The sequence below is a fragment of the Lentibacillus sp. genome, from assembly GCF_035301925.1.
Lineage (GTDB): Bacteria > Bacillota > Bacilli > Bacillales > Amphibacillaceae > Lentibacillus.
Genome location: NZ_DATGTI010000007.1, coordinates 1 through 57,671, shown reverse-complemented (window position 1 = coordinate 57,671; position 57,671 = coordinate 1). Strand labels below are relative to the sequence as shown.

Here is a 57,671-nt window from a genome sequence, read left to right as displayed (position 1 = left end):
AACAAACTGATTGAACACAATTTACGACTGGTCGCACACATCGTCAAAAAATTTGAGAACACCGGAGAGGATATGGAAGACCTTATTTCCATCGGCACAATCGGACTGATCAAAGGTATTGAAAGCTACTCAGCCGACAAAGGAACAAAATTGGCAACATACGCGGCCCGATGTATCGAAAATGAAATATTGATGCATTTGCGTACGTTAAAAAAAGTAAAAAAAGATGTTTCGCTTCATGATCCGATCGGCCAGGATAAAGAGGGAAATGAAATTAGCCTGATCGATATTTTGGAAGCTGAAAACCAGAATATCATTGAATACATCCAGTTGAATATGGAAATTGAGAAGATGAATGATTACTTATCCATCCTTGACACAAGAGAAAGGGAAGTGATTCTGTACCGATACGGATTAAATAACTACAAAGAAATGACACAGCGGGAAATTGCCAAAATGCTTGATATATCGCGAAGTTATGTATCAAGGATCGAAAAACGGGCCCTTATGAAAGTCTTTCACGAATACTACCGGAAAGAATATAAGCAAAAATAACGTGCGGGTTACCATACCCGCACGTTACTCCCGAAGTTTCAGTTTTAAACGGTGCGCCCGGAAACTGAGCCAGCCTGCTGTGAATGCTGCCAAAAAAGACAGTATGGTCAGTCCTTTTCCATCCGGGGAATAATCAATATACGTATTGATAATGGCTCCCATATATAAATAAGAAGCTAGTATCATTAATGTCACAGTGAAACGGCGATAGTCCTTCAGCTTTAAATCCAGATGCTGTCTCTGTCGTTGCATACAATGTACCCCTCCCTATACTGAAAATCATAACACATGGCATGCTTGTTAACGGAAGGTAAATCATGGATATAGCTGCTTCACAGTGTCTTGACAATGCTCATAATCAAGTTTGCTGCATTTTGTGAGGCTGTTTCCAGGAATGCATCAAATGAAATGGACGATTGTTTTCCTGCAATATCGGATAATGCCCGAATCACAACAAAGGGTGTCTCATACTGGTGACAAACTTGTGCAATCGCTGCAGCTTCCATTTCCGCAGCAATCATATCCGGAAATTTTTCCCTGACAGCTTTTACTTTTGCAAAATCTTGCATAAATGAATCACTTGTTGCAATCATCCCTTCACGGAATTGAATACCTAGTTGTTTAACCGCTTCTCTTGCTTGTGCAACCAAACCAGTATCCGCCGTATACATGGCAGGCATTCCCGGAACTTGCCCGTACGCATAGCCGAATGCTGTAGCATCCACATCATGATGGACAACCTGTGACGAAATCACAATATCCCCGACATCCAAATCATTGGCAAAACCACCGGCTGAACCGGTATTGATAACGTATGCCGGTGTAAATCGCTCATGTAAGATGGCAGTTGCCATCCCTGCATTCACTTTTCCAATTCCTGATTTCAGCAATACGGCATTATGGCCGAACAGTTTTCCATGGATAAATAAACAATTTGCTGCCATTGTTTCTTCTATATCTGTCATATTTTCCTGTAATAATGCTATTTCTTCATCCATAGCTCCAATAATCCCTATTGTCATGTCGTTTCCTCCATTAGCCAGAATTATGCCAAACGTTATTTTTTATCGTTTTCCTTCAATCTTTCCACTTTTATTGGCTGCCATCCCTCATTGGCCACCCACGTATTATAGACACGGTATATTTCGGTTTCATTCGGATCCGAAACCGTATTGATCACGCTTTGGTCCCCATTCCGTTCAACCCACCACATGATGAAATTATTCTCATCCAGACCGGTTGCAGCCGCTACTGCTTTTCGCATTTCCTGTCTGTCCTGTGAGCCATCGGAATAATTTGTCGTATGGGGTTCGGACTGTTCTGTGCCTACAGGCTGCCAATCACCCGTATAGGCCTCGATCACATTATCATCAGATGGCTCAACTTGTTCGGTATCCACTTCCTGGTTATCCTCTTCTTCTGTATCGGTATCATCTGTGGAGCCTGTCCCATCCTCAGAGTCATTTGCTTTAGGATCCGTATTATTTTCAGCCGATTCATCATTCTGTTCTTCCTCTATCGAGGGGGCATTCCCATCTTCCTGCGCTGGCTCATTTGTCTGTCCATCATCTGTCTCATCAGCTTCATCACTGCCGCCGAAAAAAATCAGCCCCAGTAATACTACCAGTAATAAACTTCCCACCACAATTAATATCGATAAGAGTTTTGTGTTTTTCCTTCTTTTTTCAAACTTATTAACACGTGATGTCGGCACGGGCTAATCCCTCCTATAAACTATCATCTATTATGTTATCATATTTTATTAAGCAAACTATATGACAAATTACCGATTTTCCATATAAAGCGAAACTTCATTCAGCGGGCGCTCTTTCCCCGCTGAATGTTAGTTGAGCAGAATCGGACATTTAAGGACAGTTAGCCGCCGTACTTAGGCGGGTTACTGTCCTTTACATGCGGGATAAAGCGAAACTTCATTCAGCGGGCGCTCTTTCCCCGCTGATTGTTAGTTAAACATGTCCCTTTCCATAAGCTGCGTCTCCCAATTCAATCAGCCCTAAGCATAAAAAAGAAGCTATAGGCTTTCTATAGCTTCTTTTGATTTATAGTATTGGTAAACATTTTTATGAGCTTATTAATCGGATGATTATTCGACTTTCAAAATCCTGACCATAATATCCCCGGCAGGTGTTGAGACGGAAACTTCAGCCCCCGCTTCCTGGCCGATTAAACTTTTGGCCATTGGGGAGTCGTTTGAAATTTTGCCTTCGAATGGATCAGATTCAGCACTTCCGACAATCGTATAGGTTTCTTCATCTCCATCAGGCAGCTCTTTGAACGTGACGGAACTGCCTAATGAAACGATATCAGGGTTCTCTTTATCATTCTCAATGATGACAGCGTTGCGAATCATTTTTTCCACCTGAGCTATGCGTGATTCAACAAACGCTTGTTCATCTTTGGCTGCGTCATACTCAGAGTTCTCGGAAAGGTCGCCAAACCCCCGTGCAACCTTAATACGCTCCACTACTTCCTGTCTTCGTTCCGTTTTCAAATACTGCAGTTCCTCTTCCAGCTTTTCTTTCCCCTCTTGTGTCATATAATAACTTTTCTCTGTAGCCATGAACATATACACTCCTTTTATCTTCAGAAAACCATATTGAGTTTAGACATTATTACTAGCAACTACTATGGCAGATTTAATTTAAATTTTCAATACGTTTCAACCTAATTTATTTGGCCCTTGATAAAATCTTTTCAATTTTTGTAGCCATGATATCAATGGCTACATGGTTCTGGCCGCCTTCCGGGATAATGATATCCGCATAGCGTTTTGTCGGTTCCACAAATTGAAGATGCATTGGCCGTACAACGCTTTCGTATTGCTCAATAACGGAATCCAATGTTCTGCCCCGTTCCTTGATATCCCTTAACAGTCGACGGATAATGCGGACATCAGCATCCGTATCAACAAATACCTTTATGTCCATTAAATCCACCAGACGCTGATCTTCCAGAATGAGTATACCTTCCAGGATGATCACCTCTTTTGGTTCAACTGTGATCACTTTGTCTGACCTGGTATGCATTTTATAATCATAAACCGGTTTTTGAATCGGCTTATGGCTGAGCAAGTCATGGATATGGCTGATCAGCAGATCGTTGTCAAAAGCCAGTGGATGATCATAATTGGTATTCAATCTTTCTTCAAACGGCAAATGGCTCTGATCTTTATAATAATAATCCTGTTCAAGGACTAGAATCGTTTTATCCTGGAAACGCTGACAGATCGAACTTGTTACGGAGGTCTTGCCGCTTCCGCTTCCACCGGCAACACCGATAACAACTGGTTTCTCAGGCATGGGATGATGACTCCTTTCTTTCTGTTTTTTTGCTGATTGCGATCCCGTCGCCAATGGGCACGATAGTTGTCGTGAAATCCGGATGATTGACAAGCCAATCGTTGTATGCACGGATTTTTCGGGCAATTTTCTGATATCTGGGATGCGTTTTTTCTTTATCTGCTACATACCCTTTGAACAGAACATTATCGGTTAATACAAATCCTCCTTTTGCTACAAGCGGGGAGGAAAGTTCAAAAAAGCGCTGGTACTTGCCTTTGGCAGCATCAATCAATACCACATCGAATGTGCTTCCTGTCAAGATCTGCAGTTTGTCAATGGCATCCCCATGTATAATCTGGATATGATCCTGTTTAGCGGCATCTCTGATAATCCGGTCCGCCTGATTATAACGCTGTTCATCTTTTTCAATGGTTACAATGGTTGCCTCCGGGTTTGCCTGCAGCATTCTTAAGGCAGAATATCCAATGGCTGTCCCAATTTCCAAAATTCGTTGTGGCTTTGTCAGCCGGATTAATTGCATAACAAAATGCATTCCCAAGGGATCCATAATTGGTACGCCATCTTTGCCGGCAGTCTGTTCCAGTTCATGAACCCAGTTCTCCTCAGCCGGCAATGTCTGCATTAAGTAATCCGTCAGCGTCTCATCCATTCGATCACCCTCTTCTACGATGGCATTAAAAAACAGGAAATGCGGGATCAAATTTTTACCGCACTTCCACTGATGTTCAAAAAGGAGGATAAAAAGGACCGGCAGGCTAAGTTCTCAGGCGTCCTGTGCGGGCGCCTGCACCAGCGTCAATCGCGTCAACATTCGAGGCGGCGCAGTTTCGAGTAACGGGCTTCCACAGGATGTTGTGAGTTCTGCAGTTGGCTATTGACGTGGACGGTTTTAGCAGAACTTCCTCTATGATTTTAGATACATGAGTAGCGGAGAAACAAGCCAACGAGCTCCCAAGGGATGTGGTGACTTCTGCACCCGTCACAGGACGTGAGCGGTTTTAGCAGAAGGTCCCCTGTTCGATGTGTCATTTTTACCGGCTTTTTGAACAGCCCTTTCCACTTTTTCTAATTAATGTACTGCTCCCTTAACTTATTATGCTCTTCATTTGTTTCCGAGAAATGAATATTGCCTTCATCATCATGCAAGAAATATAAATAATCCGATTCTTCCGGATTAACGGTTGCCTGTAACGATGTTTCGGCAAAATTTGATATTGGCCCGACAGGCAGTGAATTCACGTGATACGTATTATATGGTGATGCCACTTCCAAATCTTCATGCAATACTTTTTCTTTATGTTCTCCGAGCGCATATAGCACTGTCGGATCTGTCTGAAGTGGCATTCCTTCATCAAGCCTGTTATAAAATAAGCCGGCAATTTTTTTACGCTGTTTGTCGGAGCTTGCTTCCTTTTCAACAAGTGACGCCATCGTGACTGCCTCATGTACGGTTAAATCATGAGCGGCAATCTCGTCCAAATAAGGTGTCAGAACATTGACTGTTTTTTCAAGCATCCGGTTTACCACCGTTTCGACAGATGGTTCCTCATTATAAAATTTATAAGTGGCAGCATACAAATAACCTTCCAGTGGTGTCCTGATTTCAGGATTCAGGATATCATTTGTCAATATATCAGGGTATGAATTGATCAATGTTTCAATATAGCCCCGGTCATTTACCTTATTCAAAAAATCTTTTTTGCTGAAGGGCATTTCATTCGCATAAATATGAGCTATCTCGTCGATCGTTTTTCCTTCAGGTATTGTGATTGTATATAGCGGGGCTTCCATAACCTTCCCGTTTTGAAGCGCTTCTATTAATTCCTCAATCCCCATGGAAGGTGATAAAATATATTCACCTGCCTGGAAATCAGTCACATTATTGAGTTTCGTATAGACACGAAAAACAATGTCATCTTTTATAATGTTATGATCTTCAAGGATGGCTGCAATATCAGATGTTGAGGAACCCATTGGAACTTCAACGTTAACATCCTTATCACTGTCAGGGTCGACAGGCTGCAATGCGGATTTAATGTAAAAATAGCCGGATATGATGCCGACAATAAAAATAAGGATTAGTGAGATGATGACCACCGCAGCTATTTTCCGGACCATTTTAGCATCCTCACTACGCTTCAGCAAGTTTTCCTTATAACTTCCTGACATTTTCTTTTTGGACATCTGCCTCCCCCTTTCACCCGCTATATTATACTAAAAATCATGATAACAATCTATTGAAATGTCAAAAGAAAAACTGATATCCATCAAGATATCAGTTAGTGCCAACCGATTCTATCTTCACTCACCGTTCTCTTCATCAATCAACGTATGAAACATTTCCTCAACCATTTCCCATTCCTCATCAGATTCAATGGGAAACAGGGAAAGGTCATCATCATTTTTTTCCTGTTCTTCAAACCGGAATGCATACACTTCAACTTCCTCGTCTTCTTTCTGTTCCGCCGGGACGACAGCTAAATAGGAATTCCCGGTCTGATCGACATCAAATGTGAACAGTACTTCAAAAAGATGTTCTTCACCATTTTCATCAGGTATGATGATTCGTTCATTTTCTTCCAGTGCCATTACTACACTCCTTTATATTTGTCCTGATCCAGATAACTTTGCAGGATCATGACCGCTGCCATTTTATCAATGACTTTTTTCCGTTTTTGCCGGCTCATGTCGGCCTCCAGTAAGACACGTTCAGCAGCAGCCGTTGATAAACGTTCATCCCAGAGCACCACTGGAATGCCGTGGACCTCCTCGACATGTTTGGCATAAGCCTCGGATGCCTCGCCGCGTTCACCAATCGATCCATTCATATGTTTCGGCAGTCCAATAACAGCTTTCCCGATAGCTTGCTCGTCTATTATCTTTTTTATCTGTTCATCAGCGGAATAAATATCTTGTTCATCCCATCTGATTGTTGTCAGGCCCTGCGCTGTTAAGCCCAAAGGATCACTTACAGCAACCCCGATTGTCTTGGAACCGACATCAAGTCCGATTATTTTCATTTAGCTCTCCTTCTTCTGTTCCTCGAGGTAAAACTTCACAACCTCTTCAATGACTTCATCGCGTTCAGCTTTGCGTATCAAATTCCGCGCATCATTGTACCTCGGTATATATGCAGGGTCACCTGATAATAAATAGCCAACTATCTGATTGATTGGATTGTAGCCTTTTTCCTTAAGTGCATCGTGAACGGTCAACACGATTTCTTTTATATCCTGATCAAAAGGCTCTTCGGAAAAGTTAAACTTCATCGTTTTATCAATGGAGCTCATAGTGACACCTCATTTCATATGTTTTACCTGCATTTTCTATTCTAACATGTTTATCGTTCCTATTATAACTTTTTTAACAGATAGAATACAGATTGTCTATTCATTTAAATGTTTTGTAACATATTGTTTGGCCATATCAAGTGCGTCACTGATTTTATCAGGATTTTTACCACCCGCCTGGGCCATATCAGGACGGCCACCACCGCCACCGCCGCATATTTCTGCAGCTTGTTTGATCATGTTGCCGGCATGCAACCCTTTATCCATCAAATCTTTCGTCACACCTGCAGCCAATTGCACTTTTTGCCCGTTCGCCGCTGCAAGCAGAATGACACCTGAATCAAGTTTTTGTTTCAGGTCATCCACCATATTTCTGAGCTGGCTCATATCTTTAACACTGACTTGCTGAGCCAGTACAGTTACGCCATTTACGAGCTCACTGTTTTCAATGATTGATGAAGCCTCTTGATTGGATAATTTTGCGTTCAGCGATTCATTTTCTTTCTGCAATGACTTGATTTCCTCGTATAATCCTTCGACACGTTCAACAACATTTTCATCGTTTGTTTTCAAAAGACTTGCAGCTCTCTGCAGTATACCCAGTTTTTCATTGACATAACCAAATGCCTGTTTGCTTGATACAGCATCGATCCTTCGTGTTCCGGCACCTATGCCCGTTTCCGAAATGATTTTGAATAAACCGATCTCGTCAGTATTTCCGACATGGCAGCCGCCACACAGCTCGATACTGTAATCACCGATTTGAACAACTCTGACAATATCCCCGTATTTTTCACCAAATAAAGCCATCGCACCCATCGCTTTGGCTTCCTCCAGCTTTTTATGATCGATAACAACCGGTAATGAAGCCCAGATCTTTTCATTTACGTTTTGCTCGATCTGTTTCAGTTGTTCCTGACTAACGGAACTGAAATGGGAAAAGTCAAACCGTAAACGGTCCGGTGCTACGAGCGAGCCTGCCTGATTGACATGGTCGCCGAGCACATCCTTCAGAGCCTGATGCAGCAAGTGTGTTGCAGTATGATTTTTTACAATCCCGGAACGGAAAACGTCCTCCACTAACGCTTTCACATTTTCACCTGTACGGATTTCACCTTCTTTGATATGGACCTTGTGAACGTGCTGACCCTTTGGCGCCTTCTGGACATCCTCGACATATGCTGAAGCATTATCCGTATAGATCCAGCCATTGTCAGCAATTTGCCCGCCACTTTCAGCATAAAATGGGGTTTCTTTCAGGAATATCAGGACATCATCCCCTGCAGTTGCGGTATCGGCGTGTTCTTTGTCATGAATGATCACATCAACCGTTGTTTCCACTTCCAGTTGATCATAGCCGACAAAGGTGCTGTCAGTTTCCACCTCACTCAAGATACTGTCCTGGACCTGCATTGAGTCAACTTTTTGCCTGGCATTTCTAGCCCGTTCACGCTGTTTGTTCATCTCCTGTTCGAACCCTTGTTCATCAATCGTAAATCCATGCTCTGCAACATATTCTTCCGTCAGCTCTTTCGGAAAACCATACGTATCATATAATCTGAATATCTCGACACCCGGAAATACATCACTTCCTTTTTGTTTTTCCTTTTGAATGATGGTATTTAATATGTCCAGTCCATCGTTCAATGTTTCGTGGAACCGTTCTTCTTCTGTTCTGATGACATTTTCGATATACGTATGCTGTTTAAGCACTTCCGGATAGAAGTCCTCCATGATTTCACCAACAATTGGAACCAGTTTATACATAAAAGGAGCATCAATTTCAAGCTGCTTGGCAAAACGAACTGCCCGGCGCAGCAACCTTCGCAGTACATAGCCACGGCCCTCATTGGACGGCAGCGCCTTGTCACCTACTGCAAACGCTACAGTTCGTACATGGTCGGCAATCACTTTGAATGCTGTATCATCCGCTGTTTTTTGGCCATATGTTTTACCGGAAATCTCTTCCGTTTTTCGTATAAGCGGCATAAACAGATCGCTTTCAAAATTTGTCGGCACATCCTGGATAACCGATACGACCCGTTCAAGTCCCATTCCTGTATCAATATTTTTCTTCGGCAGTGGTGTGTAAGTATTATCGGGGTTATGATTAAACTGTGAAAAGACCAAATTCCAAATTTCCAAGTATCGTTCATTTTCACCGCCTGGATAAAGTTCAGGATCAGTCGGATCATTTCCATAACGTTCGCCGCGGTCATAAAAAATCTCCGTGTTTGGACCGCTTGGCCCCTCACCAATATCCCAAAAATTTTCTTCGAGTCTGATGATGCGTTCTTTTGGAATTTGAATATCGTGTAGCCATATGTCATACGCTTCATCATCCTCCGGGTGAACGGTTACGGATAACAGTTCCGGGTCAAATCCGATCCATCTATCGCTTGTTAAAAACTCCCATGCGTACTGAATGGCTTCTTTTTTAAAATAGTCGCCGATGGAGAAATTACCGAGCATTTCAAAAAAGGTATGATGCCTGGCGGTAAAGCCCACATTTTCAATATCGTTTGTCCGGATTGATTTCTGCACATTGACAATGCGTGGATTTTCCGGGATGATCCGTCCATCAAAATATTTTTTTAACGTTGAGACACCGCTGTTAATCCATAACAATGACGGGTCTTCTTTCGGTACCAGTGATGCACTCGGTTCCACTCTGTGCCCTTTTTCCTTAAAAAAATCCAGAAACATTTGCCGAACTTGAGCTGATGTTAGTTGTTTCATATTTTAACCTCCATCAATTTTTATTTTGGAACACGCACTTTTAGCCAATTAAAAAATCTCCTCTCTTAATTTGCTTTAGAGACGAGATTGCTTCGCGGTACCACCCTAATTATGAATGAATCTTTCATCATTCATCACTTTTCATTATAACGGTATGAAACCGGCGGGTGTTAGCCGCACTCAGGTTTAGCTTCCATGACTCGACATCCGGGATTCTTCCAGCCGCGTGGAATCCCTCTCTGAAGCGTTTGCGGGCACTCCGGAGATTGGGCATGATTTGCCGTCACCAAAGGTCCCAACGCTTATGAATGGAGGCACATGTACTCGTAACCCTCAATGTATTGTCACATTTGATTTGCTGATAGTATAGATAACTTTTTTGCAAATGTCAATTATATTCCCTGACAGCTGCAATATGTGACACGATAACATTTATAACGGCCAGAACGGGAACAGCTAATATCATCCCAATCACACCACTGATCTGACCACCCAATAACAAGGCAAAAATAATGGCAATCGGATGAATATTGACGCTTTTGCCAACAATATAAGGTGACAACAGATTACCGTCAATTACCTGAATGATAAAAATACCCGCCAGCACAATCAGTACCAGTTTACCTGATATGGTTGCAGTTATGGCTACAGCCGGAATCGCTCCGATAATCGGTCCGAAATACGGAATAATATTCGTAAGCGCCATAATAATCGCCAGTAATAATGCGTATGGAACATCTAAAAATTTAAATAGCACAAAGGCTGCCAGACCGACAAACAAACAGACAACAAACTGTCCACGTATGTAATTCCCAAGTCCCTCATCGATTGCACGGCATAATAAGCGGGTTTGCGCATGATACTTTTCCGGGATCCATGTTTTGAAATAGTTTTTTATCGCGGCGAAATCCTTCAAAAAGTAGAAAACTAACACAGGTATGACAGTGATAATAATGATCATATCGAAAATTTTGGTGAAGCCTCTTACCACATCTGTCAGTAAATTTTCAATGTACATTTCCGCTTCGTATATCAGCTGATCCATCCTGTCGTGCACGTTTTCCGGTAAAAAAGAGGTGTATTCGTAAAGGCTGTATATGAACTCACGGTACATGTCAATCAATTGTGGCAATTGTTCCTGCAACTCACTGATTTGCTGAATGACAGCTGGATAGACACGATAACCCAGGTAACCAATCCCGCCAAAAAAAAGCAAATATATCATCAAAATGGCCAAGCTTTTAGGCATAATGTACGCATGCATCTTTTTAATAACCGGGTATAACAAATAAGCAATGAGAACAGCAATCAGAAATGGGAGCAGCAGATGCCAGAAAAAAGAAACGATGGCCCCGTAAACAGGGAAAAGTTTAACAAGTAAATAGATAAATAATAATACAAAGATTCCGGTTATAACCCAAGCAAGAAAATTCAATGGCTTATTGTGATGAAACATAGCCTGCACCCCCTGAATAATAAGGGAAGGTTTTTTCTGTTATGAAGAGTACCATTGAATTTTCCGTTCGTCTTCCGTAAACAAATCATCAAGGGAGCTCAGCGAACCATCCGCTTCAACCTGATAAATTGTCAGTTTTTCATTGAATACAGTCAGTTCAATAAAACAATTCCAGCAATAAAATTGCTGTGTGCCAATTTTCCCTATATCCTTTCCACGGCAATTCGGGCATACCAACATAGTGAAAAGCTCCTTTTTTATCCCGCCTTAACAAACAGCAAGCCCCCATATAATCGTAAAACTTATAAATTATGTTGGGAGCTGACTGTCTGTTAAGGTCCGATTCGTTTCAACTAACATTCAGCGGGAGAAACGTCCCGCTGAATGGCGTTTCATTTTATTTCTCTAGCCTTTACCCGAATGCCAAAAAATATACGTGGTTGTTTACATAAAGTCATATGGTGTAATTTCCTCATTTTCCGTATCCGGCTCCTGGTGCACATGAACATCTTTCAGACGCTCAATGAGCTGCTCTTTAAGAGACGTATAGCGCTGATTGGAATCAAGTGTGTTGACACCACGTAAAAACGCTTGCTTGTTACCGCAAATAATCAATGATTTCTTACTTCTAGTGATCGCTGTATAAAGCAAATTTTTCTTAAGCATGCGATGATAGGCGGGGACCACAGGCATTATGACGATCGGAAATTCACTGCCTTGTGATTTGTGGATGGAGATACAATAGGCATGCATGATATTCATATAATCTTTCCGTTCATAAACAACTTCTTTCCCATCAAAATCAACCACAAGTTGTTCCGTATTGTCAACATTCTCGTCTTCCTCAAAGATAGCAGCCACTTTACCGATGTCACCATTATAAATGCCATCTTCCGGCTGATTGACAAGCTGCAGCACTTTATCACCAATCCGATACACGGCATCTTTTGTTTTAATTTCCCGTTTTGAAGGTGAAGACGGATTGATAAACTCTTGTAAATAATGATTGATCGTCGTTATGCCTGCTTGTGAGCGGTACATAGGTGCCAGAACCTGAATATCCTGCAAATCGATTCCTTTTGCTTTAGCCCGCTCAAATACGGCAGTCACGGCATCCGTCAGCTGGTGTTCAGTGCAGGAAATAAAACTGAAATCCTTATCTTTTTGTAAAGCACTTTGATCACACGTATCCTGTTTGATCAAGTGTGCCAGTTCAATGATTTTTGACCCTTCTTTTTGTCGATAAACATCTTGAAGACTGACATACGGAATCAGTCCACTCCCCAATAGATCAGCCAAAACCTGTCCGGGACCGACCGAAGGCAGCTGATCTTCATCTCCCACCAGCAATACTTGCATATCATCCGGAATAGCTTTGAACAAACTGTTGGCCAGCCAGACATCGACCATGGAAAATTCATCAACAATCAAATATTTGCCTGACAATGGTTCATGTTCATTTTTCTCAAAATCGCTTTGTCCGTCCCATCCCAATAACCGGTGAATCGTTACGGCCGGAAGTCCGGTTGACTCGGTTAATCGCTTGGCAGCTCTACCGGTGGGGGCTGTTAAAATGAAAGGGAAATCACTTTCGGAATCGTAGGCGTCCGGGTCAACCGGCATGTCATGAATTTCTGCGTAAGCATTCAGGATGCCTTTGATGACGGTCGTTTTTCCGGTGCCGGGACCACCTGTAACTATCATTAACTTGGAGCTGAGTGCCTGCCGAATTGCCTCAAATTGTTCCTTGCCGTAACTGAGTACTTCCCGTTCTTCAATATCCCCGACAATTTTCATCAATTCTGCCAAAGCGACATCATGTTCAATAGGCTTGGTGATCAGCCGTTTGACGTTGGCTACAAACCCGTCTTCAGCATAGTAAAGCGAAGGCAAGTAAACATTCCCGTCATGCATGATCACTGTTTTTTCCTGATTCAATTCCTCCAGCCGGCCGGTGACCATGTCTTCTGTGAGCGGCTGTTCCGGGTTGGCCAGTAAATCAATGACCTCCTGGACACACATTTCAACCGGCAAAAATACATGACCATTATGGATATTTTTTTGCAGCACATAAATACACCCAGCACCAATCCTGTTCGGGTGTGTTAAAGATAAGCCATTCCCGCGGGCGATCTGATCGGCCGTTCGAAAGCCAAATCCTTCAATGTCAAACACAAATTGATAGGGGTCTTCCTGTAAAACGCTGATCGTTTTGTCCTTGTATTCTTTATAAATTTTTTGTGCCATTTTAAGACCTATTCCATATTTGGACAAAACAATCGCAACATGCTCAAATCCCTGGTTTTCCGTCAATGTTTCAACGATGAGGTCTCGCTTGTCTTTTTTTAAACCGGGAACGTTTCCCAGTGCATCCGGATCGTTTAAAATCCTGGAAATGGCATTATCACCCAGAGCCCTAACAATTTTTTCAGCCGTTTTTTTGCCGATTCCATGAAACAAATCACTCGAGAGGTAGGCAATCAGCCCATCTTTTGTATCCGGAATGTATGTCTGATAGGAAGTCACTTTATATTGCAATCCAAATTTAGCATGCCTCTCAAAGCGCCCGTAAAAAAAATAGGCAGCCGTCTCCTGCAGACCGGAAAAATGACCTTTGATCACAATATCTTTTTCCCGGTAATCCTCATTCGTATCAAGAACTTTTATTTTGGCAATAGAGAAGTTTTCCTGCTCATTGTGAAAGATGGTATACAGCAGTTCCCCTTTAATATACCCATTGTCCTGATGAGACTGTTTATCCGTTACCATACGAACAACCTCGCTATCTTACATACCGGTATTTTTCCATACTTCCTTGATTTGTTTTTTGGCATTTGCCGCCAGGACATGCTCGGGCTGAATTTCCAGCGCCTGATTGAAATGATCCAGTGCATTGGACAGATTTTCTTCATAAAGGGAAATGACACCCAGGTTATAATGGGCATCACTATGATTGTCATCAAGTTCCAGCACTTTTTGAAATACCGGTTTTGCGTCGTCAATATGCTCACTTTGCGCAAGCGACAGCGCATACTGGAACAAATATTCCGTATCCTCAGGGCTTAATTCCACTGCACGCAGTAAATATGGCAATGCCAGTTTATATTCTTCCTGATGAAAGAAAGTCATACCAAGCAAATAATATGCATCAGCTTCTTTCAGTCCGATGTTAATCGCTGTTAAAAAGTTCTTCTGAGCTTTTGGAAAATCAGATTCCTCATAGTAAAGATTCCCTAACCCGTAATAGGCAGTCGCTGCCTTCTGATCCAGTTCAATGGCCCGCTCGTAAAATCGCCGGGCACGTTCCGGATCATTAATATGCAGCAATAAATTACCGAAGTTGATATAGCCAACAGGGTCTTGCGGATTTTCCTCTATAATATCATTGAAGAGTTTCGCTGCTTCTTCATATTTCTGTTCTTTCATGAGCTCGATAGCCTGCTGATTTTTGTCCATCATCTCACCTCATCCCGGAAATCGTCTTTATCTGTTAACCGACATAGTCCAGATAGTGCTCATCTTTAATGACATGATCAATTGTACCGCCGCCTAAACAAACATCACCATCATAAAACACAACTGCTTGTCCGGGGGTGATTGCCCGCTGTTTTTCAGCAAATTCAACATGCACTTTACCATTTTCCATTTTGGTAACGCTGACAGCACTATCTTTCTGACGATACCGGAACTTGGCTGTACATGTGAATGTTTCATCAGCTGTATCATTGATCCAATTAACATCCGAGGCGATCAGACTATCCGAATAAAGCTTATCATTGTCAAAACCCTGACCGACATACAGCACATTTTCATCAAGGTTTTTACCAACGACAAACCATGGTTCACCAGCACCGCCGATACCGAGCCCTTGACGCTGGCCGATCGTGTAATACATGAGTCCGTCATGGCGGCCTTTTTCAACACCGTCCAATGTTTTCATAGCGCCCGGCTGTGCCGGCAAGTATTCACTCAAAAATTCTTTAAAATTCCGTTCGCCGATAAAGCAGATACCAGTACTGTCCTTTTTCGTTGCAGTCACCAGATCATGTTTATTGGCAATTTCCCGTACGTCGCTCTTGGTAAGATGGCCTAATGGAAACATCACTTTCGCCAATACATCTTCTGTCAGTTGATTCAAAAAATATGTCTGATCCTTGTTGTCATCAACACCGCGCAGCATTTCATATTTCCCGTTGATTTCCCTCACTTGTGCGTAATGCCCTGTCGCCAAATAATCCGCTCCAAGTGACATCGCGTGTTCCAAAAATGCTTTAAATTTGATTTCCTTATTACACATAACATCCGGATTTGGTGTTCGGCCTGCTTTATATTCATCGAGAAAATAAGTGAACACTTTATCCCAGTACTGCTTTTCAAAGTTGACGGCAAAATACGGGATATCCAGCTGATTGCAAACGCGGACAACGTCATCATAATCTTCTGTTGCAGTACAGACACCATTTTCGTCAGTATCATCCCAATTTTTCATGAAAATGCCGACAACGTCATAGCCTTGTTCCTTTAGAAGCAGTGCGGCAACAGATGAGTCAACGCCGCCGCTCATACCGACCACTACCCGTGTATCTTCTTTGTTTTTCATCATTATCACCACCTTTTAATCAGTTAGCCGCTTAACGATTTTGGAAACACGATCAGCCGCTTCCGTCACATTCTCTGTCGTATTGAATGACCCGAAACTAAACCGGATCGAATTGGTTATCCGTTCATCACCTTTGCCATACATTGCCGAAAGTACATGAGAAGGTTCTACTGACCCCGCTGTACATGCGCTGCCGCTTGATGCAGCAATGCCATCCAGATCAAAATTAGTCAGCAATGATTCAACATTGGTGCCCGGGAAACTGATATTGACAATCGATGCAATACCTTCTTCCGGCTTACCGTTCACTTCATATGCTACCCCGTTCTCAGACAGTTGTTTCATGAATTGTTCTTTATAACTCCCGTACGTCTGTTTACGTTGATACTTTTCTTCAATGGCCAGTTCGACGGCTTTCCCGAATCCAACAATGCCTGGAACATTTTCTGTGCCCGGCCGCCGTTTTCGTTCTTGTTCGCCGCCAAATTGCAATGCCTCGATTTTCACGTCACTCGAAACGTATAGAAAACCGATACCTTTTGGACCGTTTATTTTATGGGAGGAAACCGTCAGTAAATCAATCCCGGATGCTTTGACATTAATATCCAATAATCCGTAAGCCTGTACAGCATCCGTGTGAAAATACGCCTGGTGGTCTTTTAACATATGACCGATCGCTTCAATAGGCTGAATCATACCAGTTTCGTTATTGACATACATGACAGACACCAGAATGGTTTCATCTGTTAAGGCTTCCTTTAGATCATCAATATTAACAATCCCTGTATCATCAACCGGCAAATAGGTGACATCAAAACCCTGCTGCTCCAGAAATTCAGCCGTATTCAGTGCGGCATGATGTTCCTGAACAGTCGTAATGATATGGTTCCCTTTATTTTTATTGGCCAAAGCTGTGCCAATCAGTGCCAGATTATCTGCCTCTGTTCCGCCGCTTGTAAATACAATCTCTTTTTCATTGGCCTGAATGCTTCTTGCCATCGTCCGCCTTGCCTCATCCAAATATTGTCTCGCTTTCCGTCCAAATGAATGAACACTTGACGGATTGCCAAAAATAGTCGTCATAACAGGTGTCATCGTTTCAACAACCCGCTGATCGATCGGGGCTGTTGCTGCATGATCCAAATAGATACTTTCCATGGTTATTACCCTTTCCAGTTCATTATATATAAAACATATAGGCATCCTGCTGCTGATCATTTTCATGCCGTTTTAAATCTTCCAATGTTGTTGTATCCAATACGTCTTTGACAGCATCTCTTACGCGTATCCATAATGCCTGTTTTGCCGGTTCCTCATTCTCGATTCCTTCGACTGGGGATATCGGGCCTTCCAGCACGCGGATAATATCGCCTGTTTTTATATCACGGGGATCTTTTGTCAGCTCATAACCGCCATACGCACCACGGACACTCTTGATCAGACCGGCATTCCTCAATGGAGACGCCAGCTGCTCCAGATAATGTTCGGATAATTCCTTTTCCCGTGCGATTGTCTTCAGCGATATTGGCCCACTGCCATATTTTCTAGCCAGCTCCAGCATAATGGTTAACCCGTAACGGCCTTTTGTGGAAATTTTCATCATTTACACCTCACGTCAGCTTCAACGTTCATTATCGATGTTCACAATACAAAATATTATAGCATGAATGACCTGTTTCTTGCATTTTAACACAATCAGAATTACGCTTTTAATTAGACATCTTCATTATTTTATAAAAAGGACGATCAAAATGAAACAAAAACCACTTGCATTTCGTATGCGCCCTAAACACATAAATGAGATTATCGGCCAGGAACACCTGGTTGGTAAAGGAAAAATACTTTCACGGATGATTCAGGCCGAGCGCCTGGCATCGATGATATTATTTGGACCGCCCGGGACCGGAAAAACCTCCATGGCTTTTGCTCTTGCTAAGAGTCTGCAGCTGCCGGTCAGAATGCTTAACGCCGTTGTTGATAAGAAAAAAGATATGGAAATCGTTGTCGAGGAAGCAAAAATGAGCGGACAAGTCGTATTGGTGCTTGATGAGGTGCACAGGCTTGATAAGGCGAAACAGGATTTTTTGCTTCCCCATATTGAAAGCAATCTTGTCACATTGATTGGCTGCACGACAAGCAACCCTTATCATTCTATCAATCCTGCCATACGCAGCAGATGTCATTTATTCGAGCTGCATCCATTAACGATCGAAAATATTAAAACGGCCATCAACAGGGCAGCAGACGATGTTCAGAATGGACTGGGTTCTATCCCTGTCGAACTCAAGGAAGATGCTTTGGAACATTTAGCACTGGCTGCAAATGGGGACATGCGTGCAGCATTGAACGGTCTTGAACTTGCTGTATCTTCAACACCGAAAGATAAACAGGGTAACATTGTCATCTCACTTGATATTGCCGAAGAATGCATGCAGAAAAAAAGCTTTTCCCATGATAAGGATGGTGATGCCCATTACGACGTTCTGTCAGCCTTTCAAAAATCCATCAGGGGCAGTGATGCCAACGCAGCACTGCATTATCTCGGACGTCTGATTGAAGCAGGCGATCTCGACAGCATTGCCCGCCGCATGATTGTCTGCGCCTATGAAGATATCGGGCTTGCAAATCCACAGGCCGGACCACGCGCTGTTGCCGCCGTTCAGGCTGCCGAACGTCTTGGTTTCCCTGAAGCACGTATACCATTAGCCGTCGCAATCGTGGAACTGTCGTTGTCACCTAAATCGAACACGGCATATAAAGCGCTAGATGAAGCCCTGTCCGATATCCGCAGCGGCAAAAGTGGAGACGTGCCGGCACACTTGAAGGATGGCCATTATCAGGGCGCCAAGAAAATGGGAAGAGGCATCGACTATAAATATCCGCACCATTATGAAAACAGCTGGGTCAATCAGCAATATCTGCCGGACACCATTAAAACAAAAAATTACTACAAGCCTAAAGACAGCGGCAAATTTGAACAGCAGCTGAAGCAGGTACATGAAAAAATTCAGGCGGAAAAAAATAATACTAGATTTTAGAGGTATAATCCTTTTTTCAAGCGGTCACACTAAACAATAAAGGCAAAATCTATTGTTGAACTGTTATTGAAAAAAGGAGTTGAATGTAATGGCCAAAGTAAGACAGGATGCCTGGTCCCATGAAGATGATCTGCTCCTGGCGGAAACGGTGCTGCGGCATATCAGAGAAGGCAGCACACAATTACATGCATTTGAGGAAGTGGGCGATCAATTGAACCGTACCTCAGCTGCCTGTGGTTTCCGCTGGAATGCTGAAGTAAGAAACAAATATAATGATGCGATAGAACTCGCCAAACGGCAAAGAAAAGAGAAAAAACGCGCCACTGCTGCAAAAGCAAAACAGCCGGTCATCACGGTACCGCAGAATAATCGATCAGATTTGGATGAAGCGGAAGATGGCCAGCAATCTATAACAATGGATTCGGTTATCCAATTTTTAAAACAATTGAAAAGAGACTATCAGGCTTCCAATCAATCAAAACGGTCGTTGGAACAAATGCAGAAAGAAAATGAAACACTAAGGAACCAAGTGAGTGAATTGGAAAATAAATTAACACGTACGACAAAGCAGCTCGAAACTGTACAGGAAGACTATCAGGTGTTCATGCAGATTATGGAACGGGCCCGGAAAATGACCGTCTTTGATGATCAGGATTCATTAAAATCCCCATCATTTAGAATGGATAAAAACGGAAATCTGGAGCAGGTTGTGGATGGGTCATCCAATCAATAAGAAAAATCGATTGAGAAACATAAAAGGAATCGGCTAATTGCCGATTCCTTTTATTTAGGCCGACCTCTGAGTCCCGATCTCTGATATCCGTTATCATCCCGCATGTAATGGGGAGTAATCCCCCCCAAAAACGGGGGACAACTCCCCTAGATGTCCGATTCTGTTCAACTAATCATTCAGCGGGAAAGATTGCCCCGCTGAATGAAGTTTCACTTTATGTATCTATCAATCCCAATTGTGCCGTCTGTTTGAAAGTTTTGATCCCGCTCTTGGCAGGTGGGTGCCCTGTTTCATATTTGTTATGCTTCCCCGCGTCCGGGGCGTGCATGCAACATGAAAACCTATTCGGGCTCCCTTTTATAAAATTGTTCGGTCAAAACGAATGTCTCAGACGAACACATCAGGATTGATGAATGCAGCATGTAACTTAACTGTGAGTTTATTTTATCATACAGCTGCTTTATAATCAATCATCTGTCATATAAAATATTCATGATAGAGATTACAAATTAACAACATTTTTTCATTTTGCTCATATGTCATCACTGATTTGAATAGACAATTCGTCAAGCTGTGTTTGGCTGACATCACTTGGTGCATCTGTCAGCAAATCAGATGCCGACGCTGTTTTCGGAAACAGGATGGTGTCCCTCAGGTTTGACCTTCCTGCTAATAGCATGACAATCCTGTCCAGCCCCAGCGCAATCCCGCCGTGTGGAGGTGCACCATATTCCAGTGCCTCGAGTAAAAACCCAAACTGTTCATTGGCTTCTTCCATCGTGAAACCCAATACATCAAACATTTTCATCTGCTGATCTTTCTTATGAATACGCAGTGATCCACCGCCAAGTTCATAGCCGTTCAAGACAAGATCATATGCATTGGCCCGGACATTCCCTGGATCATTATCCAGCTTGTCAAAGTCTTCTTCAACCGGCATTGTAAAAGGATGGTGGGCAGCAAAATATCGCCCGAGGTCTTCATCGTACTCCAGTAATGGCCAATCGGTCACCCAAAGAAAATTAAACTTACCCTCATCAATCAAGTTCAATTCCTTTCCAAGTTTCAGCCTTAATGCACCTAAACTGTCATACACAATGGCTGTTTTATCGGCACAGAATAAAAGCAAGTCGCCATCCTCGGCAGCTGATCGCTCAATCAGCCCGTTTTTCTCATCAGCAGACAGGAATTTTGCGATCGGTCCAGTCAATTCACCGTCGTCAACTTTAAGCCATGCCAGACCTTTAGCGCCATAAACTTTCACAAAATCAGTTAGTTTATCAATAGCTTTTCGGGAATAATTGGAAGCCTGTCCCTTCACATTCAACAGGCAGACTTTTCCCCCTGATTCGATGGCACTCTGAAAAACTTTAAACGACGAATTTTCCATAATATCCGATACATGGATCAATTCCATACCGAATCTTGTATCAGGTTTGTCAGATCCAAACCGCGCCATTGCTTCATTGTAAGACATCCGTGGCAGCGGCAGTGTCATATCTATATGCTTAACCTCTTTCAAAACATGTTTCATCATGTTTTCAGTCATGTCCATTATCTCATCACCGGTCAGGAATGATGTTTCGATATCAACCTGGGTAAATTCCGGCTGTCGATCTGCACGTAAATCTTCATCCCGGAAACAGCGGGCGATTTGATAGTATTTTTCAAAACCACTCATCATGATCAGCTGTTTAAACAACTGAGGAGACTGAGGCAATGCATAAAATTGACCTTGATGGACCCGGCTCGGCACAAGATAGTCTCTAGCACCCTCAGGCGTACTTTTCGTTAAAATCGGTGTCTCCATTTCGAGGAAGCCGTCATCATTTAAAAAGTTGCGTATCGCCTGTGTAGTTTGATGACGCATTTTGAACGTTTCCTGCAGTGTACTTCTGCGCAAATCGATATAACGATATTTTAAGCGTAAGTCCTCGGCAACATCTGTTTCTTCCTGGATCAGAAAAGGTGGCGTTTTAGCCTTATTCAAAATTGTGAGGTCTGAAGCAAGCACTTCAATCCGGCCGGTTTCCATTGCCGGATTAATCGTTCCCTCGTCACGCTTGACCACTTTGCCCCTTACTTCCAGGACATATTCGGTTCTGACTGTTTCAGCCGTTTTCAGGGCTGTTTTCGAATAATCCGGATTGAATACGACCTGCACAAGACCGGATTTGTCACGCAGATCGATGAAAATAAGTCCACCCAAATCACGGTGTTTTTGGACCCAGCCTTTCAGCAATACTGATTGATCAACATCATTTTCACTTAATGTACCGGCTAATATTCGTTCACGCATTACGATTTCCTCCTGACAGTTTTCCACTCAAAAATTCGGTTAACTGAGCCAACGATACTTCTTCCTGATCACCAGTCGCCATTTCTTTTACATTAACGGTACCCTGCTTGAGTTCATCTTCGCCAAGAACGAGGACATATTTGGCACGATAACGATCTGCCGCTTTAAATTGTGCTTTTATTTTCCGTCCCTGGTAGTCCCGGTCAATCTGGATACCATTTTTGCGTAAATCATGGAGAATCTGAACAGACGCTTTTTCGGCTTCATCACCAACAGCCACAAGAAAACAATCCAAATCGTCACTTGCCGGAATATCAATATTTTCAGCTTCCAATGCCATTAACAGACGTTCAAGCCCCATTCCAAAACCGATCCCTGGTGTCTCAGGTCCGCCCAATTCCTCAACAAGTCCATTATATCTGCCGCCGCCGGCAAGTGTCGTGATCGCTCCGAATCCATCTGCTTCACTCATGATTTCAAAGGCCGTGTGATTGTAATAATCAAGACCACGCACCAGGTTCGGATCTACTTCATAATCAATTCCCATAAGCGTCAAATAATGTTTGACTTTTTCGAAATACGCCATTGACGCGTCATTCAAATAGTCGAGAACGGATGGTGCGCTCTTCATGGCCGGATGATCTTTATCCGTTTTGCAGTCCAAAATACGTAATGGATTTTGGATAAGCCGTGTTTGACAGTCACTGCATAATTCTTCCTTATGTGGTGTAAAATGATCGACCAATGCCTGACGGTGTCTCTCCCGGCTTTCCTTATCCCCCAGCGAATTAATCACCAGTTTCAGCGACTTCAACCCAAGTTCACGGTAACAGGTCATGGCCAGATCGATGACCTCTGCATCCACTGCCGGGTCTGCACTACCCATTACCTCAACACCGAATTGATTCAGCTGCCGCATTCTCCCTTTTTGCGGACGTTCATAACGGAACATTTGGGCAAAATAATAAAGTTTGACCGGCTGACTCGGATTGCCATGCATTTTATGTTCAACAAATGAGCGAACGACCGGTGCGGTGCCTTCCGGGCGCAATGTCAGACTCCTGCCGCCTTTATCTTCAAACGTATACATCTCTTTTTGAACAATATCGGTCGAATCACCCACCCCGCGCTGAAAAAGCTCTGTATGTTCAAATAAAGGTGTGCGGATTTCCTCGAAATGATATCTTTCGCAAATGTCTTTTATATTTTCCTCAACAAATTGCCACTTTGCTGCTTCTTCAGGCAAAATATCAATCGTTCCGCGTGGAGCTTTCATATTCATATCAATACCCCCTATAGCATTTAAAAATAATGGCCTTGTTAAACTTGAATGTGGATTTTAGCTCCAGATGCGCACTATACGCGGGCTACAGTCGCTAATCATTTGACGATAAAAAACTCCCATCCCCTGCTGATAAGGGACGAGAGTTTACCCGCGTTGCCACCCTGCTTGATGTTTTTCAACATCCGCTCTTCACAGTTAACGCCTGCAAAACGTCTATACCTACTCACGATGATTCGATATAGAACCTAAGGAATGTCGTTCATCAGGGCTCAATGCGAAAATGTTTTCAGCCGATGACATTTTCTCTCTTTGCACAAGCGATCTGATTACTCTTTCCCTCACTGGTTCGTTTAATTATCGTATTGAATGAGTACTATAATAAGGTTTCATCATTATAATGTCAAGTACGGATGATTTTTTTCTTCAGTCTTTTAACCTCACCAAGTGAAATTCCCAATTCTTCTGCTATTTCCATATGATTAAACTGGTCTTCCATCTCTGCGAAGCGGTGAAAGTCTGCTCCATAAAATGCTTTATTGACATTCGTATGCCACTGTTTTTCATTCATACGCATTAGCGTATTCCTCCTTCACAGACTCTATTTTTGCCTATTTTTAAACTTTTTATTACAATCAGGATAATGAAGCGTGTTCAGGAGGAAATGATGTGACCTTTAAAAAATTAGCCGGAATGCTTTTGTTTATTCTATGCTTGGCTTTCACACCTGTTGTACAAGCTGACAAAGCCGTTGTAACCACAGATGACTTGACTATCCGGTCAGGACCGGGGACTGATTATCAGCCGACCGGCCAGGTACATACGGGTGAAATGCTGCAAATAATCAGCAGGAAAGATGGTTGGCTGGAAATAAAATTAAACAATGGCAGCGGATGGGTGACGGGCGAATTTGTTAACATTCATTCCGAATTAAGTGAGGATTCAACAAAGCGTGATAGAACTACTGATTCTGCCAGCAGCAGTATTACCATCCAGTATGACAATACCCATTTGCGGGAAGGCCCTTCAACGTCATATGACATTACCGGTTATGCCAAAAAAGGTGATGAATTTAATGTAACGTCGGCAGAAGACAACTGGTATGAAATTGCAAATGAGGAGATGTCCGGATATGTTTTAAAGGATTTTGTCGACCGTCATGCTCCAACATCGTCAGGTCTGGAAGATAAAACTATCGTTATCGATGCTGGACATGGCGGTCGTGATGTGGGTGCAATCGGAGCAAGCGGGACATATGAAAAAGATTTCACTTATCAAACGATGCAGGAACTCAAAAAAGAAATGGCCATTCTTGGTGCCCGGGTTGTTTTAACGCGGGAAGCGGATCAATTTGTTTTTCTCAGCAGCAGGACGAGCCTATCCAATTTAGCAGAAACCAATGCTTTTATCAGTATCCATTACAACAGTTTTCCACAAGCACCCGATGTAAATGGAATCGGTACTTATTATTATCACAAGCGGGGTGAAGAATTGGCCCGGCTTGTTCAGGAAGGCCTGATCAGGAAAACCGGCGCAAATGACCGTGACGTATTTAAAGGAGATTATCAAGTCCTCAGGCAAAATGATCATCCCGCCATTCTCGTTGAACTCGGATTCATTTCCAACCATGAAAAGGAACAGCTTCTTCAGACAAACAGCTATCAAAAACAGTTAGTATCAGGGATTGTTGCCGGTCTTACCCAATACTTTAAATAGCGGTAGTATGGTGAACCATTCTACCGCTATTTATCATCCGTATCCAGGATAATTGTCACCGGCCCTGAATTTGTCAGCTGTACTTGCATCATTTCGCCGAATTCGCCTGTCTCCACCTGAACACCTTGCTGTTCAATCTGCTGGTTAACATATTGATAAAGGTCATTTGCCTGTTCAGGTTTGGCAGCATTCAGATAATTTGGCCGCCTGCCTTTACGTGTATCAGCATACAGTGTAAATTGTGAGATTGACAGAACCTGTCCTGAAACGTCCTTTAACGAACGATTCATTTTACCGTCCTGGTCATCAAAAATCCGCAGATTCACGAGCTTATTGACCAGATAATCGGCGTCTTCTGGTGTATCATCATGCGTGACACCGAGCAAGACAACCAAACCGTGATCGATGCTCCCTGACTCTGCTCCGTTCACTGTCACGCTTGCGTTTGACGCTCGTTGAATAACTGCCTTCATTGTCTCAAGTCCCCTTCCGTTCACTATTGAACTGTGCGTGTTACTGTGTAAACGTCTTTTATTTGTTTAATCCGATCAACAATCCGTTTTAAATGCCCTGTATTATGAATCAGTATCGTTATGTGAATCACAGCCATACGGTTTCGATCGGAGCGGCCGTTAACATACGTAATATTTGTCTTCGTTTCATTTACCGCCTGTAAAACTTCATTCACTAACCCTCGGCGATCAAACCCTGATATTTCCAGGTCAACATGGTACTGTTTCTTATCGGTGTCTTGGTTTTCCCATTCAACATGAAGACGGCGCTGTTTGGCTTCTTCAGTCTGGATATTCGGACAATCCGCCCGGTGTACAGACACGCCCCTGCCTTTCGTGATATATCCTACTATCGTGTCACCGGGCACTGGATTACAGCATTTGGCCAGGCGCACCAGTAAGTTGTCAACACCTTCCACTTTGACACCCGAATCCCGTTTTTGCACCTTTTTGGTGATTTTATCAGTTTTGACTTCTTCGATCGTTTCTTCAAGGTTTTGTTCTTTTTGTTTTTCCTGGCGTAATTTATCTGTCAGACGTGTCGCGATCAATGCAGGTGTAATCCCCTGATAGCCTACTGCGGCATACATATCGTCCTCAGTGGAAAAATTAAATTTTTCAAACACACGTTTTAAATTGTCCTGGGTCAGTACTTCTTTCGGTTCGATACCGAGTGAACGGATTTCTTTTTCAACTGCTTCCTTGCCTTTACTGATATTTTCTTCACGGCGCTGTTTTTTAAAAAATTGTTTGATCTTACTTTTTGCCTGTGACGTCTGGGTGATTGCCAACCAGTCCTGGGAAGGGCCATACGAGTGTTTGGAGGTCATGACCTCCACAATATCCCCATTTTTCAGTTGATAATCGAGTGGCTCCATTTTTCCGTTTACTTTGGCACCAATTGTCTTATTACCGACTTCTGTATGAATCCGATAGGCAAAATCAAGCGGAACCGAGCCGGATGGCAACTCAATAACATCACCTTTTGGCGTGAATACATAAACCATATCGGAAAACAGGTCAACTTTTAATGTTTCCATGAATTCTTCCGCGTCATGTGTTTCGCTTTGCCAGTCCAGAATTTCCTTAAACCAGGTTAATTTTTTCTCAAACGATTGATTATCTTTAGATAATTGCTTGCCTTCTTTATAAGCCCAATGTGCAGCGATACCATACTCAGCAATTTCATGCATCTCTTTTGTGCGTATCTGCACTTCAAGCGGATCACCTTTTGGTCCAATTACTGTCGTATGCAATGACTGATAAAGGTTGGGCTTGGGCATGGCAATATAATCCTTAAACCTGCCCGGCATCGGTTTCCAGCACGTGTGAATGATACCCAATACGGCATAGCAGTCCTTAATACTGTTGACAATAATCCTTACAGCCAGCAGGTCATAAATTTCATTAAACTGTTTATTTTGCTTGACCATTTTCCGGTAAATACTGTATAAATGTTTTGGCCTTCCTGAAATATCCGACTCAATATTGACATCATTCAACTGATGTTCCAGTTCCACGATTACCTCATCGATATAGGTTTCCCGTTCTTCACGTTTTTGTTTCATCAGCTGAACGATCCGGTAATACTGCTGAGGGTTAAGATAGCGCAATGCCGTATCTTCCAGTTCCCATTTTATCGTCGATATCCCAAGACGGTGGGCTAAAGGCGCAAAGATTTCCAATGTCTCATTGGAAATCCTGCGCTGCTTATTCGGCGGCAAGTGTTTCAACGTCCGCATATTATGCAGACGGTCGGCAAGTTTTATCAGAATAACCCGGATATCCTTTGCCATCGCAACGAACATTTTGCGGTGGTTCTCCGCCTGGATGGCTTCCTTTGATTTATATTTAATTTTGCCGAGTTTGGTGACACCATCGACCAGCATGGCTAGTTCATGGTCAAACGATTCCTCCAAATCGTCCAATGTCATATGCGTATCTTCAACCACATCATGCAAAAAACCGCCGGCAATCGTCACCGGATCCATTTCAAGACCTACCAGAATTCCGGCGACCTGAACCGGATGAACGATATAAGGCTCGCCTGATTTACGGAATTGGCTTTTATGTGCATCTTCGGCAAATTCATATGCACGGCGAAGAAAAACAGCATCCTCTTTTGAAAGGTACTCCCGGGCTTTATTAATCACTTCTTCGATTGTTAATATTTCTTCTTTAGCCATAAAATCACCTGAATTCACTTTAACAATGCTTTGGTCAGCCGGATTGGCCGCTCCGTCTGCCAGCACAGTTTTCCAGCCTGTAAGTTAGATAATATTTGCTGCAGGTTTATCCCATTGTTTATAGTATTAAAAATTTTTGCTGAAATGTAAAGGGAAAACCGTTCACCGGTCCGCTCCCGGATTTTTCAGAATTTCAAATCAATAAGAACAGGCCTGATGAATGATTCGATCAGACCCTAAAAAATCATACTGAACGCTAATAGCTCGTCAGCGCCAGTACATCGTATCCTTCCAATTTTTCCATTCCATTTAAATAGGAAAGTTCAACCAGAAAAGCACATCCAACGACAATTCCACCCAGTTCTTCAACCAATTTGATCGTAGCTTCGATCGTGCCGCCTGTTGCAAGCAAATCATCTGTGATCAGAACACGCTGTCCGGGCTTGATCGCGTCTTGATGAATCGTCAAGACATTCTTACCGTATTCCAGCCCATAATCAACTTTTATCACTTCACGCGGCAGTTTACCTTCTTTCCTGACTGGTGCAAAGCCCACTTCCAGCGCATAAGAAACAGGGCAGCCGATAATGAATCCTCTAGCCTCAGGACCGACTACGAGATCAATATTTTTTTGCCGAGCAAATGCCACAATTTCATCCACTGCTGATTTAAATACTTTCCCATTATCCATCAGCGGGGTAATATCTTTGAATTGTACGCCTTCCTTTGGCCAATCTTCAACAATCTGTATATGTTTTTTATAGTCCATAAACGAGTTCCTCCTTGGGCGTTCCCCTGTCTTTTATACATTCAGACAGCCACGATCTCAGTTCATCATATGTCGAATAATATAATATTTTTTCAATTTCGGCCTTATTCAGTCGATCCTGATAGACTGCAGATTCCGTCAGGTCTTTTTTTACGGGATTTGGATTGATTTTAATAAAATCATTCTCTATTTTAACAAAATCAAGATCAAAAAACACGTTTGCCATAAATTTAATACGCTCTTTGGTCCATGCCTTTGCATCCATGATCATAGGTAATTCCCTGTTTATATCAATTTGTTTCCGCTTATGAAGAAGTGCATACAACCATTTGAAATCTTCCCTCGCTGGAAAAACATTCATGAACGCACTGTCCTGAAGCGAGAAACATGCATGGATATTGGCAGGATTGAATCTCTCAAGCAACCATTTAAATGTTTCCAAATCCGTCGGCATATCGAATAGAAATAGTGTATTGACTTCCCTTAAAACGCTTATATCCGTATCATATGTCACACATAGGACATTATCAGGATAAGCATTCTCATCCGGCAATGACTGATAGACAGCTGCACAATCAATATGATCCTGAACATAAGGCGTTATATCAAATTCAAGCTTGCCGCGATGATCAAACAATTGCCTCTCATCAATCTTCATATCCTGCATAATAATCTGTACTTTGCGAAAGCCGTTCCATTCATTAATGCCAAGCTCACCGACAATCGATATGGGTGTCTTTGATGACAAATGATCATATAAATCCCCAAAACCGAACCCAATGCCCTCCAGAATCTTATCCTGGTGGCGGAACTGCATTTTTAAATGTTTTTTATTATGGCCGATCTGCCTTATATCTTCAGGCACTTCCTTCACATGAAAAACAGGCTTGGGATTGGCCATGCCAAACGGAGCCAGCTGACTTATTTCCTCCACCAGCTCTTCATTGATTTCCGGTAAACCGATTGTCTTGACAACCTCAATTTCCTGGGTAAAATCTTCTGCTGTCAGTTCTTGATGGATTAAATCATTCAGTTCTGTTTTTAACGATTGGAGGTTATCCAATGGGAGCGTCATCCCTGCGGCTTGTGCATGACCGCCAAAGTGTGTGAAGATATCCCTTATTTTCATACAGTTTGCAAATAAGTCAAAGGCGGGTATACTTCTGGCAGATCCCTTCATGATGCCATCTTCCGGCAAAATGGACAGAACAATTGCCGGGCGGTCATATTTCCGGACAAGGTTTGAGGCTACAATACCCAATACACCCTGATTCCAACCTTCTTTGGCCACAACAATGACACCCTGATTGTCAACCGGTCCTGTTATTTCTTCAGCTTCTTTAACAATGTCGCTGACTATCTTTTGCCGTTCCTCGTTGATTGATTGGATGCTCTCTGCCATTTGATCGGCTTCATCCTGTACGTCGGTCAGCAGCAACTGAACTGCCAGATCAGCGTCTTGTAATCTTCCAACAGCGTTCAGCCTGGGGCCGATCGAAAATCCGATATCCTCTTCAGTTACCTCTCCGTTTATACCACAAACTTTTTTTAATGCAACTAGTCCCGGTTTATCAGAATTGGATAATGTTTTTAACCCGTAATAGGCAATGACGCGGTTTTCACTGATCAGTGGGACAAGGTCCGCAATCGTCCCAATTGCTGCTAAATCAAGCAGATGCTTTGGAAAATACCCAAGCAGTCTTTCAGCAAACTTAAATGCGACGGCCGCCCCCGCAAGATCCTTAAAACCATAGTCAGGAGAACATTTCGGATGAATAATGGCATAAGCATCCGGGAGCTCTTCCTGTGGCTCGTGGTGATCGGTAATAATCAGATCCATTCCGAGCTGTTTGGCAATCGATGCTTCATGTACGGCGGCAATTCCGGTATCCACGGTTATAATTAATTCATAGCCATTTTCATGTGCCGCTTTGAATGCTTCCTCATTTGGGCCATAACCTTCCGTAAAACGATTGGGGATATAGTAATCACATACCGCACCAAGTTCCTGCAGTGTTTTGATCATAATAGCCGTTGAGCTGACACCATCAGCATCATAATCCCCATATACCAGAATTTTTTCATCAGCAGTGATGCCTTTATGTACCCGCTCTGCTGCTTTATCAATATCTGACAAAAACTGTACATCATATAGCTGTGCTAAATCAGGAGATACAAACGCTTCAGCTTCTTCATGTGATGTAATCCCCCGCTGTGATAACAATTCTTTGATAAGCGGAGAGAATCTATTTGAATCCAAATGTGATAGATGGCTCTGACTGTCCGCAAACTTCCATTTCATTTTACTCTCTAACATAAACTCACTCCTGACTAATCTAGTATACAAGAGATAGCCACGGTGAGCAATCGGGTTTATTTATCGTGAAACAGTTGTTGCTCAATTTCTTTTTAAAGAATCCAATTGTTGTTATCATGATGCATAGGAACTCCACCTTTCTAGTCTCTGACAATTCTAGTTTATCAAAGGTGAGAGTTCCTTTGTTGTTTAATGCTAAAGAAATAAAGACTTAACCTTCTCTGATATTGGGATTCCGCCACGGTACCACGATATCAGAATATTCCTATTTTTGCCTACCTTCCCGTAAACATTTTACTCATACTATTTATCGGAACCGCTTCCTTTAACATCCGTTTCCTCAAGTAGATCATGCTTTTTTAGAGTTTCTTTTAACTGTTTATTTTCAGTAATATATGTGTTCCGTTCACGCTGCAATTGGATCATTTTCACCAGGCCAACCGCTGCAGTGATGATTCCGCCCATTAATACGGAAAACAGAACGACCAGTATTAATGGTGCTTCGCCACTGCCAAATAAATAATTAACTTCAACCGGATCGACATTTATCACGGCAAAGACTGCGACAATTAACACAAAAATAATGGCAAGAATTACATAGGTCTGTCCTCTCAAATTGATTCTCCTTTGTAAATGGGTTTATTATCTAATTACCCGTTATCACCATGAAATAACCATAGACCCCTGATGCCAATGCTGGCTTCAGGGGTCTCTATCATCACACTTGCGGACCTTCTGTTCGTTTCTTTTTGACAAAACTAACCGGTTTTTTCTTGATATTTTTCCCGCGCCAGACGAGCCACAGCTGTGACGCAAGGAATAAGGAGGAATACGTACCTGCCAGGAGCCCTACAGCCAAAGCGATTGCAAATCCGGTAATCGACTGGGCACCAAGGAACAGGAACGCCAGAACGGCAAGCATTGTTGTGACGGTGGTATTGATACTGCGTGTCATCGTCTGCACAAGACTTCGATTGACAATTTTGGCAAGTTCTTTAAACGATTTGACCCGTTTCTTTTTCCTGAGGTTTTCTCGTATACGGTCAAACGTCACAATGGTGTCGTTAATGGAATATCCGATAATCGTGAGTATTGCGGCCACAATGGTCACATCAAATTCAATCTGCGCCAGACTGAATATCGCCAATATGAAAAAGGCGTCATGGAGCAGCGCAATGATGGCTGTAACCCCAAAAAACAGTTCAAACCTTATTGTGACATAGATAATCATGCCGATTGAAGCGATTGCCACTGCATAAAGAGCATTTTTCACCAGCTCCTCCCCGACAATCGGCGAGACAACACTGACACTTGTTTCCGCATTGAAGTTTTCCCCGAAATAGGTTTGAATCTCGGAAATCCGATCTTCATCAATCACCCGGTCATACCGGAGAATCGCTCCCTCGTTATTATCACCGGTCAGGACAACTGACTCGGCCTGCAAGTCCAATTCCTCCAGACCGCTTTCGATTTCTTTAGTACTCAGGCTGTCTTCTGCTGCCAGCTGGATTCGTGATCCGCTGGTGAAATCAATGCCGGGGTTCAGCTGAAAGAGTCCCAGTGAAAGGGCTCCGAGAATAACCATAACCGCCGAAGCTACAAAGAATTTTTTGCGATGCTGGACAACATTCAGTTCCCGGTTGAATACTTTCGGTTCATACTCTGTTGAGTCAGCAATATCTTTAATATCCTTTTGTTTCACACCAAACCAGCCCGGCCGATTTTTAAGTAATTTGCTTTTCACCCATAAGCTCATGAGCAACCTCGTTCCATAAACAGCTGTCAGAAAACTGACAACGATACTTAGAATCAACATGGTCGCAAATCCTTTAACAGAGCTGGTACCGAAAATAAATAACACAGCTGCCGCAAGCAATGTCGTAATATTCGCATCGACTATGGCACGAAGCGAGTTTTTGGACCCGGCTTTAAACGATGCCAGCACCGATTTACCTTGCCTCAGTTCTTCCTTGATTCGTTCGAAAGTGATGACATTGGCATCTACTGCCATGCCGACACCGAGAATCAGTGCCGCTATCCCTTGCAGCGTCAGGACACCGTTCATCAGATTAAACACTAACAGAACCAAAAAGATATAAACACTTAAATTGATTGCCGCAATAATACCCGGAAAGCGGTATACAGCCATCATAAATAGAAATACAAGACCGATGCCGATAAACCCGGCGAAAACAGTTTTATCCAATGCCTGTTCACCGAATTGGGCACCAACCGTGTTTGAATAAATCTCTGTCATGTTGACCGGCAGTGATCCGGCATTAATGATATCGGCTAGTCGCTGAGCCGATTCGACCGTAAAGTTACCTTCTATCATCACATTGGTTGTGTTTAAGGTTTGTTGTACCCCGGCAGCAGAAACATACTTCGGATCTTCTTTCTGAACTTCTTCATCAAATGAATCGCCATCCTGATAATCCATCCAAATGACTAATAAGTCTTCCCGCTGTGGAAAAGGGGCTGCCGCATCATATTTGGACGATAATTCACTTGTTATGTCACGAAATTTAGAAGCATCCTTTAATTGCAGTGTAACAATAGGTTCGTTTGTTTGCTGCGAAAAATCCTGGCTGGCGCCTCCTTCCACCAAATCAGTACCATCCATCAGCTTCTCATCTTCCACATTCCTGAAAGACAAACGTGCTGAAGTGGACAATAGTTCGCGAGCCTCTTCCTGATTTTCAACCCCGGCGAGCTGTACCCTTATCCGGTTATCGCCTTCAATATCGATATTTGCCTCACTAATACCTAACCTGTCGACACGTTCATTAAGAATTCTAACAGTATTTTCGAGCAAGTCTCTGTCAGTCTCCTGATCTTCCTCAACAGGTTCCACTTCGTACAAAATTTCAAAACCGCCCTGAAGATCAAGACCTAAATTAATATCTTTCGCAATGCCTGTCACCGTTGAACCAATCGTTCCTGCCAATACAAGTACGATCAGAAAAAAGGCAACAATTCTGCCTCTTGTTTTCATCTGTCGTTTTGCCTCCCTTAATTCATACGGGTGTTCATTATGTATCCATTAATTCGTTTCTGTCTGATCATTTTCAGTCAGCGCTGCAATGGATGCCGCTAAATTTTCATCCTGATGGGCATTGACCGTTAAATAACTCATATAGATATTGGAGGATAAATGAAATATATCCTGAACCACTTCATATAGACGTTTGGAAGGATTGCCTTTCCAAACTTTTTCGACCAGACAGTTCCAAATATCTTCACTTGTTGCCTGATTATAACCCATTAAACCCAATTCAGTTACCTTGCTTTTCAATGCCGGCCCTATTTCCGACTTCCATTCCTCGACTGGTTTGTGCATGTCTTAGGCCACCCTTCGTACCCTTATCAACTTATAGCGTTAAGCTTGTCATGCTTGGACCACTTATTTGCATATATATCATTGTATCTGAAATTTTAATTTTTGAGAAGGTAGGTCGGCCATATTGACCAAACAAACATTTCTGCAGGGGACAATTATCCTGATTATGGCAGGCATGATTACAAGGCTTCTAGGCTTTATTAACCGGCTGGTCGTAGCCAGGGTTATGGGTGAAGAAGGTGTCGGATTATACATGATGGCACTCCCGACACTTTTCCTGGTCATCACGCTCACCCAGCTTGGGCTTCCTGTGGCCATATCCAAACGGGTATCCGAAGCGGAAGCCAAACATGATAAAGCCAAAATCAAGCGGATTCTTGTCATATCACTGCTCATAACCGGTATATCAAGTATAATTTTTACAATAGGCATGATCGTGCTGGCACCATTCATTGCAACAACTTTACTGACAGATGAAAGGACATTATACCCTTTAATTGCCATTAGCCCAATTGTACCGATTATCGCTATTTCTTCTGTTCTAAAAGGCTATTTTCAAGGTCTGCAGAACATGAAGCCGCAAAGTTATGCTCTGGTGATTGAACAACTTGTCAGGATCACCTGTGTGGCATTTTTTATAAAATTACTTCTGCCTTATGGTGTTGAGTTTGCTGCAGCAGGTGCCATGTTCAGTGTTATACTCGGCGAACTGGCCTCCATGTTATATCTGGCCGGCGTCTTCAAACGCCAAAAAATTGTACAAGTCCGACACCGGTTCTTTCACTATATCAAGTCAAGCAAAAATACTTTAACGGAACTGTTTTCCATTTCACTGCCCAGTACCGGCAGTCGATTGATCGGCAACATATCTCACTTTCTCGAACCAATTCTTGTTGCCCAAAGTCTGGCCATTGCCGGTATATCCAGTTCACTGGCAACTAAGCAATATGGAGAATTGACGGGTTATGTATTACCATTGCTTTTTTTGCCCACTTTTATCACCAATTCGCTGTCAATTGCTTTAGTGCCTTCTGTATCCGAAGCTGATGCACATGAAAATAACCAGCTTATTCATTACCGGATCCATCAATCAATCAGGATTTCATTTGCGTCGGGAGGTATTGCTACTGTTGTACTTACTTTATTTGCATCACCAATATTAACTTACATGTATGGGACAGCCAATGCAAGTCATTTTTTAGTGCTAATGGCGCCATTTTTCATCCTCCTTTATATTCAGTCACCGTTACAGGCAGCATTACAGGCACTTGATCTGGCAAGACCGGCCATGTGGAACAGTTTAATCGGAGCAGCCATTAAACTGACTGTCCTGTTTTTACTGGCATCAAATCCTGATTTTGGAATAAATGGAGTCGCCATTGCCATGTCTGTCGGCGTTATCCTCGTCACACTATTGCACCTGGCAAGCCTTTACAAGGAAATCGGATTTATGATTGCAGGCAGGGATTTACTGAAAATGGGACTGCTGGTTTTTCTGACGTGGCTCGCCGGAAGGTTTTTGCAGGATTTGTTTACAGGAGTTGAGTCAAATTTGTTTATATTCCTATTGGTGCTTGTCATGCTGCTGCTAATTTATATCGTTCTGCTCTTTATTTTAAGATTCCTTACAAAAGAAGAGCTCAGACAAATTCCAATCCTGCAAAAATGGATTTCATGATATAACTTAAAAGCGACGTTGGGTATAACTAAAATGATCAATTCTACGGAAGAGCAGTAAGCAGCTTTAACAATAAAATATACGAAAAAGAAAAGGATAGGTAAGACTCCGGAGTACAACGATTGATACTTCCACTGAATAAACTTCGACCTTTTGGACGCGAGAGTTTTTCTGACGTTTCGCTAACTTTCGGGGCTCACTTCGGCCAAGAGAGGCCTTCTCTCCGACGTTTCACTCGTTTTTGGTATCCATTTCGGACGAGAGAGGCCTTCTCTCTGACGTTTCACTCGTTTTTGGTATCCATTTCGGACGAGAGAGACCTTCTCTCCGACGTTTTGTCCACTTTCGGAACGGGATTTACACTTCAACTTAAATTCAGGTATGTGTGAAAAAATACTGTTTCCTCACCTTTGCTTTTCCTACGTTAAATTAACCCTTGTGCTACCGACTGGAATTTTCAGGTGATACTTTAAGGAAACCTGAATGCACATGACCATGAAGCTAAGACCAAGGTGAAAATTTATATAGCTAGTAAAAGCCTAAGACATATATGGAATCAGATATCGAACGTAAATATAAACCGTTGAAACCATGAGCGATAAAATAACAAAGGGAAGTCCATAAAGCATAAACCGGATAAATGACAGCTTTTGATTCGCACCTTCAGCAAGACCTGCTACAACCACATTAGCTGAGGCCCCAATAAGTGTTGCATTTCCACCCAAACAAGCACCAAGTGCGAGAGACCACCATATTGGATCCAAATAGACCATGCCATAACCCTTAAATTCTTCAACAACTGGAATCATTGCTGCCACAAACGGGATGTTATCGACAACACCCGAAAACAATCCGGACACCCATAAGATTAAAATGGCCGTTGCAGCAAAATCACCATCCGTCCAAAGTATAATGGCTCTCGCCAGTTCATCAATAATGCCGGCCGATTCAAGTCCGCCCACCAGTGCAAATAGGCCGATAAAGAAAAAGAGTGTCACCCATTCCACCCGGGAGAAAACGTGTTCCGCAGTCAGCTCCTTCTCCGTTAAAAGCAGCAGCAAAACCGCTCCGCTTAATGCGATAACCGTCAGATCAATATGCAGGAATGAATGCAGCAAAAAACCCGTCAGCGTCATAGACAGTACGGCAATTGACTGATATAACATTGGAGAACGGATAAGATAGGCAGAAGCATCTTCTTTCATCAACGCTTCTGTATGATCATTTTCAAATTTTAGTGACCGCCTAAACAAAGGCACTGCCACGATCAGCATAAGCAAAAACATTATAACAGCGACCGGTGCCAGATGATTGACAAACGACAGGAATGTCAGATCGTCAACAGCCTGTCCGATCATGATATTTGGCGGATCCCCAATGAGCGTTGCCGTCCCACCGATATTTGAACTGAAAATAACAATAAGCAAATACGGGAACACTGGCAGTCCTAACTGTTTTGTCATTTTCAGGATAATCGGAACTAATATGAGTACAGTCGTCACATTATCCAATAACGCCGAACCAATGGCAGTCAATATGCTCACACCGATCAAAAGCGGAACTGGCAATCCTCTTACCTTCTGAGCGAACCGGACGGCAATAAACGAGAAAAGCCCTGTCTTCTCGGTAATAGAAATAAGCACCATCATTGAGAACAGTAATGCAATCGTATTCCAATCAATATAGGTTGTAAACATATCATTAAGGCTGTAGATTCCAGTCAATAACAGCAATGTTCCGCCTGCCATTGCGACAACAGCCCTGTTTAGCTTTTCTGTCATAATAAAAACATAACTGGCAGCAAAAATGACGCCCGCCAATATAACGTCCATATATCATCCTCTTTCTGTGTCATTAATAGCTTGTTCTTTCTTACAAATATATGCCGCAGAACACAAAATATTTTCAGTCTATTTTTCTGATTGGACGAATATGATAATCATACATGGACAATCATTTGGAGGGAGGCTGAAGCAGCGTGCGAAAACAGCAATTTGTTGCCCTGCTGTATGGATGGATCATAACCCTCGGACTTCTGTTACTGACAAGTATCATTCTCGCGTTCCTGCTCCAATTCACTGCAATGGATGAAACGACCCTATCATGGATTACGTTGGCAGTCGGATTAATCAGTTTATTTATCGGCGGAATTGTTGCTGGTGTTAAAGGCAAAGAAAAGGGATGGGTTATTGGAGCCGCTACAGGGGCAGGTTTTACACTTTTTACATTCCTTGTGCAGTACCTGGGTTATCAGCAGGGATTCTCACTGGAACAATCGCTCCATCATGCAGGATTTATCCTGGCAGCACTCCTTGGCGGCGCTATCGGCGTAAATGTAATTAAATCAGAAAGTTAGTCAAAAAGAAAGAAGTCAGTCCGTAATGAACTGACTTCTTTTCTTATTTTTCCTTTATGTAGAAAATCATAAAGAGTTATTGTGCATTATCATTTTTAACTTCCCTGATGGCTGTACGGTCATATGTCAATCGCGGGCCGTCGCCTGATTGTAACACGACTGTATCCTCATCAAGTGCATGAATCTCAGCATGAAATCCACCGATCGTCACCACTTTGTCACCCTTTTGCAAGTCTGCCTGCATTTGTCTCACCTGCTTTTGCCGTTTTTGCTGCGGGCGGATAAGCAGGAAATAAAAAATGACAAACATTAAAATAATCGGTAGTAACGAAATGAACGTGTTCACTTACATGTCCCTCCTTTATTAAAAGTTCTTCGCATTCTCATCATTAAAACCATATTGCTCAAAGAATGCTTCCCTGAAATCGCCAAGTCGATCCTCAGCTATTGAATCACGTACTTGCTCCATTAAGTTTAACAGAAAATATAAATTATGATAAGTCGTAAGCCTGAACCCGAACGTCTCATTGCATTTTACCAGATGCCGGATATAGGCCCGGGAATAATTTCTGCATACATGACAGTCACAATGTTCATCGATTGGACTGAAATCGCGCTTATATTTGGCGTTGCGGACGACCAATCTTCCCTTTGATGTCATGCATGTCCCGTTTCGGGCAATACGTGTCGGCAGGACACAATCAAACATGTCGATACCACGAATGGCACCATCTATCAATGAATCCGGTGACCCTACACCCATCAAGTAACGTGGTTTATCGGGAGGCAGCAGTGGCGTTGTGAATTCCAGCATCCGGTTCATGACATCTTTCGGTTCGCCAACAGACAGCCCTCCAACTGCATATCCCGGAAAATCCAGCGAAACTAAATCTTCTGCACTTTGTTTACGCAGGTCTTCATATTCTCCACCTTGAACAATGCCGAATAAGCCCTGTTCGGATGACCGGGCATGTGCGTTTAAACAACGTTCAGCCCATCGTGATGTCCGCTCAACCGAAGCCTTCATATAATCATGTGAAGCCGGATACGGCGGGCATTCATCAAATGCCATCATAATATCCGAGCCGAGGGCGTTTTGAATGGCCATGGCTTTCTCTGGTGAAAGAAACAGCTTCTCCCCGCTTAAATGATTACGGAAATGAACACCTTCTTCCTTAATATCCCGCATATCACTCAAACTGAAAACCTGGAATCCGCCCGAATCGGTCAAAATCGATCCATCCCAGTTCATGAACTGATGAAGGCCCCCAGCTTCCTTAATAATGTCTTCACCAGGTCGCAGCCATAAATGGTATGTGTTGGACAGAATGATATTGGCATTCATGTCTTTCAATTCTTCCGGACTCATCGTTTTAACCGTTGCCAATGTCCCAACAGGCATAAACGCCGGTGTGTCAAACGATCCATGCGGTGTATGAACTTTTCCGAGACGGGCACCTGTCTGTTTGCATGTTTTAATATGTTCGTACGTAACTGCTGTCATGTCATTCGTCCTTTATTATAAAATTAACATCGCATCGCCAAAACTGAAAAACCGATATTGTTCCTGAATGGCTTCATGATACGCTTCGATAATGCTTTCCCTGCCAGCAAATGCACTTACCATCATAATCAGCGTCGATTTGGGCAGATGAAAATTGGTAATCAGCCCATCAATTGCCTGAAATTCATAAGGTGGATAAATGAAAATGTCCGTCCAGCCGCTTGATTTCACGAATTTGCCATCATTATCCCTGACGATTGTCTCCAGTGTGCGCGTCGACGTTGTACCAACCGTAATTATCCGGCCGCCATTGTTTCTAACCGATGAAAGTGTGTCAGCTGTTTCCTGGGACATTTGATAAAACTCAGCATGCATTTTGTGGTCCTCAATCTTATTAACACTAACCGGCCTGAATGTCCCCAGACCCACATGCAAAGTGATAAATTCAATGGTTACGCCCATATCCCGAATCTCATCAAGAAGTAAATTCGTAAAATGCAATCCTGCCGTCGGGGCAGCGGCTGATCCCTCTTCACTTGCATATACAGTTTGATAGCGTTCTTTCTCAGGCAGTTGTTTCTTTATATAAGGCGGCAGCGGCATTTCACCAAGCTCATCAAGTATTTTATAGAAAATGCCTTCATACTCAAGTTCTAAAATTCGGCCGCCATGTTCTTTGAGTCCAATGCATGTTGCACGGATTTTTCCATCACCAAAGACAATGACGGTTCCGATTTTAATTTTTTTAGCCGGTTTCACGAGGACTTCCCATGTGTCTTTTTCCTGCTGGTGCAGCAGCAGCACTTCCACTTTTGCCCCAGTTTCCTGTTTGATGCCATATAATCTGGCAGGCAAAACAAGCGTGTCATTCAAGACGAGGCAATCGCCTTTTCTCAGGTAGTTTTTGATATCTGTAAATTGTTTATGCTCCACTTCGTTTGTGTCACGATGCAACACAAGCAGCCGGGATGCAGCACGATTTTCCAATGGCGTCTGTGCAATCAGCTCATCCGGCAGTTCAAAATCAAAATCTTCTATATTCATGACGATCCCCTAACCCTGTCTAGCGAAATTTGCCGATTATGAAAAAGATAAGCGTTAAAATAATGCTGACGACAATTGATGTCATAATCGGGAAATGAAATGTGAAATTGTCACGTTTTATTGTGATATCCCCTGGCAGCTTACCTATAAATGACCAAATGATGCCAATCACCACAAACATAACGCCGAGGACAATAAACATTTTACCCATATTCATCTGTCATCTTTCCTTATCCCAAAATGCTGATATGCGTTTGGTGTCACGACACGTCCACGTGGTGTGCGCTGAATAAAACCAATCTGCAACAAATATGGTTCATATACATCTTCAATTGTCTGAGCTTCTTCACCAATCGTTGCTGCAATTGTATCCAATCCAACCGGTCCACCCTGGAAACCGTCAATCATACCTTTCAGCAGTTTATGGTCAATATGATCCAGTCCTGCATCATCAACTTGCAGCATATCCAGTGCATGATCTGTCGTTTCCAGGCTGATTTCTTTTTCCCCCTTGACTTGTGATATATCACGAATCCGTTTCAACAGCCTGTTGGCAATCCGGGGTGTACCGCGTGAACGGCCAGCAATCTCCAGAGCTGCTTCATGGGTGATCGATGTTTCAAAAATTTCCGAGGTACGTTCGACAATATGACACAGCTCTTTTTCACCATAAAATTCAAGACGGCTCAGAACACCAAACCGGTCACGCAACGGTGCGGACAACAACCCGGCTCTTGTGGTTGCCCCTACCAGGGTGAACGGCGGCAAATCAATTTGTACAGACCGTGCGCTTGGGCCGCTGCCAATCACAATATCAATAAAAAAATCTTCCATTGCCGGATACAATATTTCTTCAACAGACCTTGGGAGCCGGTGGACCTCATCAATAAACAGAACGTCTCCAGGTTCCAGAGATGACAGGATGGCAGCTAAATCACCTGACCGCTCAATTGCCGGACCGGATGTAGAACGAAACTGTACACCCATCTCATTGGCGATAATGGCTGCCAGTGTCGTTTTACCTAATCCCGGCGGACCATATAATAATACATGGTCAAGGGCTTCCTCACGCATTTTGGCAGCCTGGATGAAAATACTTAAATTATCTTTGACTTTCTGTTGACCTATATACTGATTCAGATTTGTGGGGCGGAGACTCAGTTCAACAGAGGAATCTTCATCCTGCAATTCACCTGTAACCATGCGTTCATCCATCATTATCCCACCTTACTGCTTTTTCATTAATAATGCTAGCGCCTTTCGAACAATTTTATCCGTATGAAGACTGTCTTCTTTCTGCAGTTCAGGTATAATTGATTTTATCTCCCGCTCTGTATATCCCAGTGATTTTAGGGCTTCCAGGGCTTCCTGCAACCCATCCGATTCTTTCTCGGGTTGGGTATCCGCAGCAGTCTGAGCAGGAATTGATGTGATATCGGTTAATTTGCCTTTTAAATCAAGAATAATTTGCCTGGCTGTCTTTTTGCCGATACCGGGAAAGCTTGTCAGATACTTATCATCTTCACGTTCAATCGCTTCTATGAACCCCTTTGTATCAACACTTCCCAGAATAGCCAATGCACCTTTTGGCCCGATCCCCGATACAGAAATCAGCTTTGTGAACAACAATTTCTCATCTTGATTCCGAAAGCCGTACAGCACTTGAGTATCTTCACGGACATAATGATATGTACTGATCGTTACTTCGTTTTGCAATGATGCCTGAAACGCAAAAGGATTGGCACAGGTAATCTCATATCCAACCCCCTGTACATCAACAATCACGGCATCTTCATGTATATTGACCAATATTCCTTTTATATAAGCGATCATTGACGTTTCTCCTTTTTAATCCTTAACCTAGTTTAACATAACTGTTCCCTGTTGGCAGAAAGAAAACGCCCATTCTCCATAAAACAAACGTCATCCAGTGGAAGGAGGTTATCCACTGGATGTGTTAACAGAATCAGATCTTCACAGTCAGCTATTTTGGCGGGCTAATGACCACTATATCCGGGATTAAAAGTTTCGATTACTCTGATACTTCCATGTTGTGATGAATATCTTGTGTATCCTCGCTGTCTTCCAGCATGTCGATCAGGTTCAGCATTTTTTGTTCGTCATCTTCGGAGGGGGTACTGTACGTCTGTGGAAAAAATGTCACCTCGGCTTGGGCAAGTTCATAATTGTTCTCGCGCAGATGGTCGCGCACATGTTGAAAATTTTCCGGATCGGTATATATTTCATATACACCATCCTCTGCAGTGATATCATCTGCGCCGGCTTCAATCACTTCCATGCTGATCTCATCTTCATCAACGGATCCATCTTCATCCTCCACAACGATATAGCCTTTACGGTCAAACATGAATGTTACACTGCCGTTCTCGCCAAGATTTCCGTCATTTTTCTTAAACGCATGCCTGATTTCTGAAGCCGTACGGTTTTTATTGTCCGTCAATGCATTGACAATAACAGCAACACCGCCCGGACCATAGCCTTCATAGGTAATTTCTTCATAATGTGCTCCATCAAGGCCGCCGGTTGCCTTTTTGATGGCACGGTCAATATTGTCGTTCGGCATATTGTCCGCTTTCGCCTTTTCAACAGCCGTCCTTAGCGCGGCGTTCATATCCATGTCACCCCCGCCTTCCTTGGCAGCGGTATATATATTTTTGGCATGGCGCATAAATATTTTGCCTTTTTTGGCATCCTGCGCATTTTTTCTGCGCTGTATATTGTGCCATTTAGAATGACCAGCCATAGGACTTTCTCCTCTCTCCAGCAAATTTCCTTATTAACTATACCAAAAAAACAGCAATCAATAAAGTGAAACTTCATTCAATGGGGTGATCTTTCCCCGTTGAATGTTAATTGAGCCGAATCGGGCATTTAGGGACAGTGGCGGGTTACTGTCCATTACATGCGGGGAAAAGCGAAACTTCTTCAGCAGCGTGATTTTCTCCACTGGTTGTTTCCCGTTTTCTTTCCTTCCTATTCTTCAATAACGCGGAAAGTCGCTCCCAGTTAAGTCGGTGAAAAGTGGCACGTCACCATCCTTCTATAACTATAATCGTACCGAAAGGCAAAAAAGTGGCATCTTAAATAATATTTAAAAATAATGCCACTTTTTCAGTCCCGTGATCGATTGTAATTATAAGAAAAGCAGTGATAAGCCGCACAACCGGCATACACTAAAAATGTTCTCTGTCACGGTTGAAAAATTCGCGCAGATACTCACGTATGTCCCCATTTAACTGGTCAAGCTGTTTATCTTTATTACGCATGCGGTCCCAATAGATATCATCCGTATAAACGTATACTTCCTTCGTGGGGACCATCTCCTGTACTTCCTGTTCAACCCGCTCGCGCATATCAGGTGGTGCATGTTCACTCAGCATAATGCCAACCACCACTCTCTCATCAGTAACGGCAACCTGTACCTGTCTGACATCTTTACGCTTTTGTAAGTGTTTAGAAATAGACATGGACATTTCATTTGTGAACGCGTCACTCTTTGCATTTTCGTCACCATCATTCAGCTCTTTTTGTTCACTCTGCAGGTAGCCGCCCTGTTCATCAATACCTTGATCTTCTGCTCCAAGCCGTTCCTTCTCCTCTTCTTCGGTTTCATAATTGATCGGCTGTGAATTCATATTTTCCGAGTCGTCCTGTTCTCCCGATTCATATTGTGCACAGCCGAAAAGTACAACCGTAAAAAGTGGTATTATCATCCATTTGACTCTCTGCATAAAACAACCTCCCTTACCATTAGATTGGATAAGCGAGGTTATTTTAAACAGTTAAAATAAGGAATTATTGATCCGTACGATGAAATTGCTTTACAGGTTCACGTTTGTGAGCAGTACGCCGATGTTTTCTCTCAATCATTTCTTTATCCTTATCTGGTATTTCTTCACCATCCAAATAAGCATCAATTTTATCATAGGTCGTTCCTATTTCAGCTTCATCTGTCTGTCCTTCCCAAAGTCCCGCACTTGGTTTTTTAGCTAAAATTTCATCAGGAACTCCCAGATATTCTCCAATCTCTCTTACCTCTTGTTTCGTGAATTCCACCAATGGCAGGATATCAACACCGCCATCACCATATTTCGTAAAATAACCAATATACCACTCTGCAGCATTGTCCGTGCCTACAACCAAATAATTATAATGAGCCGCCAATGTATAAAGTGTACTCATGCGCAGACGCGCCCGGAGATTTGCGCCGGCAAGCTGATCACTCGCAGTTTTGAAAGCGTTTTTTTCCATTAATTGACTACGGATTGCCGTGTACATGATTTGATGTGTTTCGGTCAGATCAACAGTCAAGTGATTGATTCCCGAACTTTCCATCACTTTATTAGCATGGTCCATATCTTCCGGGTTATTCTTCAGCGGCAGCATGACCCCAAGCGAATTGTCAGGAAAAGCCCGCTGAATCAGATGTGCGACCACTGCTGAATCAAGCCCACCGCTGACACCGACCATTAAACCGCTGACACCCGCTTCATGTACTCTTTCCCGTAACCATTGCACGATTTCTTCTACTGTTTTTTCCACAATCATCACCCTATTTTTTGTTCAGTTTCCTATTGTTAGTTTAGCATGCTTTGTGCCAATTTAAAAAAAGATTGACGTTTTATCCAATTTGCTTCCATTTCGGCTAAATAATCGCTAACAGGCCTGCCGGAATCGCTGTTTATATAATGCAACCATTCCCGCATAATATCACTTGGGATCAAGATGGCATGCAACCACGGCCACATAAACCGATCACTGACCATTTTATAGGATAAAAGCTGCTGCAGATCCCAGTTTAAATATGACAAAAAACGCTGGCCGAGCTGTACATAATCATATATTTCCGGAGCACACGAAAGTAAATCAAAATCAATCATGTAAATCTGTCCTGAATGCCGGATAAAGTTATGTGAAGCGACATCACCGTGAATCCAGGTGCCTGACTTCCTGGCTCGTTCCTCCCATTCTGCCCATGGAAAAAGAGATACGTTCTGCAGTTGATTTTCCGTTGTTTGAACGATATCTGTAAACAGTGACATTAACCCACATTTCCAAAATACAGGTTCGGTTTTCTGGAAATGCTGCAGTCTTTTATACGACCGCATATAAAAACGTTCTTTTTGCAATGGCCTGGGAAGCTTAATGCCTTTCGTTTCATCGTGAAAGGTTCTGAGTGTTTGTAAACTGGCTTTACGATCTTCATGAGTTTTATAATTTAATTTTTGTCCCGGTATATAGGGAGAGATCGTCCAATACTGACCATTGCCAGCCAGAATTTGTTTCTGATTTGGGTATCGCTGAAATGAAACGATAAAGGAAGTGGTTTGTTGCTCAAAAAAACGCCACTGATACTCAACACGACGTATGTTATGATGACGCTTAAGAATAAGTTTGTTATCATGGTTCGTTTCCAGGTAGAATACATTCTTCCGGATCCGATCTATATAATCCGTTTTCAGCATCCCTTTTTTCTGCAAAAAAGAAGAGAGACGATCCATACTCACGTCGTCTCTTTGCTTAAAATCACTCACTCGCCGAATCTTCCTCATCACGGAAATTCTTATGGAATCCGGGTGGTTGCGGCATTAGCATATGATGGCCTGTGGAATGCGACAGGAACGCTGGTGGCATTTGTGGATAATGATAACCCGACTGCATCCCCATCGGATTCGGGGGGAATTTTGGACTGAATGATCCGTTATTGTTCATATTGTGATGATGCATAGGATTTCCCGGCATTTCCATACTTGGCGCTGATTTATGCGGATCCATCATGTTGCCATAGTATGAGGGTTGCGGCATATGGGCCTTATGGTGGTGCATTGGTTTTGGATGATGCTGCATATGCTTTGGTGCCTGCATTGGCTGCTGGTACATAGGCATTTGTATTGGTTTCGGACCGCTGCAGCCACAGTCCTTGTGTCCGACTGAATACGGGCTCACTTGCGGCATAGACGGTTGAGCGTATGGCATATGCTGATGAATCGGCAACTCAGGTTTTGCGTGTGGCTGATAACACATCTTCTTATGCTTATCGGAGGATTCCTTTTCCGGTTTTGTGTAGGTTGGTATTTGCGGTAGGTTGATGGTTGTGTAGTAATTTGTTTCTTGTTCCATCGCTGGCACTTTTGGCTGCATTGGCATCTTTGGCATCATTGGCTTAACTTCTTTTGGCTTTTTTACATCATCTTCCTTCATAATCGGCATCGGTTTCGGTGATGTGTCTTTGTAAGGTTTTTCAACAGCCGGTTGCTGTTTTTCTTTTTGCGTTTCCTTCTGATTCACGCTTTCTTTTTTAACCGGTTTTGAAGAGGCAGGAATTTTAATTTTCATACCTGGCATTATCATGTCCGGACTTGATAATTGCGGGTTAAGCTGTTTCACTTCCTCAAAATCTGCACCATATTGTTTTGCGATTTCCCATAATGTATCGCCTTTTTGTACAATGTGAATTTTCAACTCTACACAGACTCCTTTCAATCCAGTTTCATACTGGGCAAATCACTCATTATCAACATATGCAGATCAATCATAAATGTTGAACCAAAAAAATAATAAAAACCGTCTGCTAAAGACAGACGGTCATAATCATAAATCGATCTGATAAACAGGATATGTACCAAGGATGGTAACATGACAACCGAGCGCTTCCAATTCAGCCTTGACTCCGGGAAATAATACATCATCGTATGGCTGATTGACGTCGACAATAAAAAAATAATTTCCTAAGCCTGTTTTCATTGGTCTTGATTCAATTTTGGAAAGGTTCATTTTACGCCATGCAAATGCTGCGAGCACTTGATACAGAGCGCCGGCATAGTCGCTCGGCAGCGTAATCAGAAGGCTCGTCTTTTCTGCCTGTGCTTCATGCTTAATATTGAGCATCTCTTTATTTTTTGCCAGAACAGCAAATCTGGTATGGTTATTCGGATAATCATGAATATTTTCCCGATAAATGGTCAAACCATACTCCCTTGCTGCCAGCTTGTTGCCAATGGCAGCCATCCTGTCTTCACTGTTGCTGACCATTTCTGCCGCCTTACCGGTTGACGACGTGAAATTAAGGTTCGCATCCGGCATATGCATGTGAAGGAACTGATGGCATTGTGCAATAGCATGACTATGTGAATAGACATCCAGCACATCGGATAAGTCTCCCGAAAATCCCGGCGCAACCAGCAAATGCTGCTGTATTGGGACAACTATTTCGGCCATGATCGGCAATCTGACCTGATGAACCAGATAATCAACCGTTAACTGTACCGTCCCTTCTATCGCATTTTCGAGTGGTACAACACCGATATCAACTGCCTCATTCTGTACAGCATCAATACATTCCGGAATGGTCGTAAAACTCTGTTTATGTTCGCCATTAAACGCGGTATCAACCGCCAGTTTTGTAAACGTTCCCCGTGGTCCAAGATAACCAATTTTAACCATTCAATCTTCCCCCAATCTCCAGCAACCACTATGATCACTCAATGAATTCGAATTCAAAGTCCATTAACCTGATTGTATCCCCATCGCTTGCACCACGCTGGCGTAATGCTTCGTCAACGCCCATACCGCGCAGCTGACGTGCAAACCGCTGTACCGCTTCGTCTTTTGTAAAGTCTGTCATTTTGAACAATTTCTCAACTTTCGCGCCTGATAAAACATAGACACCATCCGAATCTTTTGAAATCGTAAACGGCGTATCATCTTTTTGATGACGATAAACAACTTTTTCTTCTGTTTCATCGATTTCCCGTGTTTGTTTTGGCGTTTTATCCAATACATCTGCCAGGGCAAAAATGAGCTCGCGGAGTCCTTTCTTTGTCAGTGCAGAAATCGGATAAACCGGATACTCGTCATGTAATTTCGTCTTGAATTCATGCAGATTTTTCTCCGCATCCGGCATGTCCATTTTATTGGCTGCAATTATCTGCGGGCGTTCCAGCAGTTTTGCGTCATATTCCTTCAGCTCATGGTTAATTTTCATAAAATCATCATATGGATCTCTGCCTTCAATCCCTGCCATATCGATTGTATGAAGCAAAACGCGGGTCCGCTCAATATGCCGCAAAAATTGGTATCCCAGGCCGATGCCTTCATGTGCACCCTCAATCAAGCCAGGGAGATCCGCCATCACAAAACTGCGCTCGTCATCTGTATCAATGACACCAAGATTAGGCGTCAGCGTTGTAAAATGATAGTCGGCCGTCTTTGGCTTGGCAGCACTAACAACTGATAATAGTGTGGATTTTCCTGCACTGGGAAAACCGATTAAACCAACATCCGCAAGCAATTTCAGTTCAACCTTAATATTGCGTTCCTGACCTGGCTCACCGTTTTCAGACAGTTCAGGCGCCGGATTTTTTGCTGTCGCAAAACGTGTATTACCACGTCCACCACGGCCGCCTCTGGCAATAACAGCCTCCTGCCCATGTTCTGTTAAATCAGCGATCACTTCCCCGGTATCTTCATCAGTCACGGTTGTACCGGGCGGGACATCAACGACCAATGGCGGTGCATTTTTGCCATGTTTATTTTTACTCATGCCATTTTCACCGCGCTTCGCATTATAATGGCGGTTATAGCGGAAATCCATCAGCGTGTTCAGCCCTTCATCAACCTTAAAAATCACATCACCGCCATTACCACCATCACCGCCAGCAGGACCACCTTTGGGCACATAAATTTCCCGCCGGTAGGCAGCAATACCGTTCCCGCCATCACCGGCCTTGACATAAACACTGACCTGATCCACAAACATCTTCTATCCACCTCATTTATTTGGAATATTGACAGTACATGTAAGTGTCTCATCACGGCACGCAACTGTGATATTCCAATCCATGTTCTTCAAATGCTTTATAAGTGTTTTTTCATCAGAGAATCTGCCGCTGACGGCAAATTCCAATTCGATCATATCCAGCTCCACATCAGATATGTGTACATCCAGTTCATATAATTCCTTTTTGTCAGATGCTTCTACTATTGTTTCCACCACTTTTTTACAGCACTCTGCAAGCAAATAATCCAGAGACTGTAAATTTTTATTTGCAGTATGTATGTGATATGTTAACCGAAAATTCGTATGTAAAAAATTAAATTGCTGTATATATAAAGCAAACGCAGGGGCATTCAAATTGACTAGTTTGCTTTCTTCCTGCAGCTGCTCCATGTAGGTTTTCAGTTTCGTTTGGGCTTTTTCCGTATTTCCCATACTCAGGTATCCCTGGACGATCTGCAAATGGTTCATCAAATCATGTCGGTAATGACGAAGCAACTGAATGACGTCTTTTTCCTCCATTTTTTCTCCTCCCCCGAGAGACTGCATAAATAGTAAGAAAAGTATAGCAAAAATTGATGCAAAATACCAAAAAAACCCCAGCCTTAAACTGACTGGAGTTTGTATTGTTCATTCGTGGTGTTATGCTTCTTTAGCAACCGGGTAAACACTGACTCTTTTACGGTCGCGGCCAATGCGTTCGTATTTTACAACGCCATCAATTTTGGAGAACAATGTATCGTCTCCACCGCGGCCTACATTCATTCCAGGGTAGACTTTTGTACCGCGCTGACGGTAAAGAACACTTCCACCATTCACAAATTGACCATCGGCGCGCTTGGCACCAAGGCGTTTCGATTCGGAATCACGGCCGTTCTTTGTACTGCCGGCACCTTTTTTCTGGGCAAAAAATTGCAAATCCAAACGTAGCATTCTCTGGCACCTCCTGTTAATCCTGTATATTGATGAATTCACTGTATTCCAGTTCAATTGTTTTCAGGGAGATGAGCATTCCTTCAAGCAAAAGCTGGACCTTTTCCATCGTCTTCTCCGGTATATCCGCAGGTACCGTCACACGAAGGAAGCCGCCCTCATCACCCTGTTCAATCTCCAGATCAGCATCACTTAATGCCATGACTGCATTAACTGACCCAAACGATACAGCCGAAACGCCCGCACATACCAAGTCATATCCATACGGACCGCTTTGGGCATGGCCGGATAATTCGAACTGTTTAATCTGATTAGCTTGTCTGTTTACGATGATATTGATCATCATGAATAACCTTTATGCATTGATTTTATCAATTACCAATTTGGTATAAGGCTGACGATGGCCCTGTTTGCGGTGATAATTCTTTCTCCGCTTATATTTGAAAACATCGATTTTTTTCTGACGACCGTGCTTTTCAACATTTGCCGTAACGGATGCACCATCAACATATGGCGTACCAACTTTTACATCATCGCCGCCGATGAACAGAACTTTATCGAATGTAACAGATTCATCTGTATCAGCTGCCACTTTTTCGACAAACACTTCCTGTCCTTCAGTAACTTTGATTTGTTTACCACCTGTTTCAATAATCGCGTACATGCTTTGCACCTCCCTAAATAACTAAGACTCGCCATGCAGGTACTCCTTAAAGCGGCTGTTTAACCTTTTTGAACACGCATTTAAGGATTTTATAAACCTGTTCTGAGCGGTTGTAGCACTGGTGCTACGATGAATAACGTATAAATATTACCACGATGTAAAAACAAATGTCAAGCTTTGCCGGGAAACATTACGATTCACGACTGACAATCTCGCCAAGAGATTTACTATAATTTTGTTCATAAAAATAACTGTGGAGACACTCCATTTCATCGATCTGCCGACGGGTATCGCCCGGAAATCTAACATATATCGTATGTATTTTATCCCTGCGAAAACTGCTGAATACATCCATTAACATATCATGATGTGACACTTCAATCGACTGGATACTTCTTAAATGGTGTTTGCCGTGATAGCGCAGAAGCAGAAACCTGATAAACACATAATAGCGTTGTTTCCAATCTCTCTTATTTTCCATCACCAAAAAGGAAAACAAAAGAAATGCACTGAGTGTAAATGGCAGCAGGAAAACGATACTCAGCGCCAGGAACACATTGAAAAATAAAGAAAACAAGATAGCATTACTATACGCTTGACGGTAAGGAAGCTTCTCTGAAAGCAGCAAAAACACCAATTTACCACCATCCAGCGGCCAAACAGGCAGTAAATTGAATAGAAGGATCACCGTATTATAAAAGTCAACCGTCTCAGTGACAGAAGGCATGATTACCTCGCTTCCGGATAACAAAAACAGTAACAAGTAAATGATTAGATGCTGAAACGGTCCAGCAAGTGTTACACATACTTCTTCATGCAGTGGCCTTGTGCCATGCTCTTCTGTCTCCATGACACCGCCAAATACCCATAACATGATACCGCGGATACGCCAACCAAACAGTTTGGCTGCTGTAAAATGTCCCAGTTCATGAACCAGGACAATCGTCAGTATGATCATCAGGTCAATAAAAGTGCCGGTCAAAAATGAGATGATGATAAATATTAACAGAATGGGATGGATATGGACTGCCGGTAAAAGGTTAAGGCGTTTCATCAACTTGAATCACCTGTACAGGATCAACATACGTATCATTTTGTTCAATGGCAAAATAGACACTTTTGTTATTAGCATCCGGACTGAATATACCAAGTTTCTGTCCGCTGTCAATAAACTGATATAAATGCACATCGATTGAACTTAAATTGCCATACACGGTTTCACTGTTATCCGCATGCTGAACAATAACGGTTTTGCCAAGTTCCCGGTCATTGCCGGCAAACGTGACAACACCTCCCTGCAGAGCCGAAACATCCGTTTCCTTTTCAGGTGCAAGCATAATCCCTGTTCCATTGGCCTGAAATGATTCTGAAACAGATCCGTTAACAGGCAGCGCCAAAGCCTGTCCATCATCAGAAGATTGGGATGATAAAGCCATTGGTGCCCCGAATGTTTCCTGATACCATTGATTGACACGGGCAAACGGAAACTCCTCTGTCAAGTTATTGGCCGCCCATTCTTTAGGTCCGGATAACAATTCCGAATCCGTCTGAAATAAAACTGCTGCAGTAAGGAAAAGCATTGCTGATAATGTCGCTTTAACGGCAAAGCCGGTAATACGCTTATGATTACCTTTTGACGATCCTGTGTGATCGGTGAAAACAGGGTAGTAACCATGTTTTTCTTCTTCTTGCGGAAAGGAAGATGACAGCGTTTGTTGAGATGCTTTCTCGCCGGAAGCAATACCACGCATTTTTTTTCGCTGATTGATCGATTTTCTTACTTTTTTTACCCCTTTATTCATTCTCTTCACAACCCTTGTCATGCTTTTGTATAAATGTATGAGTCAGGAAGAGAAGTTATGATACTACTATTTTGCGGTTTTAGAAAACATATTTAACAAGCTGCCATAGCTCTTATAGCATGTGTTAGAATCTTCAGGAGCGTATCCCGAAAAACTTCTTCACTTTGTGAAACATCCCTTTTTCATCTTCCAGTGACTGCAGCGGAACGGTTTCACCAAGTATCCGACGTGCAATGTTCCTGTACGCGACAGAAGCTTTCGAACTTCCCTGAAGTGCTACAGGTTCACCGTTATTGGAAGCTTTAATGACTTCATCATCATCAATGACAATGCCGAGCAAATCTATCGATAATATTTGCATAATATCATCTATATCAAGCATATCACCATTTTTCATCATATGGTTTCGAATTCGGTTAATCACCAATTTTGGCGGATCTATGGCTTCATTTTCCAATAAACCGATAATCCGGTCAGCATCCCTGACACTGGACTTTTCCGGGGTTGTAATGACGATTGCTTTATCGGCACCGGCCACCGCATTTTGAAAACCCTGTTCGATACCTGCCGGGCAGTCGACGATAATATAATCATAGGTTTGCTTCAATTCCTGAATGATTTTTTTCATGCCCTCAGTTGTAACAGCTGATTTATCACTCGTCTGTGCTGCGGGTAAAAGTGTCAAATCGTCAAATCGTTTATCTTTGATTAAAGCTTGTCCAAGTTTGCAGCGTTCCTCAATGACATCCACAATATCATAAATAATCCGATTTTCCAGACCCATTATGACATCAAGGTTTCGTAAGCCAACATCCGTATCAATCAGGCAAATCTTTTTCTCCATCAGAGCCAAGGCTGTACCTATATTTGCAGTTGTGGTCGTTTTACCTACTCCGCCTTTACCGGAAGTAATGACGATTGCTTCACCCATTCAGTATTCTCCTTTCAAACCCGCTTATATCTTTTCGTTTATGTGAAAGAACCTGAAGCCGATCAATGATTATCTTATCCTGTTCTTCATCAATGAGTCCGCATTCCATGTAGACGCCTTCCGTTTCGTAGTCAGGTGCGCGGCTGATATAATCTGCTATTCTGAGCTGATTCGGTTTCATATAGGAGGCAGCGATGACTGTTTCACGATCCCCATTTACGCCGGCGTGCGCAATACCAAGCAGACTCCCCATGATAAACACATTACCTGTTGTCACAACTCTGCCGCCGGGATTCACATCTCCAATCAGCAGCAAATCCCCGACAGTTTCCAATACCTGACCGGACCTTACAATTCTATTAATCACCTTTACATCACTATCTTCCTTCCATGTCATCGCTTCATCCCGGTGAATCACATTGGAATCAAAAGAATCAATCGTGAAACGGTTATGACCCCCAATCAATTCCCGCAGTTCTTGTCTTTGCTGGTCATTTATGTACCGATTGCCCAATTTGACGGTTACCGGAACGACTGGTTCGTCTTTTTTTGGGTTGTATTCCGACAGCTTAACGGTGAGTTCATTCATAACATCATCAAACGATACGTGATCATCAATGAATAACGTCAGCCCGTCTTTGGTACCTTTAATTGTAATCGTTTGGTTCTCCTCAAGCACGTTGTGTTCACCCCATCATTCTCCCAGACATCACATATGATTAAAATCTCGTACTGTTCGATATTTGTTCTTCTTTCCATCTGACTAGCCGATTCATGAAAATTGGATATAAAACGAGTAAACATAAGATATTGGCAATAATTGTTGGTATCAATCTATCTGTCAAATAATCCTTCCAGACTAACTCAGCCACCCCGGTAACGGAAAATATAAGATTGATGAAAACCTCAACAATCATTAACCCTGCCGTCCCAAGCAAAATGGTTACAAAAAAATTGGCGTGCAGTATTTTGGTCAATCCATGTATCATATAGGCGGCGAATGCATAACTGAACATGTATACGCCTAAAATACCGGTATAGACAATATCAGTCAAAAGGCCAAACAATAAACCGTAAAAGACGGAAAAATAAGTGTCCCCCCTGTCAAAAAAAATAGCGAGAAGAACAAGAAAGACGAAAACCCAGTGCGAAACGAAAACGAGATCGCCTTTTAAGAGGGATACCGGCAATAAATCGAGAGCAACGCCTTCCAAAATCAGCAAAAGAAAAAGTATCAGCGGGATCAGTAATCGTTTCATGACGATTCATCCTCCCTGTTTTCATCTGAATCATTTTCATCCTGCTCTCGCTCGACCACAATGACATTGTTGATATCATACATGTCGACCAATGGTTCAACAAAGGCAGTACGTGTCAGTCCATATTGATCAGGCTTCACTTCTTTAACCTCTCCAATTTGCAAGCCTGCCGGAAAAACACCACCCATCCCGGAAGATACAACCAACTCCCCTTCTTCCAGGTCTTTATCCGACTCTTCAATGATTCTGAACAGCAGGTGATCCGATTCCTCATCATAGCCTTCGATCATGCCGAAAATATCATCGTCATCTTCCCTGGAAATCGTAGCAGAAATTCGGTTGAATTGATCGAATCCTGTCAACAATTTCACTGTTGATGTGAATTTTGAAGGTGTTTCAACCTTACCAACCATTCCTTCAGCCGTCATGACAGCCATATTTTCTTCAATCCCATCCTGAGTCCCCTTATTAATGGTTACCTGTTCAATCCACTGCTCGGATGAACGGGATATAACAGTTGCCTGGATCGGATTATACTCACGAATGGAGTCTGTTTTATCCAATGTTTCCCGAAGTTCTGCATTATCCTCTTTTAATTCCTGGACTTCGTACTGAAGACTTTTAAACTCTGCTATTTTATTACGCAAGATCTTATTTTCTTCATAAGTATTCTTGATGTCATCAATGTTTTTAAAAACACCTGTTACATAGTCAATCGGTGTGTGTATTAAATTCTGTGCCCATCCAACTGTATCTTTGATGAATTGTTCTGCAGTCGTCTCTTCATCCCTGTCCTGCAATGAATAGCCAATCAGTACCACAAGAATGATGATGCCAATTAAAAGAATAAATAATCTTTTTTTTTGAAAAAGCCTCATGTCAACACCTGCTTACTCAACCGTAGGACGGGAAGATACATTCGGATGGGAACGGAAATGATGAATGTATTCCAATGATTTACCTGTTCCGATTGCTACACTTTCCAAAGGATTATCCGTAACAAATACAGGCATCTTCGTCTCATCGCTAATGATTTTATCCAAATTTCTTAAAAGGGACCCGCCGCCGGATAGGACAATTCCCCGGTCCATGATATCGGCTGCGAGCTCCGGTGGTGTTGTTTCCAACGTATCCTTCACCGCTTCAATAATATCCTGAACGGTATCATTTAACGAGCCTGCAATTTCCCTGGATGTAACGGTAATTGTCTTGGGCAAACCAGTCAATAAATCACGCCCCCGTATATCCATTTCAATATCTTCCGTGACATCCCCCGCCACACCGATATCCATTTTGATTGACTCGGCAGATCGCTCGCCAATCATCAAGTTATAATGCTTACGGATATAATTTGTGATCGCTTCGTCCATATTGTCACCGGCTGTACGAATCGATCGACTTGTGACAATTCCACCGAGTGAAATAACAGCTACCTCGGTTGTGCCGCCGCCAATATCAACAATCATACTCCCAGTCGGTTCCCAGACAGGCAGACCCGCTCCAATCGCTGCTGCAAAAGGTTCAGCAATCGGATAAGCTTCTTTTGCGCCGGCCTGTTTCGTCGCATCAACGACAGCGCGTTCTTCCACCATTGTAATGCCTGATGGTACACAAATCATCACATTTGGTTTTTTGGCAAAAAGCGACCTTCTGCTCATCGCCTTTTTGATAAAATATTTCATCATGGTTGCCGTTGTATCATAGTCAGCAATAACACCGTCTTTAAGAGGCCGGACAACTGAAATATTCCCGGGAGTCCTGCCAATCATATTCCGGGCTGATTTTCCGACTGCTTCAATTTCGCCTGTCTCAATATTTTTGGCAACAACAGTCGGTTCACATACAACAACACCCTTCCCCTTTAAAAAAACGAGCGTGTTGGCTGTCCCGAGATCTATCCCTAAATCCTGTGAAAAACTGAATCTTCCCAATACAATCTTCCTTTCCCAAAATAGCAGTTCATTTGTTGTCAGAAAATCCGGTTAAAGCTGTTATCATTTATCTTATTTTTCATGATTGTTTAAGTTCTAATCCATTATTTTAAACATGTTTAATTTTAAAGTAAATATTCACATGTTCCTCTACCATTTCAAATATCGGGACAAAGGGGGCGGTCAGACCCCATGTTTCCATCTGAACTTCCGGAGATATTCACACATACATGATCCTAAAGCAGATTAAGCGCCAATCTCATGTCAAAATCAGAAACTGGCGCCAACAGTGTTACATCTATTCAATTATACGAAAAAAATAAAAAAATAGATAGTGTTATAAGTATCCTTTTTCTTTTAATGAGATAAATTTCCGATCACCGATCACTAAATGATCCAAAAGTTCGATACCGATCATCTTACCTGATTCAGCTAAACGTCTTGTCACATGAATGTCTTCCTGGGAAGGGGCGACCTTTTATCAAGAGTAAATTACAAAAGAATCATTTAAATCAATACTTTCACTTTGAATACATGTATTTGAAGTGGAAGGTACTTATTTCAAAAATAGTAAAACCTGTATCTTAAATTACTTAATAGTAACATAAGATACAGGC

59 protein-coding genes, 1 other RNA gene, 1 pseudogene and 2 other annotated features (1 of these 63 running past the window's edge) are annotated in these 57,671 nt (G+C 42.7%); of the genes and pseudogenes, 6 read left to right on the top strand and 55 right to left on the bottom strand.

Features of this window, described 5'->3' with window-relative positions:
* Positions 1-555: the 3' portion of an RNA polymerase sporulation sigma factor SigK gene (gene sigK, locus VK080_RS00895; protein ID WP_324222913.1), read on the top strand. 153 nt of this gene lie to the left of the window's left edge; only the last 555 of its 708 coding nucleotides appear in the window; its start codon lies beyond the left edge, outside the window; the stop codon is at positions 553-555.
* Positions 556-579: 24 nt separating this feature from the next.
* On the opposite strand, the gene VK080_RS00890 is transcribed toward sigK, so the two are convergent.
* The 18 genes from VK080_RS00890 to cymR form a co-directional block, all read right to left on the bottom strand.
* Positions 580-807, bottom strand: a complete 228-nt coding sequence (locus VK080_RS00890) for a YrhC family protein (protein ID WP_324222912.1) — start codon at positions 805-807, stop codon at positions 580-582.
* An 80-nt stretch (positions 808-887) separates the two neighbouring features.
* Positions 888-1,577 carry a 5'-methylthioadenosine/S-adenosylhomocysteine nucleosidase gene (mtnN, locus tag VK080_RS00885; RefSeq protein ID WP_324222911.1) on the bottom strand — a complete coding sequence of 230 codons (690 nt, stop codon included), beginning with the start codon at positions 1,575-1,577 and terminating at the stop codon, positions 888-890.
* A gap of 35 nt (positions 1,578-1,612) precedes the next feature.
* Positions 1,613-2,269, bottom strand: coding sequence for a YrrS family protein (locus VK080_RS00880; protein ID WP_324222910.1), 657 nt, complete (start codon positions 2,267-2,269; stop codon positions 1,613-1,615).
* Between the two features lie 390 nt (positions 2,270-2,659).
* The gene (gene greA / locus VK080_RS00875; RefSeq protein ID WP_324222909.1) at positions 2,660-3,136 is read right to left on the bottom strand and encodes a transcription elongation factor GreA; all 477 of its coding nucleotides are present in this window, start codon (positions 3,134-3,136) and stop codon (positions 2,660-2,662) included.
* 109 nt (positions 3,137-3,245) lie between these two features.
* Positions 3,246-3,875 carry a uridine kinase gene (gene udk / locus VK080_RS00870; RefSeq protein WP_324222908.1) on the bottom strand — a complete coding sequence of 210 codons (630 nt, stop codon included), beginning with the start codon at positions 3,873-3,875 and terminating at the stop codon, positions 3,246-3,248.
* A complete protein-coding gene (locus tag VK080_RS00865; protein WP_324222907.1) occupies positions 3,868-4,527 on the bottom strand; it encodes an O-methyltransferase in 660 nt (219 codons plus the stop codon). Before VK080_RS00865 ends, udk begins: the two co-directional genes overlap by 8 nt.
* Before the next feature lie 416 nt (positions 4,528-4,943).
* Complete coding sequence (gene mltG, locus VK080_RS00860; protein ID WP_324222906.1) at positions 4,944-6,062, bottom strand: endolytic transglycosylase MltG; 1,119 nt, start codon at positions 6,060-6,062, stop codon at positions 4,944-4,946.
* 117 nt (positions 6,063-6,179) lie between these two features.
* Complete coding sequence (locus VK080_RS00855; protein ID WP_324222905.1) at positions 6,180-6,467, bottom strand: DUF1292 domain-containing protein; 288 nt, start codon at positions 6,465-6,467, stop codon at positions 6,180-6,182.
* Positions 6,468-6,469: 2 nt separating this feature from the next.
* Entirely contained in the window at positions 6,470-6,898 is a 429-nt protein-coding gene (gene ruvX, locus VK080_RS00850) for a Holliday junction resolvase RuvX (protein WP_324222904.1), read from the bottom strand.
* The gene (locus VK080_RS00845) at positions 6,899-7,168 is read right to left on the bottom strand and encodes an IreB family regulatory phosphoprotein (RefSeq protein ID WP_324222903.1); all 270 of its coding nucleotides are present in this window, start codon (positions 7,166-7,168) and stop codon (positions 6,899-6,901) included. It abuts the gene before it with no gap.
* A gap of 96 nt (positions 7,169-7,264) precedes the next feature.
* Complete coding sequence (gene alaS / locus VK080_RS00840) at positions 7,265-9,907, bottom strand: alanine--tRNA ligase (protein WP_324222902.1); 2,643 nt, start codon at positions 9,905-9,907, stop codon at positions 7,265-7,267.
* A gap of 388 nt (positions 9,908-10,295) precedes the next feature.
* Positions 10,296-11,363, bottom strand: a complete 1,068-nt coding sequence (locus VK080_RS00835; RefSeq protein ID WP_324222901.1) for an AI-2E family transporter — start codon at positions 11,361-11,363, stop codon at positions 10,296-10,298.
* 39 nt (positions 11,364-11,402) lie between these two features.
* A complete protein-coding gene (locus tag VK080_RS00830; RefSeq protein WP_324222900.1) occupies positions 11,403-11,603 on the bottom strand; it encodes a hypothetical protein in 201 nt (66 codons plus the stop codon).
* A 204-nt stretch (positions 11,604-11,807) separates the two neighbouring features.
* On the bottom strand, positions 11,808-14,132 hold the full coding sequence (locus tag VK080_RS00825) for an ATP-dependent RecD-like DNA helicase (protein ID WP_324222899.1): 2,325 nt from the start codon (positions 14,130-14,132) through the stop codon (positions 11,808-11,810).
* Positions 14,133-14,150: 18 nt separating this feature from the next.
* The gene (locus VK080_RS00820) at positions 14,151-14,819 is read right to left on the bottom strand and encodes a tetratricopeptide repeat protein (protein ID WP_324222951.1); all 669 of its coding nucleotides are present in this window, start codon (positions 14,817-14,819) and stop codon (positions 14,151-14,153) included.
* A 34-nt stretch (positions 14,820-14,853) separates the two neighbouring features.
* Positions 14,854-15,963 carry a tRNA 2-thiouridine(34) synthase MnmA gene (gene mnmA, locus VK080_RS00815; RefSeq protein ID WP_324222950.1) on the bottom strand — a complete coding sequence of 370 codons (1,110 nt, stop codon included), beginning with the start codon at positions 15,961-15,963 and terminating at the stop codon, positions 14,854-14,856.
* 15 nt (positions 15,964-15,978) lie between these two features.
* Positions 15,979-17,121 carry a cysteine desulfurase family protein gene (locus VK080_RS00810; RefSeq protein ID WP_324222898.1) on the bottom strand — a complete coding sequence of 381 codons (1,143 nt, stop codon included), beginning with the start codon at positions 17,119-17,121 and terminating at the stop codon, positions 15,979-15,981.
* 22 nt (positions 17,122-17,143) lie between these two features.
* Positions 17,144-17,563 carry a cysteine metabolism transcriptional regulator CymR gene (gene cymR / locus VK080_RS00805; protein WP_324222949.1) on the bottom strand — a complete coding sequence of 140 codons (420 nt, stop codon included), beginning with the start codon at positions 17,561-17,563 and terminating at the stop codon, positions 17,144-17,146.
* A gap of 151 nt (positions 17,564-17,714) precedes the next feature.
* On the opposite strand from cymR, the gene VK080_RS00800 reads away from it, so the two are divergent.
* Together VK080_RS00800 and VK080_RS00795 are read left to right on the top strand one after the other, a co-directional pair.
* Positions 17,715-19,001: a replication-associated recombination protein A gene (locus tag VK080_RS00800; RefSeq protein WP_324222897.1), complete on the top strand. Its 1,287-nt coding sequence runs from the start codon at positions 17,715-17,717 to the stop codon at positions 18,999-19,001.
* A gap of 88 nt (positions 19,002-19,089) precedes the next feature.
* Positions 19,090-19,734, top strand: a complete 645-nt coding sequence (locus tag VK080_RS00795) for an RsfA family transcriptional regulator (protein WP_324222896.1) — start codon at positions 19,090-19,092, stop codon at positions 19,732-19,734.
* Between the two features lie 224 nt (positions 19,735-19,958).
* Here the strand turns inward: VK080_RS00795 and ssrS are convergent.
* The 4 genes from ssrS to VK080_RS00775 all read right to left on the bottom strand — a co-directional run bounded on the left by ssrS (position 19,959) and on the right by VK080_RS00775 (position 23,892).
* Positions 19,959-20,144: non-coding RNA, 6S RNA (gene ssrS, locus VK080_RS00790), on the bottom strand.
* A gap of 122 nt (positions 20,145-20,266) precedes the next feature.
* On the bottom strand, positions 20,267-22,033 hold the full coding sequence (gene aspS, locus VK080_RS00785; protein WP_324222895.1) for an aspartate--tRNA ligase: 1,767 nt from the start codon (positions 22,031-22,033) through the stop codon (positions 20,267-20,269).
* Entirely contained in the window at positions 22,026-23,315 is a 1,290-nt protein-coding gene (gene hisS, locus VK080_RS00780) for a histidine--tRNA ligase (RefSeq protein ID WP_324222894.1), read from the bottom strand. Before hisS ends, aspS begins: the two co-directional genes overlap by 8 nt.
* Positions 23,316-23,447: 132 nt before the next feature.
* Positions 23,448-23,669: a binding site (T-box leader), on the bottom strand.
* Positions 23,670-23,718: 49 nt separating this feature from the next.
* Positions 23,719-23,892: a sigma factor-like helix-turn-helix DNA-binding protein gene (locus tag VK080_RS00775; RefSeq protein ID WP_324222893.1), complete on the bottom strand. Its 174-nt coding sequence runs from the start codon at positions 23,890-23,892 to the stop codon at positions 23,719-23,721.
* A 92-nt stretch (positions 23,893-23,984) separates the two neighbouring features.
* Here VK080_RS00775 and VK080_RS00770 point away from each other — a divergent pair, with 92 nt between their 5' ends.
* The gene (locus VK080_RS00770; RefSeq protein WP_324222892.1) at positions 23,985-25,031 is read left to right on the top strand and encodes an N-acetylmuramoyl-L-alanine amidase; all 1,047 of its coding nucleotides are present in this window, start codon (positions 23,985-23,987) and stop codon (positions 25,029-25,031) included.
* Between the two features lie 26 nt (positions 25,032-25,057).
* Here the strand turns inward: VK080_RS00770 and dtd are convergent, their stop codons facing one another.
* From dtd to VK080_RS00735, 7 genes are all read right to left on the bottom strand, one after another.
* A complete protein-coding gene (gene dtd, locus VK080_RS00765) occupies positions 25,058-25,504 on the bottom strand; it encodes a D-aminoacyl-tRNA deacylase (protein ID WP_324222891.1) in 447 nt (148 codons plus the stop codon).
* 23 nt (positions 25,505-25,527) lie between these two features.
* Positions 25,528-27,729, bottom strand: coding sequence for a bifunctional (p)ppGpp synthetase/guanosine-3',5'-bis(diphosphate) 3'-pyrophosphohydrolase (locus VK080_RS00760; protein ID WP_324222948.1), 2,202 nt, complete (start codon positions 27,727-27,729; stop codon positions 25,528-25,530).
* A 256-nt stretch (positions 27,730-27,985) separates the two neighbouring features.
* Positions 27,986-28,498, bottom strand: coding sequence for an adenine phosphoribosyltransferase (locus tag VK080_RS00755; RefSeq protein ID WP_324222890.1), 513 nt, complete (start codon positions 28,496-28,498; stop codon positions 27,986-27,988).
* The gene (gene recJ, locus VK080_RS00750) at positions 28,488-30,815 is read right to left on the bottom strand and encodes a single-stranded-DNA-specific exonuclease RecJ (protein WP_324222889.1); all 2,328 of its coding nucleotides are present in this window, start codon (positions 30,813-30,815) and stop codon (positions 28,488-28,490) included. Before recJ ends, VK080_RS00755 begins: the two co-directional genes overlap by 11 nt.
* A 303-nt stretch (positions 30,816-31,118) precedes the next feature.
* On the bottom strand, positions 31,119-31,430 hold the full coding sequence (locus tag VK080_RS00745; protein ID WP_324222888.1) for a LapA family protein: 312 nt from the start codon (positions 31,428-31,430) through the stop codon (positions 31,119-31,121).
* 103 nt (positions 31,431-31,533) lie between these two features.
* Entirely contained in the window at positions 31,534-33,810 is a 2,277-nt protein-coding gene (gene secDF, locus VK080_RS00740; RefSeq protein ID WP_324222887.1) for a protein translocase subunit SecDF, read from the bottom strand.
* A gap of 48 nt (positions 33,811-33,858) precedes the next feature.
* Positions 33,859-34,155: a post-transcriptional regulator gene (locus VK080_RS00735; RefSeq protein ID WP_324222886.1), complete on the bottom strand. Its 297-nt coding sequence runs from the start codon at positions 34,153-34,155 to the stop codon at positions 33,859-33,861.
* A gap of 124 nt (positions 34,156-34,279) precedes the next feature.
* Between VK080_RS00735 and spoVB the strand changes: the two genes are divergently transcribed.
* A complete protein-coding gene (gene spoVB / locus VK080_RS00730) occupies positions 34,280-35,833 on the top strand; it encodes a stage V sporulation protein B (RefSeq protein ID WP_324222885.1) in 1,554 nt (517 codons plus the stop codon).
* A 539-nt stretch (positions 35,834-36,372) separates the two neighbouring features.
* Here spoVB and VK080_RS00725 read toward each other — a convergent pair.
* Entirely contained in the window at positions 36,373-37,665 is a 1,293-nt protein-coding gene (locus tag VK080_RS00725) for an ArsB/NhaD family transporter (RefSeq protein ID WP_324222884.1), read from the bottom strand.
* A 146-nt stretch (positions 37,666-37,811) separates the two neighbouring features.
* Between VK080_RS00725 and VK080_RS00720 the strand changes: the two genes are divergently transcribed.
* The gene (locus VK080_RS00720; protein ID WP_324222883.1) at positions 37,812-38,189 is read left to right on the top strand and encodes a TIGR04086 family membrane protein; all 378 of its coding nucleotides are present in this window, start codon (positions 37,812-37,814) and stop codon (positions 38,187-38,189) included.
* A gap of 76 nt (positions 38,190-38,265) precedes the next feature.
* Here VK080_RS00720 and yajC read toward each other — a convergent pair whose 3' ends face one another.
* The 25 genes and pseudogenes from yajC to VK080_RS00595 form a co-directional block, all read right to left on the bottom strand.
* Positions 38,266-38,535, bottom strand: a complete 270-nt coding sequence (yajC, locus tag VK080_RS00715) for a preprotein translocase subunit YajC (RefSeq protein WP_324222882.1) — start codon at positions 38,533-38,535, stop codon at positions 38,266-38,268.
* 18 nt (positions 38,536-38,553) lie between these two features.
* Positions 38,554-39,693 (bottom strand): tRNA guanosine(34) transglycosylase Tgt, encoded by a 1,140-nt coding sequence (gene tgt / locus VK080_RS00710; RefSeq protein WP_324222881.1) that lies wholly within the window; start codon positions 39,691-39,693, stop codon positions 38,554-38,556.
* A 15-nt stretch (positions 39,694-39,708) separates the two neighbouring features.
* Entirely contained in the window at positions 39,709-40,737 is a 1,029-nt protein-coding gene (queA, locus tag VK080_RS00705; protein ID WP_324222880.1) for a tRNA preQ1(34) S-adenosylmethionine ribosyltransferase-isomerase QueA, read from the bottom strand.
* A gap of 19 nt (positions 40,738-40,756) precedes the next feature.
* Positions 40,757-40,948: a DUF2905 domain-containing protein gene (locus tag VK080_RS00700; RefSeq protein ID WP_324222947.1), complete on the bottom strand. Its 192-nt coding sequence runs from the start codon at positions 40,946-40,948 to the stop codon at positions 40,757-40,759.
* A gap of 2 nt (positions 40,949-40,950) precedes the next feature.
* Positions 40,951-41,952: a Holliday junction branch migration DNA helicase RuvB gene (gene ruvB / locus VK080_RS00695; RefSeq protein WP_324222946.1), complete on the bottom strand. Its 1,002-nt coding sequence runs from the start codon at positions 41,950-41,952 to the stop codon at positions 40,951-40,953.
* A 12-nt stretch (positions 41,953-41,964) separates the two neighbouring features.
* Complete coding sequence (ruvA, locus tag VK080_RS00690) at positions 41,965-42,570, bottom strand: Holliday junction branch migration protein RuvA (RefSeq protein WP_324222879.1); 606 nt, start codon at positions 42,568-42,570, stop codon at positions 41,965-41,967.
* Positions 42,571-42,769: 199 nt separating this feature from the next.
* A complete protein-coding gene (locus VK080_RS00685) occupies positions 42,770-43,501 on the bottom strand; it encodes a YebC/PmpR family DNA-binding transcriptional regulator (protein ID WP_324222878.1) in 732 nt (243 codons plus the stop codon).
* Between the two features lie 430 nt (positions 43,502-43,931).
* Positions 43,932-44,489, bottom strand: a complete 558-nt coding sequence (locus VK080_RS00680) for a YhcN/YlaJ family sporulation lipoprotein (RefSeq protein WP_324222877.1) — start codon at positions 44,487-44,489, stop codon at positions 43,932-43,934.
* A 64-nt stretch (positions 44,490-44,553) separates the two neighbouring features.
* Positions 44,554-45,300, bottom strand: coding sequence for an NAD(+) synthase (gene nadE / locus VK080_RS00675; protein ID WP_324222876.1), 747 nt, complete (start codon positions 45,298-45,300; stop codon positions 44,554-44,556).
* Positions 45,301-45,335: 35 nt separating this feature from the next.
* Complete coding sequence (locus tag VK080_RS00670) at positions 45,336-46,292, bottom strand: phosphotransferase (protein ID WP_324222875.1); 957 nt, start codon at positions 46,290-46,292, stop codon at positions 45,336-45,338.
* Positions 46,285-47,220, bottom strand: a complete 936-nt coding sequence (safA, locus tag VK080_RS00665; protein WP_324222874.1) for a SafA/ExsA family spore coat assembly protein — start codon at positions 47,218-47,220, stop codon at positions 46,285-46,287. The genes VK080_RS00670 and safA overlap by 8 nt, the downstream gene beginning before the upstream one ends.
* A gap of 129 nt (positions 47,221-47,349) precedes the next feature.
* The gene (gene pheA, locus VK080_RS00660; RefSeq protein WP_324222873.1) at positions 47,350-48,201 is read right to left on the bottom strand and encodes a prephenate dehydratase; all 852 of its coding nucleotides are present in this window, start codon (positions 48,199-48,201) and stop codon (positions 47,350-47,352) included.
* 34 nt (positions 48,202-48,235) lie between these two features.
* The gene (gene obgE, locus VK080_RS00655) at positions 48,236-49,516 is read right to left on the bottom strand and encodes a GTPase ObgE (protein ID WP_324222872.1); all 1,281 of its coding nucleotides are present in this window, start codon (positions 49,514-49,516) and stop codon (positions 48,236-48,238) included.
* A 12-nt stretch (positions 49,517-49,528) separates the two neighbouring features.
* Positions 49,529-50,056 (bottom strand): Spo0B domain-containing protein, encoded by a 528-nt coding sequence (locus tag VK080_RS00650; RefSeq protein ID WP_324222871.1) that lies wholly within the window; start codon positions 50,054-50,056, stop codon positions 49,529-49,531.
* 120 nt (positions 50,057-50,176) lie between these two features.
* Positions 50,177-50,467: a 50S ribosomal protein L27 gene (gene rpmA, locus VK080_RS00645; protein ID WP_324222870.1), complete on the bottom strand. Its 291-nt coding sequence runs from the start codon at positions 50,465-50,467 to the stop codon at positions 50,177-50,179.
* A 16-nt stretch (positions 50,468-50,483) separates the two neighbouring features.
* Positions 50,484-50,810, bottom strand: coding sequence for a ribosomal-processing cysteine protease Prp (locus tag VK080_RS00640; protein ID WP_324222945.1), 327 nt, complete (start codon positions 50,808-50,810; stop codon positions 50,484-50,486).
* Between the two features lie 12 nt (positions 50,811-50,822).
* A complete protein-coding gene (gene rplU / locus VK080_RS00635) occupies positions 50,823-51,131 on the bottom strand; it encodes a 50S ribosomal protein L21 (protein ID WP_324222869.1) in 309 nt (102 codons plus the stop codon).
* Positions 51,132-51,145: 14 nt separating this feature from the next.
* Positions 51,146-51,253: a sequence feature (ribosomal protein L21 leader region), on the bottom strand.
* Between the two features lie 68 nt (positions 51,254-51,321).
* Positions 51,322-52,185 (bottom strand): site-2 protease family protein, encoded by an 864-nt coding sequence (locus tag VK080_RS00630; protein WP_324222868.1) that lies wholly within the window; start codon positions 52,183-52,185, stop codon positions 51,322-51,324.
* Complete coding sequence (locus VK080_RS00625) at positions 52,172-52,933, bottom strand: M23 family metallopeptidase (RefSeq protein WP_324222867.1); 762 nt, start codon at positions 52,931-52,933, stop codon at positions 52,172-52,174. The genes VK080_RS00630 and VK080_RS00625 overlap by 14 nt, the downstream gene beginning before the upstream one ends.
* Before the next feature lie 133 nt (positions 52,934-53,066).
* Positions 53,067-53,864 carry a septum site-determining protein MinD gene (gene minD / locus VK080_RS00620; protein ID WP_324222866.1) on the bottom strand — a complete coding sequence of 266 codons (798 nt, stop codon included), beginning with the start codon at positions 53,862-53,864 and terminating at the stop codon, positions 53,067-53,069.
* Positions 53,857-54,543, bottom strand: a complete 687-nt coding sequence (gene minC, locus VK080_RS00615; RefSeq protein ID WP_324222865.1) for a septum site-determining protein MinC — start codon at positions 54,541-54,543, stop codon at positions 53,857-53,859. Before minC ends, minD begins: the two co-directional genes overlap by 8 nt.
* A gap of 40 nt (positions 54,544-54,583) precedes the next feature.
* A complete protein-coding gene (mreD, locus tag VK080_RS00610; protein WP_324222864.1) occupies positions 54,584-55,123 on the bottom strand; it encodes a rod shape-determining protein MreD in 540 nt (179 codons plus the stop codon).
* On the bottom strand, positions 55,120-56,001 hold the full coding sequence (gene mreC / locus VK080_RS00605) for a rod shape-determining protein MreC (protein ID WP_324222863.1): 882 nt from the start codon (positions 55,999-56,001) through the stop codon (positions 55,120-55,122). The genes mreD and mreC overlap by 4 nt, the downstream gene beginning before the upstream one ends.
* 12 nt (positions 56,002-56,013) lie before the next feature.
* Entirely contained in the window at positions 56,014-57,054 is a 1,041-nt protein-coding gene (locus VK080_RS00600) for a rod shape-determining protein (protein WP_324222862.1), read from the bottom strand.
* Positions 57,055-57,391: 337 nt separating this feature from the next.
* A pseudogene (locus VK080_RS00595) lies at positions 57,392-57,523 on the bottom strand (JAB domain-containing protein); the annotation flags it as partial.
* Positions 57,524-57,671: the final 148 nt, after the last annotated feature.

Bases quoted from the DNA above. Each gene is read 5' to 3' on its own strand.
- rplU (WP_324222869.1), bottom strand. From the start codon at position 51,131: ATGTACGCGATTATTGAAACAGGTGGTAAACAAATCAAAGTTACTGAA.
- ruvB (WP_324222946.1), bottom strand. From the start codon at position 41,952: ATGGATGAACGCATGGTTACAGGTGAATTGCAGGATGAAGATTCCTCT.
- queA (WP_324222880.1), bottom strand. From the start codon at position 40,737: ATGAATATAGAAGATTTTGATTTTGAACTGCCGGATGAGCTGATTGCA.
- obgE (WP_324222872.1), bottom strand. From the start codon at position 49,516: ATGTTTGTGGATCAGGTCAGTGTTTATGTCAAGGCCGGTGATGGCGGG.
- VK080_RS00760 (WP_324222948.1), bottom strand. From the start codon at position 27,729: ATGGCTAAAGAAGAAATATTAACAATCGAAGAAGTGATTAATAAAGCC.
- VK080_RS00735 (WP_324222886.1), bottom strand. From the start codon at position 34,155: ATGCACAAACCAGTCGAGGAATGGAAGTCGGAAATAGGGCCGGCATTG.
- recJ (WP_324222889.1), bottom strand. From the start codon at position 30,815: ATGTTAGAGAGTAAAATGAAATGGAAGTTTGCGGACAGTCAGAGCCAT.
- VK080_RS00800 (WP_324222897.1), top strand. From the start codon at position 17,715: ATGAAACAAAAACCACTTGCATTTCGTATGCGCCCTAAACACATAAAT.
- VK080_RS00810 (WP_324222898.1), bottom strand. From the start codon at position 17,121: ATGGAAAGTATCTATTTGGATCATGCAGCAACAGCCCCGATCGATCAG.
- mltG (WP_324222906.1), bottom strand. From the start codon at position 6,062: ATGTCCAAAAAGAAAATGTCAGGAAGTTATAAGGAAAACTTGCTGAAG.
- VK080_RS00630 (WP_324222868.1), bottom strand. From the start codon at position 52,185: ATGAAACGCCTTAACCTTTTACCGGCAGTCCATATCCATCCCATTCTG.
- VK080_RS00725 (WP_324222884.1), bottom strand. From the start codon at position 37,665: ATGGACGTTATATTGGCGGGCGTCATTTTTGCTGCCAGTTATGTTTTT.
- aspS (WP_324222895.1), bottom strand. From the start codon at position 22,033: ATGCGTGAACGAATATTAGCCGGTACATTAAGTGAAAATGATGTTGAT.
- mtnN (WP_324222911.1), bottom strand. From the start codon at position 1,577: ATGACAATAGGGATTATTGGAGCTATGGATGAAGAAATAGCATTATTA.
- VK080_RS00625 (WP_324222867.1), bottom strand. From the start codon at position 52,933: ATGAATAAAGGGGTAAAAAAAGTAAGAAAATCGATCAATCAGCGAAAA.
- secDF (WP_324222887.1), bottom strand. From the start codon at position 33,810: ATGAAAACAAGAGGCAGAATTGTTGCCTTTTTTCTGATCGTACTTGTA.
- cymR (WP_324222949.1), bottom strand. From the start codon at position 17,563: ATGAAAATTTCCACAAAAGGCCGTTACGGGTTAACCATTATGCTGGAG.
- VK080_RS00825 (WP_324222899.1), bottom strand. From the start codon at position 14,132: ATGGTAACGGATAAACAGTCTCATCAGGACAATGGGTATATTAAAGGG.
- VK080_RS00755 (WP_324222890.1), bottom strand. From the start codon at position 28,498: ATGGACTATAAAAAACATATACAGATTGTTGAAGATTGGCCAAAGGAA.
- udk (WP_324222908.1), bottom strand. From the start codon at position 3,875: ATGCCTGAGAAACCAGTTGTTATCGGTGTTGCCGGTGGAAGCGGAAGC.
- VK080_RS00700 (WP_324222947.1), bottom strand. From the start codon at position 40,948: ATGGGTAAAATGTTTATTGTCCTCGGCGTTATGTTTGTGGTGATTGGC.
- alaS (WP_324222902.1), bottom strand. From the start codon at position 9,907: ATGAAACAACTAACATCAGCTCAAGTTCGGCAAATGTTTCTGGATTTT.
- mreC (WP_324222863.1), bottom strand. From the start codon at position 56,001: ATGAGGCTTTTTCAAAAAAAAAGATTATTTATTCTTTTAATTGGCATC.
- VK080_RS00680 (WP_324222877.1), bottom strand. From the start codon at position 44,489: ATGCAGAGAGTCAAATGGATGATAATACCACTTTTTACGGTTGTACTT.
- VK080_RS00820 (WP_324222951.1), bottom strand. From the start codon at position 14,819: ATGGACAAAAATCAGCAGGCTATCGAGCTCATGAAAGAACAGAAATAT.
- mnmA (WP_324222950.1), bottom strand. From the start codon at position 15,963: ATGAAAAACAAAGAAGATACACGGGTAGTGGTCGGTATGAGCGGCGGC.
- VK080_RS00830 (WP_324222900.1), bottom strand. From the start codon at position 11,603: ATGTTGGTATGCCCGAATTGCCGTGGAAAGGATATAGGGAAAATTGGC.
- greA (WP_324222909.1), bottom strand. From the start codon at position 3,136: ATGGCTACAGAGAAAAGTTATTATATGACACAAGAGGGGAAAGAAAAG.
- ruvA (WP_324222879.1), bottom strand. From the start codon at position 42,570: ATGATCGCTTATATAAAAGGAATATTGGTCAATATACATGAAGATGCC.
- VK080_RS00865 (WP_324222907.1), bottom strand. From the start codon at position 4,527: ATGGATGAGACGCTGACGGATTACTTAATGCAGACATTGCCGGCTGAG.
- VK080_RS00650 (WP_324222871.1), bottom strand. From the start codon at position 50,056: ATGGAGGAAAAAGACGTCATTCAGTTGCTTCGTCATTACCGACATGAT.
- VK080_RS00835 (WP_324222901.1), bottom strand. From the start codon at position 11,363: ATGTTTCATCACAATAAGCCATTGAATTTTCTTGCTTGGGTTATAACC.
- VK080_RS00775 (WP_324222893.1), bottom strand. From the start codon at position 23,892: ATGCGTATGAATGAAAAACAGTGGCATACGAATGTCAATAAAGCATTT.
- VK080_RS00890 (WP_324222912.1), bottom strand. From the start codon at position 807: ATGCAACGACAGAGACAGCATCTGGATTTAAAGCTGAAGGACTATCGC.
- minD (WP_324222866.1), bottom strand. From the start codon at position 53,864: ATGGGTGAAGCAATCGTCATTACTTCCGGTAAAGGCGGAGTAGGTAAA.
- VK080_RS00685 (WP_324222878.1), bottom strand. From the start codon at position 43,501: ATGGCTGGTCATTCTAAATGGCACAATATACAGCGCAGAAAAAATGCG.
- VK080_RS00640 (WP_324222945.1), bottom strand. From the start codon at position 50,810: ATGATCAATATCATCGTAAACAGACAAGCTAATCAGATTAAACAGTTC.
- rpmA (WP_324222870.1), bottom strand. From the start codon at position 50,467: ATGCTACGTTTGGATTTGCAATTTTTTGCCCAGAAAAAAGGTGCCGGC.
- hisS (WP_324222894.1), bottom strand. From the start codon at position 23,315: ATGAATATGAAAGCTCCACGCGGAACGATTGATATTTTGCCTGAAGAA.
- tgt (WP_324222881.1), bottom strand. From the start codon at position 39,693: ATGACAGCAGTTACGTACGAACATATTAAAACATGCAAACAGACAGGT.
- VK080_RS00845 (WP_324222903.1), bottom strand. From the start codon at position 7,168: ATGAGCTCCATTGATAAAACGATGAAGTTTAACTTTTCCGAAGAGCCT.
- mreD (WP_324222864.1), bottom strand. From the start codon at position 55,123: ATGAAACGATTACTGATCCCGCTGATACTTTTTCTTTTGCTGATTTTG.
- VK080_RS00855 (WP_324222905.1), bottom strand. From the start codon at position 6,467: ATGGCACTGGAAGAAAATGAACGAATCATCATACCTGATGAAAATGGT.
- pheA (WP_324222873.1), bottom strand. From the start codon at position 48,201: ATGGTTAAAATTGGTTATCTTGGACCACGGGGAACGTTTACAAAACTG.
- VK080_RS00795 (WP_324222896.1), top strand. From the start codon at position 19,090: ATGGCCAAAGTAAGACAGGATGCCTGGTCCCATGAAGATGATCTGCTC.
- dtd (WP_324222891.1), bottom strand. From the start codon at position 25,504: ATGAAGGCAGTTATTCAACGAGCGTCAAACGCAAGCGTGACAGTGAAC.
- ruvX (WP_324222904.1), bottom strand. From the start codon at position 6,898: ATGAAAATAATCGGACTTGATGTCGGTTCCAAGACAATCGGGGTTGCT.